The sequence below is a fragment of the Arthrobacter sp. 05L421 genome (assembly GCF_056397785.1).
Genome location: NZ_JBFTOC010000010.1, coordinates 114001 through 160110, shown reverse-complemented (window position 1 = coordinate 160110; position 46110 = coordinate 114001). Strand labels below are relative to the sequence as shown.

The following is a 46110-nucleotide window of genomic DNA, read 5'->3' as shown; positions in this document are numbered from 1 at the left end:
GCCCTCGTGGCCGAGATGCCGCACACCCTCGCCGCGCTCGAATCCGGGCAGCTGAACGAATGGCGCGCCACCCTGCTCGTGCGCGAAACCGCGTGCCTGACCGCCGCGGACCGGTCCGCCGTCGACGAACACCTCGCACCCGACACCGGGACCCTCGCCGGGGCCGGGGACCGGCGGCTGGTCGCCACCGCCCGGGCCGCCGCCTACCGGCTGGACCCGCGCACCGTCACCGACCGCGCCGCACACGCCATGTCCGAGCGGCATGTCAGCCTCCGCCCGGCCCCGGACACCATGTGCTACCTCACCGCCCTGCTCCCGGTCACCGCCGGCGTCGGCATCTACACCGCCCTGAGCCGGCACGCCGACACCCTCCGGGCCGCCGGGGACCCGAGGGGCCGCGGGCAGGCCATGGCCGACACTTTGGTCCAGCGCTGCACGGGCACGCCGGGCGGGATCACCGGAGTCGAGATCCAGGTCGTCATGACCGACCGCACCCTCCTCCAGGCCGACTCCGAGCCGGCCCGGATCCCCGGCTACGGCACCGTCCCCGCCGGCTGGGCCCGCACCCTCATCAACGCCACCAAAGCCAACGACAGCACAGCCGGCATCGATTCACCCGGACAAAACGGCCCACAGGAATCCGGCGAGTCAACCACCGGTCCCCCTGAACCAGGCGGCACACCCGGCGGACCCCGGGGACCCGGCACGCCCAGGAGCGCCGATGCCGATGCCGATGCGAACGCTTTCACCGTCTGGCTTCGACGGCTCTACACCCACCCGCGCACCGGCGAGCTCGTCGCCATGGACTCCCGCGCCCGGATCTTCCCGCACCGGCTCCGCCGCCTCATCCAGACCCGGGACGACACCTGCCGCACCCCCTACTGCGACGCCCCGATCCGGCACCTGGACCACATCATCCCCTGGCACCACGGCGGACCCACCACCCAGACCAACGGCGCCGGCCTCTGCGAAGCCTGCAACCACACCAAAGAAACCCCCGGCTGGCGAGCCCGCCCAGCAAACCCCGCACACCCACAACTCGCGGACTCTAGACCCCGACCAGGTCCCGGGCGCAGCAGAACCAGGCACACCATCGAACTCACCACCCCCACCGGCCACACCTACCACTCCACCGCACCACCCCTCCCGGGAACGCCGTTGTCAGAACCAGCTTCCTGCGGCGATCTGCCCACGGCGGATCCGATTGCCGCAACAACGGCTCTTGACCCACGTGCGCACGGAACGGATGGGCCGGCGTCCCGGTACCGTCGCCAGCTCCGGCACCGGGCGAAGGCCCTCAGGATCCGAAAGCGTCTTTCAGTTGCGGTGGCCTAGGACCGGTAACTCGTGTCGCTGACTCGTGACGTCGGATGGGCGTGCCAGCTGGGCCTAGAAACGAGAAGTGACGACAAAAGTGCCGCCGTCGAGTCTTGCAACTCGACGGCGGCACGTCAGAACTAGTCGAACGACCGAGACTGGGCGGCTGCCCGCACGACCTGTTGCCCGCGGCCCTGAGCTCTTGCCTGGCCTCGGGTCCTCAGATCTGGACCCTCAGGACGACAACCGGGCAGGCAGCGTCCTGGGCTTGAAGGAAGGCCGCGTGGCCTCGTACGCGGTGATATCTGGTTCGTGCTTGAGGGTCAGCCCAATGTCATCCAGGCCTTCCAGGAGGCGCCACCGTGTGTAATCGTCAATCTCGAAGGGCGCCACAATGTTGCCGCACTGCACGGTCTTGGACACGAGATCCACCGTGACTTCGGTTCCGGGGGCGTTCTCAAGTTCCTTCCAGATGAGCTCGATGTCGTCCTGGGCGAGCTCGGCGGCGAGCAGGCCCTGCTTGCCGGAGTTGCCCCGGAAGATGTCGGCAAAACGGGACGACAGGACGGTCTTGAAGCCGTAGTCCTTCAACGCCCAGACGGCGTGCTCGCGGGACGAGCCGGTGCCGAAATCGGGGCCTGCCACCAGGACCGATCCCGCGCTGAACGGTGCCTGGTTCAGGATGAAGGACGGGTCTTTGCGCCACGCGGCGAAAAGCGCGTCTTCAAAGCCGGTGCGGGTGATGCGCTTGAGGTACACGGCAGGGATGATCTGGTCCGTGTCAACGTTGCTCTGGCGCAGCGGGACACCGATGCCGGTGTGGGTGGTGAACTTTTCCATGGCGGATCCTTCGGGACTGTATGGATCGGGGCTGTGTGGATCGGACTGTGTGGATCGGGGTTTGAATCCGGGCGGAGACTACGCGGCAGAAACTACGCGGCGTCGACGCGGACCGCTGCCGACTCCGGAGCGGGGTCCAGATCCGACGGCGAGCTCAGCGTGCCGCGGACCGCCGTTGCCGCCGCGACCACCGGCGAGACGAGGTGGGTGCGGCCGCCCTTGCCTTGGCGCCCCTCGAAGTTACGGTTGGACGTTGAGGCGCAGCGCTCCCCCACTTCCAGCTGATCCGGGTTCATGCCCAAACACATGGAGCAACCGGCAAAGCGCCACTCGGCCCCGAAGTCCTTGAAGACCTTGTCCAGGCCCTCGGCTTCAGCCTCGAGCCGAACGCGGGCGGAGCCGGGCACCACCAGCATGCGCACGGCCGGGTCCTTGGTCCGGCCCCGGATGACGTCGGCCGCGGCCCGGAGGTCCTCCATCCGGGAGTTGGTGCATGAGCCCAGGAACACCGTGTCCACCCGGATGTCCTTCATCGGCGTGCCGGCCTCGAGCCCCATGTACTGCAGGGCGCGTTCGGCGGCGGCCTTGGCGTTTTCATCGCCGAAGTCGTCCGGGGACGGCACCTTGGCAGAGAGCGACACTCCCTGGCCCGGGTTGGTACCCCACGTCACGAACGGCTCCAGGGTGTCGGCGTCGAGGTCCACCTCAACGTCGAACGCCGCGCCGTCGTCGGTGCTCAGCGTGTTCCAGTAATCGACGGCGGCATCCCAGTCGGCGCCCTGGGGCGCATGCGGGCGGCCGTACATGTAGTCATACGTGGTCTGGTCCGGAGCCACCAGCCCGGCGCGCGCGCCGGCTTCGATGGACATGTTGCAGATGGTCATCCGGGCTTCCATGGACAGCGCGCGGATGGCGGAGCCGCGGTACTCCAGCACGTAACCCTGCCCGCCGCCGGTGCCGATCTTGGCAATGACGGCCAGGATGATGTCCTTGGCGCTGACGCCGGGGCGCAGCGTGCCCTCAACGTTGATGGCCATGGTCTTGAACGGCTTCAGGGACAGCGTCTGGGTGGCCATGACGTGCTCCACCTCGGAGGTGCCGATGCCCATGGCCAGCGCTCCGAAGGCGCCGTGCGTTGACGTGTGCGAGTCACCGCAGACCACGGTCATGCCGGGCTGCGTGAGGCCCAGCTGAGGGCCCACCACGTGCACGATTCCCTGCTCAGCGTCGCCGAGGGAGTGCAGCCGGACGCCGAACTCCTGGCAGTTGTTGCGCAGGGTCTGGATCTGGGTGCGGCTGGTGAGATCGGCAATTGGCTTGTCGATGTCCAGCGTGGGAGTGTTGTGGTCTTCGGTGGCGATGGTGAGGTCCGGCCGGCGCAGCTTGCGCCCGGCCAGGCGCAGGCCTTCAAAGGCCTGCGGCGACGTCACCTCGTGCACCAGATGGAGGTCGATGAAAAGGAGGTCCGGCTGGGCGTTGGCTCCTTCGCCGTCCCCCTTGCGCACAACGTGCGCGTCCCAGACTTTCTCGGCCAGTGTCTTTGCCACGGCCTGCTCCCTTCACTGCGGTAAATAATGTGCGTTCTACGGACTATTGCTTCCACTGAACCAGCACAGCCAAGTAATACGCCAGCGCGTTGACTTGCATCTCAGATAATGAGACGTCAATATCATTACATGGACAATTCTAGTGGAGTCGGTGTCATCGATAAAGCGGCCCATGTGCTTGACGCACTTGAGGCTGGCCCCACCACCCTGGCGCAGCTGGTGGCGGCCACGGGACTGGCCCGGCCCACGGTGCACCGGCTGGCTCTGGCCCTGGTGCACCACAGGCTCGTGAGCCGCGACATCCAGGGCCGGTTCGTGCTCGGGAGCCGCCTGGTGGAACTGGCCTCGGCCGCCGGCGAGGACCGCCTCATCGCCTCCGCGGGCCCCGTGCTCATGCAGCTGCGCGACGCCACCGGCGAGAGCGCCCAGATCTTCCGCCGCCAGGGCGACTGGCGCGTCTGCGTGGCCTCCGCCGAACGCCCCATCGGCCTGCGCGACACGATTCCCGTTGGCACCCAGCTGTCCATGAAGGCCGGCTCCGCCGCCCAGGTGCTGCTGGCGTGGGAGGACCACGACCGTCTCCTGGAAGGCCTCCAGTCCGCCCGCTTCACTCCGACGGTTCTGGCCGGAGTACGACGCCGGGGCTGGGGCCAGAGCCTCGGTGAGCGTGAGCCGGGGGTCGCCTCCGTTTCGGCACCGGTCCGCGGGCCGTCCGGCCGCGTGATCGCCGCAGTGTCCATTTCCGGTCCAATCGAGCGCCTGACCCGCCAGCCGGGGCGGCTGCACGCCGAAGTGGTCTGCAACGCCGGGCGTGTCTTGACCGAGGCGCTCCGCAAGACCAACGACTAAGTATGCTGTGCCCATGAACAGCTATGCGGTGTTCCTGCGGGGCATCAACGTGGGCGGCATCAATATCAAGATGGCCGATCTCAAGAGCGCACTGAAGTCACGGCCGTTTTCGGGGGTCGTGACACTGCTCGCCAGCGGCAACGTGGTGCTGGCCAGCGAGCTGGATCCTGCTGGGGTCAAGCAGGAGTTCGAGGCGTGCCTGCGGGAAACCTTCGGCTACGACGCCTGGGTGGTGGTGCTGACGGCGGCCCGCGTGGCAGCCCTGGTGGAGGCCTGCCCCTATCCGGCCGACGACGCGTCCACCCACACATATTTGACGCTCGCCTCTGATGAAGCAGCACTCTCGGAGCTGTTTGAGGCAGGCAGCGCCCTGGACGGGGCCAAACTCACCCGGCTGGGCCCTGAAGCCCTGGCCTGGCTCGCCCCCGCCGGCGGAACCCTGGACAGCCCCTTCAGCAAGCTGTCCTCGAAGGAGAAGTACAAGGCTTCCACCACCACCCGCAATCTCCGCACCATGATCAAGGTCCGCGACGCCGCAGCGAGCGTCTAACTGACTCGCCGCCGTCGGCAACGTCCGTAGCGACACAAACTGTGTCGGGGCCACAATATGTGAAGGCGCACGATCATAGGGTTTTCCAAGGCTCGTTGGTCCATGATGGTCGAGGAAGCGCTGTTGGCCGGATGAAGGGCCGATCGTCATGTCCGTAACACGTAGAACAGCCATTATTTCCGGTGGTCTCGGACTAGCTGCTGCCACTCAGAGTGATCAGGCCGTCCGGGGTCAAGCCGCCGCGGCGCTGAATGCACCCGTCGGCAAAGGCGAACTCTTCATTAATGCCCGAGACTATGGCGTGACCGGCAACGGAACCACGGATGACCGGGCTGCAGTGCTGGCGGCCGCGAACGCGGCGGTGGCGCTCGGCTACCCGCTGGTCATCCCGGCCACCTACACCATGGTCCTCGGCGCCGGACTGGTCCTTCCCGCGGGGCTTCGCCTGCACACCAATGGTGCGAGGTTCCGTGCGAGTGCCCGGACGGGCCGCAGCCCCCAAATCAGGATCGGCTCAAATACGGCCGTCACCGGCGGCATCTACATCACCACACTGGGCGGCGCCAGCGGCTCGGGTTTGTCTATCCAGGACGCAACAAACGTCCGGATCGACGTCGTGGACGTCGAATCGACTGTCCCCGGACAAGGCAGCGGCAACATCCGGGACAACGGGGTGAACATCAACGGCTCCAGCTACATCACCATTGACCGTGCCCGGATCAAGAACTTCGACTACGCCTTGTTCGCCGAGACAGTTCCGAACCTGACCATCAACTGGCTCGAAATCCACACCTACGTCAACGGCGCGCATTTTCGCGACGTATCTCACCTTCGCCTCAACGGCGGCTGGATCCGGGGTGCATCCCCGAACTCGATCTACACGCCCGGACACAACGGCGTCCTCCTGGAAGCGAACCAACCGTCAGAGGACATACACATTGACAACGTCGCCGTGCACGACGCCGGCGAGCACGGCTTCCGCGCCTCCGGCCCGGCACAGATCAGAAACCTTTGGATCAACAACTGCTCCGCCATCAACTGCACAGGCACCGGGTTCAAGGTTCTCGGCAGCCTTCCCGCCGTGGGTGTCTACAACGAGAACTTGTTCATCCTGAACTGCCTTGCGGAGGACTGTGGCCTGGTGAACCGGAACACATGCGGGTTCCTGATCCAAATGGCCAACTACGTCAAGATCGTCAGTCCAATCGTCCGCAACCGGAACAAAGCAAACTCAGGGCACTCCGGCATCCGCATCGGCGGCGTGACACACATGCAGATCACAGATCCGGACATTCGGAAAGCCAACAACTACGGCATCTTCATCGATTCCGAGCTGGGGGATGTCTCCCATGTGAAGATCAACGGCGCGATCATCGACCAGACGACAGGGTGGGCAATCTACCTCGCTAACGGGCAGCCCGGCGGGGCCGCAAACAACTTCAGCAACCTCGAGATCGACGCTACGGTTACCATCACGGACGCCAAAGCCGGCGGGTTCTACTCCGGCAAAGGTGAATACACCGCGGAGGGAACCTGGACGGGATTCAACCGTGTAACCCTCCGCTTCGAGGATTCCGTAGTCAATACGGTCTCGGCGTCGGCCTCGTCCCGGCAGTTCTACGCCGACATCATCGGAAAGACAAACACGACGGTTGTGTTCAAGAACGGTTCAACTTGGACGGATACGGCCACCGGAAACTGCCTGCAGGCGCGATCCGGCGCCTGGGTCACGCTCTAACCCGCAGCTGGGCCTTGGCGCGGCGGCCAGCGGGCCGGCCAGCACCGGCGGCGCGTTGCGCAACGGGATCCACACGCCCGGGCAAAGCAAAACGGCCCCGGGCAGATGCCCGGGACCGTTTCCGTTGTGACCCCAGCGGGATTCGAACCCGCGTTACCGCCGTGAGAGGGCAGCGTACTAGGCCGCTATACGATGGGGCCGCGTACTTCCAGAACAGCACTTCTGCCATTCAAGCCAAATGATTGTTTCATACACTTGGCCAGCGTTTCAAATCGGACCAGCCGATTCAAAACTTCCGAATTTCAGCGGAAACCCGCGGACTTTCAGAGCTGGGATACCAGGACTCGAACCTAGAATGACGGTACCAGAAACCGTAGTGTTGCCAATTACACCATATCCCAAAGGCACTTTCGGTCCGGATCTTTAGGCCTAAACCTTCGCTCCCGGCGCCTCAGCACGAGTAATTACTTTACCCGAGAGTTTTCACTTCCACAAATCGGGCGTGCAGCGCCGGGATCGAGCCGTCCGGGCAGGCCGAGTGCCGCTTCAACGGTGGCAAAACCCAAGCCAGGCCTCGCCAATCCCGCGGAAACAAGTTTATGCTCGGTAAGTTACCAACGAGTAACCACCCCTCCCCCAGTCCACTGCGGGCAGCCTTGCGATCATTTTCCGGTGTTAGCTGCATCACGTCATCTGGGGTGGCCGGCAGCCTAGCGGCTCATCGCCCTGCTGGGGTTCTATACCCTCGTCACAGGCCACATCACCGACGGCTCAGCGAAGCTCAAGGATGGGGCGCCCAGGCTTCCGCCGGAGCTGGCCAGCTGGAGGACGGCGCTCAAGGCCGCCGCCCGGATGACCGCGGGCAGCTCCCGGCACGCCGACGGAACCATGGCGTTGAACGTCGGCATCAGGGGCAATCCCGGCGATCCGGCCAACCCCCGCCTGCTCAACGGCTCCCGGGCACTGGCTTCCGGCGCCTCAGAACTCTCGGCCGGCAGCACCAAGCTTGCGTCCGGCTCCTCCCAGCTGGCTACGGGCGCGGACAAACTCGCGGACGGCAACGCCAAGATCGCGGACGGCACCGGCACGCTCGCAGTGCTGGCCCTCGGCTCCGTCGGCGCCTTCCTGGCGCTGCGGAAGAAGCAGGCCATCCCCCGGTAGCCTCCGGCGCCGGTTCCTGCGGACCGGCTACGCCAGCAGATCCAGCAGGGAGCCGACCTCGCGGCCCACGAAGCCCGGGGCCGGTTCCCCGCCGCGGTTCAGCCAGACACCGAGGAGGCCGGCCGCCGTCGAGCCTTCCGCGTCGAGCAGCCGGTTGTCCCCGACGTACAGGGTTTGGCCGGGGCCGGTACCGATCCGCCGTACACCTTCGAGGTAGATGGCCGGATCCGGTTTTGCGACGCCGACGGTATCGGTGCCCACCAGAACGGCAATCCGTTCCAGCCCGGCCGCGTCCAGCTTCACGCGCTGGTAGTCGTGGACGTTGTTGCTCACAGCCCCGTAGGGAATGCCGGCGGCGTCCAGGGCGTCCAGCAGCGGTCCGACGTCGTCGAACGCGCGAATGTAGCCGTGTTGGCGGCTCGCGTAGGAACTCACCCAGTGGTGGGCCTGTTCGCCGTCCGCCAGTTCGACGCCGAAATACCCCAGCGCCGCCCGGCCGCGGAGCAGCCGCTGCTCATTGAACGTCAGCTCGCCGGCCAGATAGCGGTCGTAGAAGTGGGTGGTCTCATGGGTGAAGATCCGCCCGAACCGCTCCCACCCGGCCTCGTCCAGGCCGGGCAGGAGGTGCTCGCTGACGTCGCGGAGGGCCGTCGTCATGGCGAATTCGAGGTCCACCAAGGTGTCATCGATGTCGAACAGGATCCCTTGGACAGCGCCGGAGCCCAGACCCGCTGCCAGCATGTCAGCCGCGGAAGGCGCGGAGGCGGGCCAGGGACGAGTCCTTGCCCAGGATGACCATGGATTCGAACAGCGGCGGGGAGATCCGCCGGCCCGAGACGGCCGTGCGGACCGGTCCGAAGGCCAGGCGCGGCTTGATGCCGAGGCCTTCCACGAGGGCCTCCTTCAGGGCAGCCTGGATGTTCTCGGCCGTCCAGTCGGCGACGGGCTCCAGCGCGGACAGGGCAGCGTCGAGCACCTCGGTGAGGTTCTCCGGCAGGCCCTTGCGGGCGTCGTCGGCAACGTCGATCGCGTCATCGGCCTTGAACAGGAACGCGAGCATTTCGGGGGCCTCGCCCAGCAGCGAGATGCGCTCCTGGATCAGCGGGGCGGCCTCGGCCAGGATCTCCTCCTCGCGGGCCGTGAGGCTCTCCCCCACGAATCCGGCGGCCTGGAGGTAGGGCACCAGGCGGCCGCGGAAGTCCTCGGCACCGAGCATGCGGATGTGGGTGCCGTTGATCGCTTCGGCCTTCTTGATGTCGAAACGGGCCGGGTTGGCCAGCACATCGTTGACATCGAAGTGCTCGATCAGCTGATCGACGGTGAAGATGTCCTCATCGGCGGAGAGGCTCCAGCCGAGCAGGGACAGGTAGTTGAGCAGGCCTTCGGGGATGAAGCCGCGGTCCCGGAGCAGGAACAGGTTGGACTGGGGGTCACGCTTGGAGAGCTTCTTGTTGCCCTCGCCCATGACGTACGGCAGGTGGGCGAAGACGGGCATGTAGCTGGCGACGCCGATGTCCATGAGCGCGCGGATCAGCACCACCTGGCGGGGCGTGGAGGAAAGCAGGTCCTCGCCGCGGAGCACATGGGTGATCCCCATCAGTGCGTCATCCACCGGGTTAACCAGGGTGTAGAGCGGGGATCCGTCGGCACGGACAATGACGTAGTCCGGGATGCTGCCGGCCTTGAAGGTGATCTCGCCGCGGACCATGTCCGTGAACGTGACGTCCTCGTCGGGCATGCGGACGCGCAGCACGGGCTGGCGGCCCTCGGCCTTGAACGCGGCCAGCTGTTCCTCGGAGAGCTCGCGGTCGAAGTTGTCGTAGCCCAGCTTGGGGTCGCGGCCGGCTGCCCGGTGGCGGGCCTCAACCTCATCCGGCGAGGAGTAGCACTCGTAGGCGTAGCCGGCCTCGATCAGCTTGGCCACGACATCCTTGTACAGGTCCAGCCGCTGCGACTGGCGGTAGGGCTCGTGCGGGCCGCCGACCTCCACGCCTTCTTCCCAGGTGATGCCGAGCCATTTGAGGGCTTCAAGCAGCTGCTGGTAGCTCTCCTCCGAGTCGCGGGCCGCGTCCGTGTCCTCGATCCGGAACACAAAGGTGCCCTTGGTGTGCCGGGCATGGGCCCAGTTGAACAGGGCCGTGCGGATCAGGCCGACGTGCGGGGTGCCCGTGGGCGACGGGCAGAACCGGACACGGACCGGGGTGTCAGCGGTGACTTCACCGGTGGGGGCAGCAAGGGCGGAGCTGGAAACGGCGTCGGACGCGGAAGGAGTAGTCATAGTGGTACCAACATTACCAATCTCTCCCATCGCCACTTGCCCGGAATGCCGCCACGCAAAAGGACAGCCGAACTCGGCGCTACATCTTCCTGGCGGAGCGGGTTAGCGGCGGACCACCGGGTTGGAGAGGCGTCCGATGCCCTCGATCTCGACCTCGTAGCGGTCGCCGGCCTTTACTGCGCCGACTCCGGCCGGGGTACCGGTCATGATGACGTCGCCGGGCAGCAGGGTGAAGGCCTGCGAGACGATGGAGACCAACTCCCGGACGCCGCGGATCATCTGGTTGGTGCTGCCGTCCTGGCGCAGTTCGCCATTGAGCCGGCCCTGGATCTGCAGGTCCTCGGTGTCGAGCTCGGTCTCGATCCACGGCCCCAGCGGTGCCGAGGTGTCGAAGCCCTTGGCACGGGCCCACTGCAGGTCCGTCTTCTGGACGTCGCGGGCGGTGAGGTCGTTGCCGCAGGTGTAGCCGAAGATGACGTCGTCCACCCGGTTCTCGGGCACGTCCTTGCAGATCCGGCCGATCACGACGCACAGCTCGGCTTCGAAGGAGACATCCTCGGAGAACTCCGGCAGGACAATGGGATCGTTGGGCCCGATCACGGAGGTGTTGGGCTTGAGGAACAGCAAGGGCTGGGCCGGGACCTCGTTGCCGAGTTCCCGGGCGTGCTCCGCGAAGTTGCGGCCGACCCCGATGACCTTGCTGCGCGGGATGATCGGCGCCAGCAGGCGGACGTCCTCCAGCTTGTGCTTCATGGGGGTTCGTTCCACGCCGTGGAAGAAGGGGTCGCCTTTGATGACAGTGACTTCCTCACTGCCGGGCTCACCTTCCACGATGCCGTAGAGGGGATCAGAATCAACTACAAACCGGGCGATACGCATGGTTCCCAGCCTACCGGTCCCAGGGGTGTGCCCCTCCCAACTAACTCGCAGCAGGGGCCGTTATGAAGGCCCAAAACGGCCCCTGCTGCCAGTCAGTTGGGTGAACCTGGGTGAGTCCGCAGGTAGTCCAGCTGCGCCGCCACGGAGAGCTCCGCGGCGCGTCGGACGGAGGGATCGACGTCGGCGTACACGGCGTCCGTGACGGCCCGGACATCGGCGTCAGCGCCGGCGCCCTTACCCAGTGCCGCGAGGGCGGCCCGGATCTGCTCGAGCCGCTCCTGCCGGTGTTCCCGGTAGGCGCGGGCGACGGCGTCCAGTGCCGGCAGCACCGGGCCGTGGGCCGGCAGCACCGTGGCTGGCCCGAGGCGCTCGAGCCGGTCCAGCGATTCGAGGTAGTCGCGGAGGGTGCCGTCTGGGTAGTCCAGCACGGTGGTTCCGGAGCCCAGAATCGTGTCCCCGGTCAGCACCGAGCCGTGCGGGCCGTCCTGCGGCAGGTGGAAGCACAGCGAATCAGCCGTGTGGCCCGGTGTAGCAAGAACCCTGATGTCCGTTCCGGCCGCGCGGATGGTTTCGCCATCCCGCAGCGGGGGTGCGCCGTGGCAGTGGGCGGGATCCGCGGCCCGGACAGGTGCGCCAGCGAGCTCCGAAAACCGCGCGGCGGCCGCGGTGTGGTCGGCGTGGCGGTGCGTGATCAGGATGAGTTCGACCGGCCCGTCGCCGGCCAGCGCCTGCAGGTGCGGCTCGTCGAGGGGCCCGGGGTCGACAACCACCCTGCCTGCCGCCCCCGGGCCGGCAATGAGATAGGAGTTGGTTCCGGCCAGGCTCATGGGGCCCGGGTTCGGGGCGAGGCGGAACCGGGTCAGTTCACTGCTGCGGACAATGTCGCGGAAATTCTCGGTGCTCACGGTCCCATCCTTGCACCGAACCCAACCCTTGCGCTGAAATCTGGCCCTGCACTGAACCCCCTTGCGCTGAAATCTGACCCTGCGCGAACTTCCTGCGGCTGCAGACGCCGACGGCGGCCGCCACAGGAAGGTGGGGGCCGCCGTCGTGCCGGTGGTTCCGGCGCTGTGAGCGTTAGGGGTTAGGCGAGGCGGGTCAGCCAGCCGTGGGTGTCCTCCACGGTGCCGGTCTGGATCCCGAGCAGCTGGGCGCGGATGGCCAAGGTGGTCTCCCCCGCCGTCGCGTCTTCGGCGCCGATGAACTCGGTGGCGTCCTTGAGCACGCCGATCGGGGTGATGACCGCGGCGGTCCCGCAGGCGAAGACCTCGGCGATTTCCCCGGAGGCTACGCCATCGCGCCACTCATCCAGGGTGATCTTGCGTTCGGTGACTTCCCGGCCCATGTCCCGGGCCACCTGCATCACGGACATCCGGGTGATGCCTTCCAGGATGGTCCCGGACAGCGCGGGGGTGACCAGCGAGCCGTCCTTCATGACGAAGAAGACGTTCATGCCTCCGAGTTCCTCGACGGCGTTGTCGTTGAACTGGTCGAGGAAGAGGACCTGCTTGCAGCCGTGAGCCTCGGCCTCCTGCTGGGCGATCAGCGACGCCGCGTAGTTGCCGCCGCACTTGGCGGCACCTGTTCCGCCGCGGCCGGCGCGGGCGTATTCACGCGAGATCCAGATGGAGACGGGCTTGAGTTCGCCGCCGAAGTAGTTGCCGGCCGGGGAGGCGATCACGCGGAAGGAGACCTCGCGTGCGGCCCGCACGCCCAGGAACGCCTCGGTGGCGATCATGAAGGGCCGCAGGTACAGGGCTTCGCCGTCGCCGGAGGGCACCCAGTCCTTGTCGGCCGCGACGAGTTCGCGGATGGCGCCGAGGAAGTATTCTTCCGGGAGTTCGGGCAGGGCCAGCCGCCGGGCGGACCTGTTCAGCCGGGCGGCGTTGGCCTCGGCCCGGAACGTCCAGATCGAGCCGTCTGCGTGGCGGTAGGCCTTGAGGCCCTCGAAGATCTCCTGGCCGTAGTGCAGCACTGCTGCCGACGGGTCCAGGGAGATCGGGCCGTAGGGCTCAACCCGAGCGTCGTGCCAGCCACCGTTGCCTGCGGCGTCGACGGTGTAGTCGACAATCGCGGTGTGGTCGGTGAAATAGTCGCCGAACCCCGGGTTTGCCAGGATGGCTGCACGCTCTTCAGCAGACTTCGGGGTCTCCGACAGGTGCTGGGTGAATTCGACGCCATGGGCAGTCTGAGTCATGGTTCCTCCACGATCGGCTGCCTGGTGTGGGAACGTGGTTCACCCTCGGACCACGGCAGCATATTGGTGATTCGAAACAAGCTTACGCCCGTTGGCAGCGGGGTTTTGCGGCGCCCGCCGGGCCCCGTACAGCGCAACCTACAGCACAGCGCAACCTACAGCGTCTGAGCTACTGCGGGCTTACAGCGCCGCCGCGATGGCGTCGCCCACCGCGCTGGTGGTGCGGACGGCGCCGTCGCGGGCCTCGACGTCGGCCGTCACGGCCGCCTCGATCTTCCGCGCGGCGGCGCCAAAGCCGAGGTGGTCGAGCAGGAGCGCCGCGGAGAGGATGGCCGCGGTGGGGTCGGCCTTCTGCTGGCCGGCGATGTCCGGGGCGGACCCGTGGACCGGTTCGAACATGGACGGCGCCGTGCGGTCCATGTTGAGGTTGGCGGACGCGGCGAGGCCGATCCCGCCGGTCACGGCGGCCGCGAGGTCGGTGATGATGTCGCCGAACAGGTTGTCGGTGACGATCACGTCGAAGCGGGCCGGATCGGTGACCATGAAAATCGTGGCGGCGTCAACGTGAAGGTAGTCGTGCGCGACGTCAGGAAACTCCTGGGCCACGGCCTCAACCGTGCGCTTCCAGAGCTGGCCGGCGAAGACCAGGACGTTGTGCTTGTGCACCAGCGTGAGCTTCTTGCGGGGGCGGTCGTTGGCCCGGCGGAACGCGTCGCGGACCACGCGCTCCACGCCGTGGGCCGTGTTCAGGGAGACCTCGGTGGCCACCTCGTGCGGGGTGCCGGCGCGCAGCGTACCGCCGTTGCCGACGTAGGGGCCTTCGGTGCCCTCGCGGACCACGATGAAATCGATCTTGCCGGGGTTGGCGAGCGGGCTGCCGACCCCGGCGTAGAGGCGGGAGGGCCGCAGGTTAACGAAGTGGTCCAGGCTGAAGCGCAGCTTGAGCAGGAGTTCGCGCTCGATAACGCCGGACGGGATCCGGGTATCGCCGGGGGCCGCCCCGACGGCGCCGAACAAGATGGCGTCGCGCGTGCGGAGATCGGCGAGGGTGGCCGCGGGCAGGGTCTCCCCCGACTCGAGCCAGTGCTCCGCGCCCAGCTTGTAGTGGGTCTGCTGGAGCACGATCCCCTCGGCGGCCGCGGCCTTCTCAAGAACCTTCAGGGCCTCGGCCGTGACCTCCGGACCAATGCCGTCGCCCGGGATGACTGCCAGATCAATCGTGGATGCGCTCATGTTTTCAGCGTAGCCAAGAGTCCCACATTCTGGTCAAGTTGTCTCACTATTCGATCGCCCGCAGCAAAAAAGGACGCCCCCGCACCTTCCTTTCGGAGGCACGGGAGCGTCATTCACTTCGCTGGCTCAGGCCTCGGCGGGTTCCTCGTACTTCGGGAACGCCGGGGCTGGCGCGGGCAGCTCCGTGCCGGGCACAATCGGGGTCCCCAGGGCCGTGAACTGGCGCGCCTCGCCCTCCGGCTGGCCGAGTGTGTGCAGGATCGCCGCCGTCGCCGTCGGCATCACCGGCTGGGCCAGGATCGCGACGATCCGCAACACCTCGAGCGTCACGTAGAGGACCGTGTTCATGCGTTCGACGTCGGTCTTGCGCAGCACCCACGGGGCCTGCTCGGCGAAGTAGGCGTTGGTGTCCCCCAGGACAGCCCAGATCGCCTCCAGTGCGCGGCTGAACTCCTGCTTTTCAAACGCGGCCCGGGCGGCGTCCAGCAGATCGTTGGCCTGGCCGAGCAGCGCGGTGTCCTCGGCGGAGAACGCACCGGGCGCGGGCACCCGGCCCTCGCAGTTCTTGGCCACCATGGACAGCGACCGCTGGGCCAGGTTGCCGAAGTTGTTGGCGAGGTCGGAGTTCATCCGGCCAACGATTGCCTCGTGGTTGTAGTTGCCGTCCGCCCCGAAGGGGACCTCGCGCAGGAAGAAGTAGCGCACCTGGTCCAGGCCGTACTGGGCCACGAAGTCCGCGGGCGCCACCACGTTGCCCAGCGACTTGGACATCTTGACGCCGTTGTTCTGCAGGAAGCCGTGGATCATGATCCGCTTCGGCAGCTCGAGTCCTGCGCTCATGAGGAACGCCGGCCAGTAGATGGCGTGGAAGCGGGAGATGTCCTTGCCGATCACATGGACATCGGCGGGCCAGAATTTCTTGAAGGATTCCGAATCGATGTCCGGGTAGCCGACGCCGGTCAGGTAGTTGGTCAGCGCGTCGACCCACACGTACATGACGTGCTTGTCATTGCCGGGCACGGGAACGCCCCAGTCGAACGTGGTCCGGCTGATGGACAGGTCCTCCAGTCCGCGCCTGACGAAGCTGATGACCTCGTTGAAGCGGGACTGCGGGGCGCCAAATTCGGGGTGGGCCTCGTAGAGCGCCAGCAGTCTGTCCTGATAGGCGGAGAGCCGGAAGAAGTAACTCTCCTCGGCCGTCCAGGTGACCTCGGTGTCCGATTCGCGCGAGTAGCGGATGCCGTCGTCCTTGACCACGGTGTCGTCCTCGACGTAAAACGCCTCGTCGCGGACCGAATACCAGCCCTCGTACTTGGACAGGTAGATGTCCCCGTTGGCCTCCATCTTCTTCCAGATGGCCTGCGACGCCGCGTAGTGGTCGGCGTCCGTGGTGCGGATGAAGCGGTCGTACGAGACGCCCAGGGCGGCGTGCGCCCCCTTGTAGATCTCGGCGTTCCGATCCACCAGTTCCTTGGGCGTGACGCCTTCCTTCTCGGCCGCCTGGGCGATCTTCATGCCGTGCTCGTCGGTGCCGGTCAGGAAGAAGACGTCGTATCCGTCCAGGCGCTTAAAGCGGGCCATCGCGTCGGTGGCGATGTACTCGTACGCATGGCCGATGTGCGGCACCCCGTTGGGGTACGTGATGGCCGTGGTGATGTAGAACGGGGTCTTATCAGTTGAAGTCACGGTCTAAATCTAGATCAGTTCTGTGAGGGTATCGCTCTGGCGGACCAGTTCGTGGTCATGTGAAGCGACCAGCACGGCAATGCCGTCCGAGGTGGTGTCCTTGAGAATGCTGATGATGCGGTTGGCCGCGGCACGGTCCAGGCTGGCCGTGGGCTCGTCGACCACCAGGACGCGGGTGCCGAGGATGAGCGCCCGGGCGATCGCCACGCGCTGGCGTTCGCCGCCGGAGAGCTGCGCCGGGCGGTGGCGCATGCGCCGGCCCAGGCCCACGAGGTCCAGGAGGTCCTTGGCCATGTCGCGGCGCTTCTCCACCTCGCCGTCGGGCACGGCCGGCAGCAGGACGTTCTCCAGCGCGCTCATCCCGTCGATCAGCGCGCCGCCCTGGTCAACGTAGCCGATCAGGGCGCGGCGGCGGTCGGCGATCTCGTCGTCGCCCATGGTCTCGAGCGAGTCGCCTTCCCAGAACACCCGGCCCGACGTCGGCAGGGTCAGCCCCGCGCCGACGGTCAGGATGCTGGTCTTGCCCGAACCGGAGCGGCCGGCGACGCAGTGCATTTCGCCCGCGTGCAGCGTCATGTTGAAGTCGTCCACGACGTTGACGGCCTCGGCACCGCCCTTGCCGCCGCCGTAGTGGATGGTGATGTTGCTCAGTTCCAGTGGCGTGGCGTGGTCCGCGGCCTTCACGATGGTGTTGGCGCGGGTCTTATGCGCACCGCGACGGGTGCTGGCTGTCATCCGGTCGTGTGCCTCCCGGTCAAGGTTCAGCTCGTTAGTCATTGGACCACTTTCGTTGCAATCGGAATCCAGCAAAGTACAGCTACGAGACCGGCAATTGCGGCCCACAGCGCGGCATAGGGGGCGAGGAGGAGGCCGATGCCGAGGGCGCCCACAATGCCGAGGGGCAGCGCGACGGCTCCCACCATGGCGTTCTCAAACAGGCGGACCTGGCCCAGCATGTCCGGGTTCCAGCCCATGGCCCGCAGCGTGCCGAGGTACTGGCGCTTGGCCTGCAGCTCGAAGCGCCCGGTGACCATGGTCAGCACCAGCCCGACGGCCACGCCGGACACGCCCAGGACGATGCTCGGGAGCGCGATGCTGGCCGCGGCCAGCCCGCTGAGGGCGCTGGCGCCGGCGGCCCGGGGAATGTCGATCAACAGGGCCACCAGTCCGCCGACAGCGGCGCCGAAGACACCGACTGCAACGGCCAGCGAGATGGTGTTGAACTTGTTGGTGCTCAGCTGCCGGTTGGCGAAGGTCAGCGGGGAATCGACCGCAATGAGCCGTTCGTCGTGTTGCGGCTCCTGGTCCACTACCTCGCGGTGGCGCAGTTGCTGCGCAGCGATGAACGCCGCACCCACGTACAGCACCAGGACCGACGCCGAAACCACCGCGGTGGCGGCGCTCCAGGTGATCAGGCTCAGGGCAACGCCGACGACGGCCAGCAGCGCGGCGCCGACGCCGAATTCGGCCAGCACCCAGGAGCGGATCTTGCGCTGGGTCCAGCCCATGGCGCGCAGGGTTCCGGCCTCACTGCGCCGCTTGCGGATGTAGCTGACGGTGGAGGCGCCGGTCAGAAGGGCGGCGCCGCAGAGGGTCAGGAACAGCAGGGTCAGGTTCGTGGCGGTCAGGGAGCTGGAAACGGCGTCAGCGGCGTCCTGGCGGACCCACGACTGCTGCACGGTGCCCAGCGGCGATTCCTTGCCGGCGCCATCCTTGGAGTAGCCGGGAACGGCGATGTTGGCGTCTTCGCGGGCCGAGCCGGCCACAACGGTGGCCTGCAGGCCCATGTCGCGGATCTCGTTGGCGAGCTTCTCCACCTCGGGCTGCGCCTGCTTCCAGCTGCCCGGAACCTTGGCGCGGACCCGGACGGCGTCGATCACGGAGGCGTTCTTCTCATAGCCGCGGGCGGCCGCGAGGCCGTAGTAGTCGGTGATGGCACCGGCGGACTGGCTGACCAGTCCCGTGGCGCTCAGCGAGGGCTTGAGTTCGGTGTTGACGTCAGTGCCGGACGCGTCCTTGGTCAGGGTGAACGGCGCGGGGTCGTAGCCGCCCAGCGGCAGCCGGTTGACGTCGCCGGCGGCAGCCTTGACGTTCGCGGGGTCGAAGGTGCCGTAGACCATGGCCAGCGGCGTGGCCAGCTTCTTGCCGGTCTCGAGGTTCTGCCTGTAGGAGCGCTCGTCCACGGGGTCGCGCTGGGTCTGGTCGACGGCGGCGCCGTTGGCGGCCTTGTCCGGCAGCCGGTTCACGGTGACCCAGTCACCGGGGGTGGCGCTCTTGTCCACTGCGCCGTTGGCGGCGGCGTCGCCGTCCTTGTACGCCGGGGCGGCGGCAAAGTTGGTGCTCCATGTGGCGGGGTTGTAGAGGCCCTGGCTGAAGGATCCGGTGTCACCCATGAGCTGGGAGAGGTCCTTGGACCCGGGCCAGGCGAGGGCGAACGGGGACTTCGAGACGAACGGCAGGTAGTCCTTGTCCAGCGAGCGGGTGACCGTGCCGACGTCCTTGGTGACGTTGCCGGAACCGTCGATTTCCTCGATCTTGACCGAGTACTTCAGGTCCAGGGCGGTGCCTGAACGCACGATCAGCGGGATGGCCTGCGAATCGGCGGTGAGCTGGCCGTCGCGCTTGGCCTGCTGGTACTGGGTCATCAGCGGTGCCCAGTACTTGAGCTTGACGCCGAGGAAGTCCGGGCCTTCCTTGAGTTGCTCCATGGAGATGCCGTTGGTGAAGAGGCTCTCGAAGTGCCGGCCGATCGCGCCGGCGTTGCGGGCGTCCGCGGGCGGGGCCTTCTCCAGCGGGGCCAGGAAGTCGCCGGCTCCGCCGAGCAGGGCGCGTTCGGAGACGGGGTCGACGGCGACGACGGACTCGGTCACCTGCGGCGCCATGGGCAGCGAAACGGAGAGGTTGAAGAGATTGTGCTCGGAGCCGCCGGCCGGGGTGGGGAACTTGATCCCCGTCTCGCCGTCCGGGCCCTGGATGCGGACGTTCTTGCCGCCTTCAACCTGCTCTTCGACGAGCTTCGCCTTGCCGAGGGAACCTTCTGCCGTGGTCTTGAACAGGGTCTGGTCGGAGTGGCCGTCGGAGCTGACGGCGCTGGCGGTGAGGCGGTATTTCTTCGGGGTGTCGTTCAGCACCGATTCCGCGGCCGGCCACTTGCTCGGGTCCGTGGCGGTCGGGTCGCCGGACGTGCCCGCGAGGCCGGCGTTGAAGCCGAGGTAGTCAGTGGCGTCCAGCCGCGGCGATTCCAGGTTCTGCGTGACGCGCGAGACCAGGCTGATGGGTGCGGCCACCGAGGTGCCGGAGAGTTGGCGGATCGAATCCAGCTGCTCGAAGCTGATGCCGCCCTGGCCGGTGGCGATGTCCGGCTGCATCAGGCCGCCGTTGTCATCGGCCTTGGCCTGGACCAGGACATCATAGAGGCCCCGGGAGTTTTGATCCACGGTCCTGTTCAGCGCCGCCTGGGACTGACCCTGGACGAGCACGGACAGGCACATGGCGACGATCAAAATGGACGCGGTCAACAGAAGCACTCTGCTTCTGATGAACCTCTGGACGGCGTTCATTGGGCTCCTGAAAGCTGGATTGCGTGCGCACGCCGCAGTTCATTTCCTGCGGAAGTGAAGGCGTCCCGTGCCGGGCGTGCAAAAGTAAAGGCCGGTCTGCCGGCCAAGACCCGAAATTCGGTCCTAGCCATTGTACGCAGACCAGCCGGCCGCTCGTGGCCGCCGGCGGCGGTCATGCCGCCGCCGGCGCCCTGCGGGGAGGATTTCAGTCCTCGAGGTCAACCTCACGGACCATGTCAGCGCCGATTCCGGCCTTGATCGCGTCAAGGACCTGCTGGGGAACGGAGCTGTCGATGGTCAGCAGGGCAAGCACTTGGCCGCCCTCTGCCTGGCGTGCCACCTGCATGCCGGCGATGTTGATGTTGTTCATGCCCAGGATGTGGCCGATCGTGCCGATCACGCCGGGGCGGTCCGTATAGGCAACCACCACGAGGTGTTCGCTGATCGGGATCTCCACCTCGTAGCCGTTGACGCCGACCAGTTTCTGGATCTGCTTCGGGCCGGTCAGGGTTCCGGCGACGGAGATCTGGCTCCCGTCGCTGAGGGCGCCGCGCAGCGTCAGGACGTTGCGGTACGACTCGGTGTCCGGGGTGGTGATGAGGCGGACGTTGATGCCGCGCTGCTCGGCGATCACGGGGGCGTTGACGTAGGAGACCTGCTCGGTCACGACGTCGGCGAAGATGCCCTTGAGCGCCGCGAGTTCCAGGACCTTGACATCGAGTGAGGAGATCTCCCCTGCCACCTCGACGTCGAACTGCGTGAGGGAGGCGTGGGTCAGCGCGGTGAAGATCCGGCCCAGCTTTTCAATCAGCGGGATGCCGGGACGGACGTCCGGTGCGATGACGCCACCGGCGACGTTGACGGCGTCGGGGACCAGTTCGCCGGCGAGTGCCAGGCGGACGGACTTGGCGACGGAAACGCCGGCCTTTTCTTGGGCCTCGTCGGTGGAGGCACCGAGGTGCGGGGTCACCACGACGTTGTCGAGCTTGAAGAACGGCAGGTCGGTGCTGGGTTCCTTATGGAACACGTCGATGCCGGCGCCGGCGATGTCACCGGCCTGCAGCGCGGTGTAGAGGGCTTCCTCGTCCACCAGTCCGCCGCGGGCGACGTTGATGACGTACGCCGTGCTCTTCATCTTCTTGAAGGCGTCGGCGCCGAGCATACCGACGGTTTCCGGAGTCTTGGGCATGTGGATGGTGATGAAGTCCGACTGCGCAAGGAGCTCGTCGAGCGTCACCAGCTGGACGCCGAGCTGGGCGGCCCGGGCGGAGGTGATGTAGGGGTCGTACGCGAGGATCTTGGTGTCGAAGCCCTTCAGGCGGGCTGCCACCAGGGCGCCGATCCGGCCCAGGCCGATGATGCCGATCTTCTTCTCGAAGAGCTCAATGCCGGTGTACTTGGAGCGCTTCCACTCTCCGTCCTTGAGGGCGGAGCTGGCCTGCGGGATGTGCCGGGCGAGGCTGAGGATGTGGCCGACGGTCAGTTCCGCGGCGGAGACGATGTTCGAGGTCGGCGCGTTGACCACCATGACGCCGGCCTGCGTGGCCGCCTTGATGTCCACATTGTCCAGGCCGACGCCGGCGCGTGCGATTACCTTGAGGTTCTTGGCGGCGGCGATGGCCTCGGCGTCCAGCTGGGTGGCGGAGCGGACCAGGATCGCGTCGACGTCGGCGATCGCGGAGAGCAGCTGGGAACGGTCGGAGCCGTCAGTCTGGCGGATTTCAAAGTCCGGGCCGAGGGCGTCGACTGTGGCGGGTGAAAGTTCCTCAGCGAGGAGTACTACAGGTTTGGTGCTTGTCACCGGTGACCTCTTTAGCTCTCTTGTGTATCTGGTGGGGATTTTGGTGAATCGGGTGGTGCTGGTGATGCGGTGGTGCTGGACAGCAGGGAAGCCGGACCCCAAGTTATGGTGTCCGGCTCCCCTGCCGGGCAATGCCTAGCGGGCGACTGAACCTTCGGTGTAGTCGTCCTCGTTCTTGATCCAGGAGAACAGCTTGCGCAGTTCGCGGCCGGTGGCCTCGATCGGGTGGTCCTCACCCTTCTTGCGCAGTGCCTTGAACTCCGGCGCGCCGGCGTCCTGGTCATCGATGAAGCGCTTGGCGAAGGTGCCGTCCTGGATGTCGGCCAGGACAGCCTTCATGTTTTCCTTCACCTGCGGGGTGATGACGCGCGGGCCGGAGACGTAGTCGCCGTATTCCGCGGTGTCGGAGACGCTCCAGCGCTGCTTGGCGATGCCGCCCTCGACCATGAGGTCGACGATCAGCTTGAGCTCGTGCAGCACCTCGAAGTACGCCACCTCGGGCTTGTAGCCGGCCTCGGTAAGGGTCTCGAAGCCGTACTGGATCAGCTGCGAGGCGCCGCCGCAGAGGACAGCCTGCTCGCCGAAGAGGTCGGTTTCGGTCTCCTCGGTGAAGGTGGTCTCGATGACGCCCGCACGGGTGCCGCCGATGGCCTTGGCGTAGGACAGGGCCAGTTCCTTGGCCTTGCCGGACGGGTTCTGCTCGACGGCGATCAGGTCCGGCACGCCGCGGCCGGCTTCGAACTCGCGGCGCACGATGTGGCCCGGGCCCTTGGGGGCAACGAGGGCGACGTCGACGTCGGCCGGGGGCTGGATGTAGCCGTAGCGGATGTTGAAGCCGTGGCCGAAGAACAGGGCGTCGCCCGGCTGCAGGTTCGGGGCGATGTCCTCGGCGTAGACGTGGCGCTGGACCTGGTCCGGGGTGAGGACCATGATGAGGTCGGCCTCGGCGACGGCGTCGGCAACGTTCAGGACGCGCAGGCCCTCGGCCTCGGCCTTGGCACGGGACTTCGAGCCTTCCTTCAGGCCGACGCGGACGTCGACGCCGGAATCGCGCAGGCTGAGGGCGTGGGCGTGGCCCTGGGAGCCGTAACCGATGACGGCGACAGTGCGGCCCTGGATGATCGACAGGTCGGCGTCGTCGTCGTAGAACATTTCAGTCACTGGGGTGTCTCCTTTTGAGTGGATTTCTTCGTAGATCTTGTCTGTGGTGCTGCGGTACAACGGGGCGCCTGCGCTGCGCAGTTCTTAAGCGCTGCGTAGGGCCCTGTCACTCATGGAGCGGGATCCCCGCCCAACGGCCAAGGTGCCGGACTGCACGATTTCGCGGATGCCGAAAGGCTCAAGCACTGACAAAAGTGCCGTGAGCTTCTCGGGGTGGCCCGTTGCCTCAATGACCACCGACTCTGTAGAGACGTCGACCACTGAAGCGCGGAACAGGTCTGCAGCCTGGGTGACCTGCAGGCGTGTTGCGGCATCCGCACGTACCTTGACCAGGATGTGGTCGCGCTGTACGGAAGATTCTGAGGTGAGCTCGACGATCTTGATCACGTTGACCAGCTTGTTCAGCTGCTTCGTGATCTGTTCGATCAGCTCGCCGTCGGCGTCGACCACCACGGTCATCCGGGACATGCCCGGGACCTCGGTGGGGCCGACGGCCAGGGAATTGATGTTGAAGGCCCGGCGGGCGAAGAGGCTGGCGACGCGGGTCAGCACACCGGGCTTGTCTTCGACCAGAACGGACAATGTGTGGCGGGTCATGTTCAGTCCTCCTCTTCCCATTCCGGGGTCATGTTGCGGGCAACCTGGATCTGGTCGTTGCTGACCCCGGCGGGGACCATCGGCCACACCATCGAGTTGGGGCTCACGACGAAGTCGATGACCACCGGGCGGTCATTGATCTCCAGTGCCTTCTGGATGGTGGCGTCGATGTCCTCGTCGCGTTCGCACCGGAAGGCGGCGCAGCCGTAGGCGTCCGCCAGCTTGACGAAGTCCGGGATGCGGACCGTGTCGTGTCCGGTGTTGAGGTCGGTATTGGAGTAGCGGCCCTCGTAGAAGAGGGTCTGCCACTGCCGGACCATGCCGAGGGAGGAGTTGTTGATGATGGCGACCTTGATGGGGATCTTGTTGATCGCGCAGGTGGCCAGTTCCTGGTTGGTCATCTGGAAGCAGCCGTCGCCGTCGATCGCCCAGACCACGCGGTCCGGCTCGCCCACCTTGGCGCCCATGGCGGCCGGCACGGCGTAACCCATGGTGCCGGCGCCGCCGGAGTTGAGCCAGGCGTGCGGGCGTTCGTACTTGATGAACTGCGAAGCCCACATCTGGTGCTGCCCGACGCCGGCGACGAAGACTCCCTCGGGGCCGGTCAGGGCGCCGATGCGTTCGATGACGCGCTGCGGGGCGCTGAGCCCGTCCTCCGGCTCGGTCCAGCCCAGCGGGTAGGTTTCCTTGAGGTTGTTGAGGAAGGCCCACCAGGTGGTCAGATCCGGGGTGCCGAACGCCTCGAACTGCAGGCGCAGGGCCTCGGTCAGCTCCGGGATGATCTCCTTGACCGAGCCAACGATCGGGACATCGGCCGTGCGGTTTTTGGAGATTTCCGCCGGATCGATGTCGGCGTGGATGACCTTGGCGTTCGGGGCAAAGGACTTCAGGATGCCGGTCACCCGGTCATCAAACCGGGCGCCGAGGGTGATCAGCAGGTCGGACTGCTGCAAGGCGGTCACGGCGGACACCGTGCCGTGCATGCCCGGCATGCCCACGTGCTGCGGGTGCGAGTCCGGGAACACGCCCCGGGCCATCAGGGTGGTCACCACGGGAGCGCCGGTCAGCTCAGCGAGTTCACGCAGTTCGGCCGAGGCGTGAGCCTTGACCACACCGCCGCCGACGTAGAGCACGGGTTTGCTGGCACCGGAAATGAGCCGCGCGGCCTCGCGGACCTGCTTGTTGTGGCCGCGGACCACCGGCCGGTATCCCGGGAGATCGATCTTGGGCGGCCAGGAGAACGTCATCTGGCCCTGCTGGGCGTCCTTGGCGATGTCCACGAGGACCGGTCCCGGGCGTCCGGTGGAGGCCAGGTGGAAGGCCTCGGCCATCACGTGCGGGATGTCGTTGGGGTCTGTGACCAGGAAGGAGTGCTTCGTGATCGGCATGGTGATCCCGACGATGTCCGCTTCCTGGAAGGCGTCGGTGCCGATCACCCCGCTGGAGACCTGGCCGGTGATGGCCACTATCGGCACGGAGTCCATGTGGGCATCCATGATGGCGGTAACGAGGTTTGTGGCACCGGGGCCTGAGGTGGCGATGCAGACGCCAACCCGTCCGGTGACCATGGCGTAGCCTTGCGCGGCGTGGCCGGCTCCCTGTTCGTGACGGACCAAAACGTGGTTCATTTTGGAGGCCATCAAGGGGTCGTAGGTGGGCAGGATCGCGCCACCGGGCAAACCGAAAATGTCCTGGACGCCGAGTTCTTCGAGCGAGCGGACAATTGCTTGCGAACCGGTCATGACCGTCGGGGGTACGACGTTGTTCGGTCCGAGGACAGGAGAGACGGCAGCAGAGTCGACGCCGGCGTCAGCCGGACGTTCGACGCGTTCCGGAGCCTTGTGGGCTCCAGTGGACTTGGTGGCCATCAGCGAGGGGCTGATCGGCGATCCTTTGCTCATCGGACTCTTCCTTTGTGGATCTTCGGTGATCGTGGAACTACGGTGTGGTGCTGGTGATGCGGCTGGTGGTGCGGGGAAATAAAAAAACCCCTCAGCCGGCGGGCTCTTCGAGGGGTTGCGCGTGACGGTTCGTTACCAGTGAAGGCTATTGAGCCACGCGCTTGGTAAGTACGACGGAAACATCTGCAGTGCTTTCGACTGCAGTGGCTCCGGCGGTAACGATCTCGATCATGCGTTCAGTTTTCCCTCTGAGTGAGACAGGTGTCAACGAGCCCGGCCCCTGTCTCACTATCTGGACAACACTGTCCACTGGTTGAACGCCCTCCCAACTAGCTCGCAGTTAGTGGCCGTTATGACCGCTCATAACGGCCACAAGTGCGAGCTAGTTGGGTTTAGCGCTTGCTAGCCGCAGTAGGCGCCGGTGGAGGCGCTGTGGACGAGCTTGGCGTACTTGGCGAGGACGCCCTTGGTGAACTTGGCCGGGAGCGGCTCCCAGCCCACCTTGCGGGCCTCAAGCTCGGTCTCGTCAACGAGCAGGTCGAACGTGCGGGCCGCGATGTCCACGCGGATCCGGTCACCGTCCTTGACGAACGCGATGGGGCCGCCGTCGACGGCTTCCGGCGCGACGTGGCCGATGCAGAGGCCGGTGGTTCCGCCGGAGAACCGTCCGTCGGTCAGCAGCAGGACGTCCTTGCCCAGGCCCGCGCCCTTGATGGCGCCGGTGATGGCGAGCATCTCCCGCATGCCGGGGCCGCCCTTGGGGCCCTCGTAGCGGATGACCACGACGTCGCCGGCCTTGATCGTGCCGTTGTCGAGCGCGTCCAGGGCGCCCTGCTCGCGTTCGAAGACGCGGGCGGTGCCCTCGAAGACGTCGGCGTCGAAGCCGGCGCTCTTCACGACCGCACCCTCCGGTGCCATCGAGCCGTGCAGGATGGTGATGCCGCCGGTCTTGTGGATCGGGTTGTCCAGGGCGCGGAGGATCTTGCCGTCCAGGTCCGGCGGGTTGATCGCGGCGAGGTTCTCGGCAACCGTCTTGCCGGTGACCGTGAGGCAGTCGCCGTGCAGCAGCCCGGCGTCGAGCAGTGCGCGCATGATGACCGGAACGCCGCCGATCTTGTCGACGTCGGTCATGACGTAGCGGCCGAAGGGCTTCAGGTCGCCGAGGTGCGGGATCCTGTCCCCGATCCGGTTGAAGTCATCGAGCGTCAGCTCAACTTCGGCTTCGCGGGCGATGGCGAGCAGGTGCAGGACGGCGTTGGTGGAGCCGCCGAATGCCATGGTCACGGCGATGGCGTTCTCGAACGCCTTCTTGGTCATGATGTCCCGGGCGGTGATGCCCAAGCGCAGGAGGTTGACCACTGCCTCGCCGGACTTGCGGGCGAATTCGTCGCGGCGGCGGTCCGCGGAGGGCGGGGCGGCGGAGCCGGGCAGGGACATGCCCAGGGCCTCGCCGATGCAGGCCATGGTGTTGGCCGTGTACATGCCGCCGCAGGCGCCTTCGCCCGGGCAGATGGCTTTTTCGATGCGGGTCAGGTCCTCGAGGCTCATCTTGCCGGCGGCGCAGGCGCCGACGGCTTCGAACGCGTCAATGAGGGTGACTTCCTTTTCGGAGCCGTCCTCAAGCTTGACCCAGCCGGGCATGATAGAGCCGGCGTAGAGGAACACCGAGGCCAGGTCCAGACGGGCCGCGGCCATCAGCATGCCGGGCAGCGACTTGTCGCAGCCGGCCAGGAGCACCGAGCCGTCGATCCGTTCGGCCTGCATGACCGTCTCGACCGAGTCGGCAATGACTTCACGGGACACCAGGGAGAAGTGCATGCCCTCGTGGCCCATGGAGATGCCGTCGGAGACGGAGATGGTGCCGAACTGCATGGGGAACCCGCCGCCGGCGTGGACGCCTTCCTTGGCGCCCTGGGCCAGCCGGTTCAACGAAAGGTTGCAGGGGGTGATCTCGTTCCACGAGCTCGCCACGCCGATCTGCGGCTTGGCGAAGTCGTCGTCGCCCATGCCGACCGCCCGGAACATGCCGCGCGCGGGGGCGGCGTGGATTCCATCGGTAACGACTCGGCTGCGGGGCTTGATGTCCGGCTTGGTGTCTGCTGCTGTTTGGGTGTCCTGACTCATGGCTCAAAGTCTAGGGCTCCGCCGCAGACCCCAACGACCCCACAACGGAGCGTTAAGCGGAAAACCGGGAATATTTCGATCAAATAGTGGACTCTCGTCTCACATCATGAAATGGCGCGCTGTTTCTCCTCAGGTCCGGTGACCCGCGTCACGTAGTTCCGGGGCTTCGGCGACATCCTGGGCTTCGGCCTTGAGCATGGCCAGGACCTGTTGGATGGTGGTCCGGGCCGCGACGTCCGGACGGGCCAGCGCAACGATGCTCCGGCTAGCCTTCACCCCCTCGAGCGGCCGCAGGACGAAGCCCCGGCCCTGGTTGCTGACCGCCGTGTACCGCGGCAGCAGGCTCAGCCCATGTCCGGCGCTGACCAGGGCTTCCAGCACGCGCAGATCCGGGAACTGCTGGGCGCGGACGGCTTGCGAGTCGGCCCGCACCTCGATCTGGCGCAGCACGGTGTCGAAAGGAAAGCCCTCGGGAACTCCCATCCACGGGAAGCCGACCACGTCCTCGGCACACAGTGTGGCCTTGCCGGCCAAGGCGTGACCTGCGGGCAGGGCCACATCCAGCGGTTCGTCCAGCAGCGGCACCACCGTTAGGCCCTGGCCGCCGAACACTTCCGGACCGTCCACACTGTGCGCCAGGACGATGTCGTAGTCCGCGGTCAGCCCGGCGAACCCGGCGACGCCCGGGTCCTCGAAATGTGCTTCGAACCGCAACCCTTCCACGGCCTTGACCCGGTGAAGCATGCCCGGAAGGAACATCTCCGCGGCGCTGGGAAAGAAGGCCGCCACCACGCGCGTCTGCCAGCCCCGCCGGTACGTGTCAATCGTTGCTTCTGCCCGCGCCATGGCCGTCGAGACGTCGGCCGCCGCCCCGGCCATGGCCAGTCCTGCCTCGGTAAGCCGCACTCCCCTGCCGGACTTCTCCACCAGCACTACGCCCAGTTCCTCCTGCAGTGTCTTCAGCTGCTGCGACACAGCCGACGGCGTGACCTTCATGGCCTCGGCAGTCGCGCCAACGGTCCCGCGGCCGGCGAGTTCGCGCAGAATCTGCAGTCGCTTGAAATCCATGAGGCGAGGCTACACGCCGGGCCGGGTTTGATTTCGGTTTGGGCCGAATCAACGGGCCGTCTCTGGGTTCCAGGGATGCCCGGTTTTGGCCGTCATGAGGCTGGACAGCCGGCTCCGCCCGGACGTACCGTCAAGCATCGGCAACCATGTCTCATGGGCTGAATACGGACTGAAAGGCTCTGCTATGGACTGGATCGTCTGGCTCGTCGTCATCATCGTTGTGGTTGCTGTGGTCTGGTGGCTGCTGAACCGCAACAAGAGCCGCCCGGGCGCAGATTCCGCCGCAGGAACCAGCAAAGACACCTCTGCCGGCGCTTCGGCCAGTACTTCGGCCAGTCCGACGGCGGCGGCAGGTACGGCTGCAGCCGGTCCGACGGCGCCGGCAGGTGCAGCGGCGGCAGGTTCTGCAGCAGCGGCCATGGCCGCGCCGGACGCACCACGGGCACCTGAGCCAGCCGCGGCTGGGCCGGCCACGCCTGCCCAGGGGTCTGCGACCGCCCCCGAGGCGTCCGAGTCCGCGGCTGCCACAGCCGCCCCGACGATCGCGCCGGCTGCCGAGGCCGCCCCTGCGGCGCCCGAACCCCGGGCCGCCGGGGAGACTCCGGAAGCAGCAGGTGCCCCGGGCAGCGCTGAATGGGAGACGCAGTGGTCCGAGACCGCCCCACCGGCGGAGACGCATACTCCAGCGGCCCATCCTGATGCGGCCCACGGCGCACACGCTGCAACGGCGGAAGCTGGTGCGGCAGCAGAAACGGCAGCCGCGGCTGGCCATCCGGTCCACCACCCCGAATACACCGAGCCCCACGCGCCGACCCTGCCCGGCGCGGAATCGGCAGCTGCCGAAGCCGTCGAAGACACGGACACCGGTACAGGCATAGGCACCGGCCCTGGCACGGCGATGCCCGCCCCGGCCGCCGCCGGGTCGCAGCCTGCGTCGCTCGCTGCCGCAGAAACGGCGCAGACGGCAGCCTCGTCCGCGACATCCGAGTCCTTCGCCAGCCACACGGCCGAGCCCAGCGGTCATCTCGCCACTGACCAGCCCTACGGCGAGGGGTCAGCGGCTCCGGCAGCCGACGGAAGCGGCCCTGCTGGTTTCACCGTCAAGGGCAATGCCTCGTCCATGATCTACCACGACGAGACCAGCCCGGCGTATGAAGAAACCCGTGCGGAGGTGTGGTTTGCCTCCGCGGCGCACGCCGAAGCGGCCGGGTTCCGGCCGCCGCGCCGGACGCGGCTGTAGCTGGCGGCTCAGCCGGCGTCCCGTCTCATCCGGGCCTTTGATGCTCCCCCGTCTCTTTTGCAGGCGCTTCTTTGGCAGGCGCCCTTTTACTAAGGCGGCGGCCCGGGCCGCCGCCCTGGCCGTTGCGCTGGTGTGCTTGGGCGCCTGTACCGGTGGCGGGCCAACAGCACCCGTGGTCCAGTCAGGAGACAGCACCGCCGCCGGCTCCGGCACAGCAGGCCCGGCGGCCACGCCGCAGGAGCCCACCGTTGCCGGCCGCATAGACGGGCTGCAGCTGCCATGGTCCACCGTCTACCTGCCCGACGGCACCGCCATCATTTCCGAGCGCGACACCGCACTGCTCAGGACCATCAAGGGCGGGCAGCTGGGGACGATCGGCAAGGTGCCCGGCGTCGTCCCCGGCGGAGAAGGTGGCCTCCTGGGCCTTGCCCTTTCCCCCAATTTTGCCGACGACCGGTACCTCTACGCCTACTTCACCGCGGCGGCGGACAACAGAGTCGCCCGCATGCGGCTGGAGGAGCGCGGCGGCCGGCTGGAGCTCGGCGCCCTGCAGCCCGTTTTCACGGGGATTCCAAAGGCCGGCACGCACAACGGCGGACGGATCCGCTTTGGACCCGACGGTTTCCTCTATGTGGGAACGGGCGACTCGCAGCGCCGCGACCAGCCGCAAAACAGAACGGCACTGGGCGGAAAGATCCTCCGGATCACCGCCGACGGCCGGCCGGCGCCGGGAAACCCGTTCGGCGAGAACCCGGTCTACAGCATCGGCCACAGGAACGTCCAGGGGTTGGCCTGGGACAGCGCGGGCCGGCTGTGGGCCAGCGAATTCGGCCCTAGCGTCGACGACGAGCTCAACCTGATCGTGCCGGGCGGCAACTACGGCTGGCCGGACGTAACGGGCGCCCCGCACCGCTCCGGCTTCCTGGACGCCAAAGTGGTGTGGCCGTCGACGGCGGAATCGTCCCCCAGCGGACTGGAAATAGTCGGCAGTACCGCCTACTTGGGCGCCCTGCGCGGCCAAAGACTCTGGGTTGTTCCCCTCCGGGGCGAATTCGCCGAGAAACCTGTGAGCTATTTCACGGGAAAGTACGGCCGGGTGCGCAACGTTTCGCTCGCTCCTGACGGCCGGCTATGGCTCCTCAGCAACGGCCAAAACCCTGATTTCGCGCTGATTTTGGACCTTCATGGCTAGCCGCAGTCACCACGCAGGCCTCGATTTCACACGACAGCCAATCTCGTGTAGAGTTTCATGTCGTTGCGGAGAACAACGAGGGAAATAAAAAGCCCGCGGGGAACGAATCAACAACTGCACCTCTAGCTCAACTGGCAGAGCAATTGACTCTTAATCAATGGGTTCCGGGTTCGAGTCCCGGGGGGTGCACCACAGAGAAACCCCGTCCTGCAGGCCTAGCGGCCAGCGGGACGGGGTTTCTTTTTTGTTGGCGAAAAAGCAGCATCCCGGGAATTCTGGACGTGAGGACGTTCCCGCCCGATTATGTGCTCAACCGCATCGGCGGCGGGGCGGTGACCGGATTGCGCGCGATGTTCATCGGCGCCCAGATGAATCGGCGCAGACTGATCATCGAACCTGTGTCAGTAGACTCCTGACCGCGTGGTCAGGAAAATCAGTGCCCTGGGCTTTCCGGTTCGCTTCATGGGCGGCAATTCGCGAGGTCTCGGCATTAGAGTCGGCATTAGAGATGGCGAAGGTAGCGCTCGGGTGTTTCAAGGAACGATCGCATGTTTGTGACCATTTCCAAGTCTGACCATGTCCGAGGCCGTAGACCCCAAGGTCCGGCTTCCAGGATCTGCGCCCCAGGCAGGGCGGCCAGAAGGGTGAGTGCGTAGACATAATGATCTGCGAGTTGCCCGCGGCCAACAGGTCCTTCAAGACGGCGAGAAGGGTGAGGCATCCGTTGAAGGACAATGCGGATTCGGGTTCGTCGAGCACCCACAATCCGCGTCCTCGGAAACGATCCACGGCCAGCTCCAGGAACGATTCGCCGTGTGACATGTCGTGGAACGAGATGTCCGGACCCGATGTGCTCGGATTCTTCTCGAGGTAGGTGAAGAAGCCGTGCATGGTTTCAGCACGCAGGAAGTAGCCGCGTCTTGTGGCGCCTGCATTTCGGACCAACTGCAAGTAATCGGCAAGGACGGACTCCGTAGACCTGGTGCTGTGGCGGGCGCCTGTAGATCCGCCTTCAGGAGATAGGCCGTAGGCCAGCGCGATGGCTTCTACCAGCGTGGATTTGCCGGACCCGTTTTCGCCGACCAGGATCGTGGCGGATGTCAGATCGAGTCCCTGGTCGAGGACCTGGGCGACGGGAGCCAGGGAGGCTGGCCAGATCCGACGGTCCAGAAGGTTGCTCGGATCCTCTGTCAGCCGTCGAATCGGATAGTCGTGCAGGGACATGCGCCTATTGTTGCAGGCCACCATCATTGCACCGGCGCCGCCTACGTCTCCTCAGCCGCCGGCGCAGCCATTACGCCCGAGGTCGCGGCGACCGTCGGGCACAAGTAGCTCGGGGACAGCCGCGAGACAGCGGGAGAAGTGGAACCGTCGACGTCGGTCCTGGCTGCCTGGCGGCCGACCTGCAGGTCGTCGTGTTCTGAGAAGGTCGCCCACCAGCCACGCTATCGGCAGAGCAGTTGCTGCAGAGGGCGAACCTGAACGATGCCCTCGATGTTGCCAGGCCGGTGGATCACAGCGGAGTTTTCCAGGACCTCGAGGGGGCGTCCGCGGCCTGCGCAGAGCTAACCTCCGCCGGGTACCTCACGACCGTGTCCGGGGAAGGCGAAATCCTGGTCGAAGCCCAAAAGCTCAGCACCGTCGATCCTGTTGCGGTCCGTGCATTTACGGGCGAAGTGAGTGCACTGACCACGATCTGCCCACCGGCGGACCAGACTCCGAACTTTCAGGACCCGCGAGTTATCCGCGGCTCCACTCGCCTGCCCTCGGTGGTCGGCATGATCAGACCTCCGGATGCTTCGGGTCCTTGCCCCGTTCTCGCCAATAGTCGTCTTTCTGCTCCCGCAGAAACCTCACGAAGTACACCATCGCGGTCACCAACACGATGGCCTGAAAGGCTAAGAGGACCCACGTGAGCCACTCCCACTGTTCAGTGCGTAACGCCGGAATCAGCCCACGTATCAGGGAAACGGCAGCCCCCACGATAAAGGCGACCATGACAGGTGGAGGGAGCGGGGTTCGCCGTCGCTGCGGAGTACTCATGGCCCACCCTACCGATTCTTCGTTTTCGTCATTCATGGCGTTTGGAGACCCGTCGCGCCTTCCGATGTTCCTGCCACACGTACAGGGGAACGAAGGCCAGCAAGAAAGCGGTACCGATCCCGGCGGCGGCTCCAAGCAATTCATAAGTGATCTTCAGCGGCGGGGACGAGCCATCGTCTAAGCCCCGAAGGATGAGTGCCGCAGCGACAGCAACAACGGTCACGATGAGAACGATCAGAATTGCTTTCCGCAGACGAGCTCTGGCGAGCGGGGCTTCGGTCATTGAAGGCTCCGATCTGTTGGTCGCGAAACTGATGGATACGAAATGGCACGATTAGGGGCTGCCTGTCGGCTATCGCCACCGCACGCCACTCTTACCGCAGTCGCTCATCGATGAGCTTCAGGCCAGGCTCGCCGGTGGCCAGATGCAGCCGCCCTCTGTCGGTCGTCATGGCCACAATCCCCCAGTTCTTCTTCAGCTCGCGAGGCCGCTTCGGGGGCGGCTCGACTTGGCCCTGGCGGGCGACGTCGGAGAACACCGTGATCTTGCCTTCGGGCTCACCCTTGTCGATGTAGTCAGGCTGAAACTTGAACGTGCCGGTGCCGATTTCGGCGAAGCCCGGTAACCACCGGCCACGGAGGGAATCGGGATGCGAGTCCGCGTACCGGAGTGCGCATTCGATGACGCCGCGCTCGGCGTCGCGAGCCACCCGCTCTTTCCGTTCAGGGGCTGCCTTGTAGCCAAGCAGGAACGATCCGAGGCCCATGATGACAACAGCTAATGCCGTGGATCCCCAGAAGCCCAGGTCGTCGCGAGAGACGCTTGAGGCCATGGTCGCGACGAAGAGCAGCCAGAACTGTGAGGTGACAGCAGCCTTTTCCCACCTGCCCCGGGGTGAGGGTTTCAGCATCTCGACAGCCATGTCCGCACCTACTCCTCTACGATCGTGGCAGCCGCACCGCTAGCACTGGCCGTGAGCGGTGAAGCAACGACAGTGGCAATCGCTACAGCCACGATTCTCCGCGAGCTGTCAAATGACCCGGTGTCATCGTCGTCCCCCTTTGATGGCAAAGACCATCGACAGGGTTGCAACCACTACGGCACCAACCACAGCTCCGGCAATTACTGTCTGCGTTGAAATCCCGACGATGACTTGCCAGATTGCCATGAAGATCACAAATGCGACCACCGCGACGAGAGCACGGACTACCCACGGTTTGGTCGTCTTATTCGGCACAGGTGATCAGTCCCCCAACCACTCCGCCGACCCCGCCTACCGCAACAAACATCGTGGCTCCAGACTTGGAACTGAGTGATGTCGATCACTTTAGACACGGGTTTTGTCCAATGACTAGAGAAGTATGCTTGTCATTTTCGTGACAAAAGTCAGGCTGGCGGGCCGTGTCATATTCCGCATGGCGCTGGCCGCTCCCGGAAGGCGGCTCCTTGAGCGTCCAGATGGAGTTTTTTGGTCCCTATTCGTTATTCCCAAATGCGTGAGTTGAAAGTAGTCTCCACTCTGGGGGAAACAATCAGGCGGGGGAACTGTCTCAGCCGGCGCGTCAAGCCCGACATCACCGGTTCGAGGCAGCGCCGAGCGTTGCGGAAAAATGAGGTCTGCAGTGTTCAAGAAACGCCCGCTCACGCTCGCCATGGCCGTCCTGGCCCTCGCAGGCAGCGCCGTCGCCGCATCCGTGCCCGCTGAAGCGGCCGGATACACCACCGGCGGGGCCATCGGCGCCCTTTACAACGCCCAAGGGCGCACCATCGGAGCCCCGACGTCCAACGAGTACAGCGGCCACGCGGACCGCGTCCAGAACTTCCGGTACGGGCTCATCTACTGGTCCCCGGCAACCGGCGCCCATTCGGTCCGTGGCGGGATCCTCGGCGAATACAGGCGCCTGGGTACCGACGCCGGCAAGCTCGGTCTGCCGATCACCGAGGAAAAGCGGACGGTCGGAGGCGGCGTCTACCAGCAGTTCAAGGGCGGGATCATCTACTGGACGCCGACCGCCGGCGCCCACTCCACGCTGGGGGCGATCCGCTCGCTGTATGCCCAGGCCGGTGCTGAGCGGGGCGCACTGGGGTTCCCCACCTCGGGTGAGATCAGCGTCAAGAACGCGGGGGCCAGTTTCGTCTACCAGACCTTCGAGCGCGGCATGATCTCCTGGAACGGCGTGCGGGTCCCTGTCTTCAATGAGGACCCGACCCATGCCCACGCCGTGTTCGGTGACTACTACAAGGAGTATCTTGCAGCCGGCGGGGTCAAGGTGGTCGGCTACCTCTCCAGCAACCAGGGCATCGGCCATGACGAGACCGGGGCCATCTCGGTTGCCGGCCAGTGGTTCCAGAACGGCGCCATCGTCTCCAAGACCGGGGCTGGAGTCCACTACCTGCCCAACGCCTGGCTGGATGGAGTCAGCGTCCCGGACCTGGAGGCCCTGGGTTATCCCACGAGCGGCGTCCACGCAGTGGCCGGCGGGACGGCGGTGTCCTTCGAACACGGGTCGGTGACGCGCGGCCTGGACGGAAAGTTCACGGTCACGCTTTCGACTCCTGCTCCGGCGCCAACGGCACAGAGCGGAGTGCTGAAAAGCTCCCGGGTCCCGAGCCCGACAAGCATCAACCGCCGATAGGAAGAAAACCTGCCGGCCCGGGACGTGCCCGGGCCGGCGGACCACCAGTTCGTCGCTGCTGCATCGGCTGAGGTGATGACGGCAGCGGCGTGGGGCATCATGAAAATGGCGGCACATCCACACGGGGGTACGTTATGAAGCCTGAGGACGTCGCCAAGTGGACCGATGCGTATCTGGCCGGGCTGGAGGCAATGGACTCAATCTCCTTGGCAGGCGACGCGCGCGCCGGACAATGGAACAGGCACGTCCATCGGATGCAACGTGCCCAGCTAGAGCTGAGGAAGACTGCTGAAGGGCGCGCGGCAATCACGGCGATGATCGCCCATCCCACCCCGACCGTGGCCCAATGGTCCGCCGCTCATTATCTGTTCTGGGCTGAAATCGAAGCGCGGGCCTATCTGGAGACTCTCGCAAGATCGGACGGCGTCGGGTCCTTAGAGGCGGAAATGGTTCTGCGTGAATTTGGCGCTGGCCGCCTAAAGATGGACTGGGAGCCCAAGCGCCGATGAACCTGCCTGGTAGAACGGCAAGAGAGCTAGCAGGGGATTAGATGGACGGACAGGGCGCAACGGGGTGGAAATGCGGAATCTGCGGACAGCTACATGACGGACTTCGTTGTTGGGTAGTTCTGCGCGTCCGATGCCGGAACTCCACAGGTTAACGAATAGCTGGCTGTTGTTTACTAGGTACTAACGCTGCGGGCTGGTCGGGCACGCGATGCCGTCGCCGTCCGGGTCCAGCTGTTCGGTGTAGCCCGGCTCGCCTCTCTTGAAGGCCCCCTGGCCGCTGGCCCAAGCGTCGTTGCAGTTGGTGAAGTGGAACGTCTTCTCTGCGGCGTCGGCCGGCTTGGCCTGTGCGGTTCTTGATGGTTGCGGCGTGGGCTTAGTGGCGACCGTCCAGGTGGCGGGCGCAGTCTCGGCGCCAGCGAACGCGGCGTGCGCCGTCAGGGCCCCGGCGATACCGGCAACCAGGGCCAGGAGGATCAGCCCCGAAATCCAGAGGACAGGCCGGGACTTGCGGCCGGTCTCGGCGGGGGCGGTGGGATCGATCTGGCTCACTGGGGGCCTTCCTTTGCTTGGGCTGACACTGCTCTCAGGTGCAGAGAGCTCCGTTGGCCGATGCCGAAGGCAGACGATCCCTAGTCTAATTCGCCAGGGAGCGGCTGCTGCACGGGCGCTTCCTTGTCCCCACCGTCGTTGAGGACAAAGGGACAGCGTTGTCGATGTGTCGGGCGCGTCAGAACTCATGCTTCGTATATGTGCGGCAGGACCGCCCCCGCTCGCCCGCTTAGACTCCGGGCCGGCACTCCCCCTGGCCGAGGAGGGCCAGGCCGTTGAGATCCCCGGCCTGGTAGGTGTTCAGGCCCGCAGAGTCGGTCGGGTTCATCAGCTGGGTCGGGTCCTGGACGTGGTCCAGCCCCACGAGGTGGCCGAGTTCGTGTTCGATGGTGCCTCTGCCCTGGGCCGGGCCTTCCTGTTTGATCAGGGACTTTAGGGCGGGAGCATTCAGTTCCAGCTGGCCGCTGACGTAGGTGTAGTCACTTCCCCCGACGCTGACCGACTCGCTGCCAGCCTGGCCAAGGATGGTGCCCTGGCCCTCGAGGTCGGTGAAGCTGGACTCCTCGGCCGTACTTTCCCAGGCGATGAGCACCGGCGCCCACCGGTCCCCGTACCGGCCCGGCTGGTACGACTCGCGCTGCGCAGACGGAGCCTCCGTGGTGGCGCCGTCGTCGATGAACACCAGCCCGGTCGCGCGGGAGACTGCGGCGATGGCCTCCTTGATGAGCTCCGGTCCGGCAGCGGGTGAGTTGGCGGCGCGGGTGACGTAGTGGATGGGCCGGCACGGGTCATACCCGACCGGGTTCCCGTCGTCGCTGGTGTCGCTGAAGGCGTTGGCGGCGGACGTGGCGGGCACCGCTGCGGGGCGTCCGAGCTGGGCAGCGGCCTCTTCCCGGCCCGGGGTCGGGTAGTCGGTGAAAGGCTCGGACCCGTCAGCGTCAGCCGGTGCCCTAGAGCCGGCGGGGTCCTGGCCGGTGTGGTAAATCAGAGGGCCTGGTTCGTTGGTACTGGGCTCGCTGATGCAGCGGTGTGGGGTTGTGCCAGTCCTCGGGCGGGAGCGGGTTGCCGGCCATTTATTCAAGCTTCCACAGCGGAATTCGCTTCGGTTCCCCCAGCTCCCCCGGCTCACTCATCAGCGCCTGTACCCCCATCGTCGTCGGCTCCGGTGTCAGCGTAAGGGAATCCGAGGCGGCGCACCACATCCATGGCCGCTTTACCCCGGCCACGGTGCCGGTTACTTGCAGGCGGCGAGGATACCGGCGATGGCGTCGTGCTCTGGCTGGGTGACCCAGAGCTTGTACTTGGCCTTCACGGCGGTCTGGCGGGCGACGTACTCACACCGGAATGCCTTGTTCGCCGGCAGCCACGCGTCGGCCGAGGAGTCCGATTTCTGCTGGTTGGCGGACCCATCGGCTGACATGAGGTTCAAGGGGTCGTTCGCGAGCTGGAGGCGCTGCTCGGCGCTGATCTGCTGGGCGCCGGTCTGCCAAGCCAGGGACAACGGAATGATGTGGTCGATCTGGACGGCGGCGGAGTTCTGGCCGCGGGTGAAGTTGATGGGCTTGCCGGTGTACTTGTCGGCGAGCTTCCCGGAGGCGATGACGCAGTCTTTGGTACCCGGTTTGGTCGTTACCTCGGTGAGGTCGCGGCGGAGCATGTCGTTGCGCGTGTCGCAGCCGTTGTGGTCCACGTCAGACCAGGCGGGGCCGAACTGCCCTCGGCTGTAGCCGGTCTTCGGGGCCTTGCCCTTCACTGGGATGGACGCCAGCTGGGCTACGGCCGCGGCGGTTTGGCCCGGGTTGCTGGAACCGGCAGCGGGGGCTTGGGACGCTCCCGCGCTGTGGATGGCGTCGGCGACCTTGGCACCAACATGGGCTGCGGCGTTACAGCCGGCGAGGGAACCTGCCAGGACCAGGCAGGTGAGAACGGTTAGGGACTTGGTGACTGCGGAGCGGGTGATGATCATGTTCCTTCATTTGTGCGGCGGGCTTGAACAGGCTACCCGCGGCAACTACCCGAGCACGGCAGCCAGGTTGATGGTGCCGGTCACGTAGGAATGGAAGGGCCCCGCACTGTTGAACGTTGCGGGGCCGGCCCGGGCGCCTTGTACATCGGGGCCCCAGTTGACCCGGCACGACCCGACCGGTGCATGGAAAGGGGCCGTGGCCGGGATAAAGATCACGAGCCAGTGAGGCTGGAGAGCTCGTCAGACGATTTGGTCGAGCCGCCGCAGAGTTTCTCGGGCAGCCCCGAGCCCTTGAACGATGCCGAGGCCTTTCATCCGATCCCGACTGGCACGCCGCCTCCATGCACCGTGTAACGCCACTGCTCCCCCGCCAGGGCGACGAGCTAAGTTCAGGCGTACCGGCCCATAATCGCCGGCCCGGGCATGCTCCCACTTGAATTCTTGGTCCTAAGCATGCTTAGGATAGTGTCATGGCCGGATCGAACGGCTGCCAACACCACAGGAGGAATCACCATGGGACTAGGCGACAAGATTGAGAACGCTGCTGAGAAGGCTGGCGGCAAGGCCAAGGAAGCTGCCGGCAACGCCACGGGCGACGACCGACTGAAGGCCGAAGGCCAGACTGACCAGGCCAAAGGCGACCTGAAGCAGGCCGGCGAGAAGGTCAAGGACGCCTTCAAGAAGGACTGACCCCAACGCAGGCGAAGGGCGCATCTCCGACAACGAGGTGCGCCCTTCGTTGTGCCTGGACCCTCAAGTGCCGCCGCAACAGCTGCCGTCAGCTGACCTGGCTACCGTACGTTCGAGGATTGGACATCTAGGCCACACGCAGGCGGCCAACCGTTCGTTCCCTGCCAACCCAACAAGGACATGGTTCTAGTGTCAGCGTTACGCGGCCCGGGTTCCGGGGGCCTGATGGTCGTGTCGACGCCATTATCCAAAAGGCGGGGCCAACGACTCGTTCGGTTAGCATCGTCTCGTGGCTGAGTGAGCCGGTAGTCGCCTCAGGTGTCCCGCCCCGGGCGCACTGTAAGCGCTCCTGTCCTGTCCGCACACATACGCTGAAAACCTGTGGCCGAATGAAAGATGTCTCCGTGAAGAAGCTCCTCCCCCTCGCCGTGCTGGGCGCTGTCGTCTTGTCCGTTGGCGGATGTTCAACCGCCACCCCTGGCCCAGGCACAGCCGTTCCGACTCCGAGCGTGGCCTCATCCGCCGCAGCCGCGACTCCGACCACGGGCTGGGAGCTGGACACCAAAGGCGGTGCCGAACGGATCAAGGCAGCAGGCTTGCCGGTCCTCAACACGGAAGGGGCAGCCGAGCACTTCCACGCCCATCTGGACGTCTTCGTGGACGGCAAGCCCATTACTGTCCCGGCGGACATCGGCTTCAGCTTCTCCGCCACCGGGCAGCCGAACGGCATCTCGGCGTTGCACACCCACGACGAGTCCGGCATCGTCCACATTGAGGCGCCGGTCGCCGGCGACACGTATACCCTTGGCCAGCTTCTGACCGAATGGGGCGTCCTGGGCGGCACCGGCAAGCCCGGGACCGCCCACTCAAGCACATCGGACTGGTCGGTCGCCGTGAACGGTGCGAAGCAGGAAGGGCCCGCCCAGGCTGTCGTCCTGAAAGCCCATGACGAGGTGGTCCTGTTTCATGGGACGGCACCGGAGCCGCTGCCCACGGCGTTCAAGTTCCCGGCCGGCCTCTAAGCCAGTCCCCGTACCTAAGGCCCAGCTCAACGCCTAGTGGAGGGACTGCCGATGCCGACCCCGAGCGCTGCTCTCGATCCCTATCGCAACTGGACCGAGCCCCGCGACGGAGTGGGGTCGAACCCATTCCGGCTCGCCAGCAAGGTGGAGTCAGAAGCCTCCCTCAACGAAATTTCAGAAGCCTGGCCCGCTCACGCACTGCCCGAGCTGGAGGCACTCTGGCTATCAAGTCGTGAGGCGTGGCTTTTTCGGGACATCGACTACGGCCAATGGGGCCTGCACATCCTCGACCCCGCCGCGGCGGCGGCGCTCACCAACGCCGAGCGAGGAAGGCGACCGGGCGACTTTGAGGCAACCGACGCCGTGATCGGCGAGTTCCTCGGCGACAGCGACCTCCTAGTGCTGGAGGCCAACGGCGGCGTCCTGGTCGCGCTGCCCTTGGATCCGCGCGCCGACTGGCCACGGGTGGCGTCGACGCTATCCGAGTTCCTGTCCCGGTACCTCGAAGCTATTGGCGAAAAATACTGGGAGAGCTCTTAACCACGACCGGAGCAGGTGACTCCATGCAAGCAGACCGGTGGCGGGAAGCAAGCAGGCGCACAAGTGCGTGTCGACTCTTGGGCCCCTCACTGGTCGGCATGGGCAGAGCCTAGAACCGCTCTTCGATGAGGTTCAAGCTAGGCTCGCCGGTGGCGAAGTGGAGCCTGCCTCTAGGGAAATGGTTTGACAATTTCAGGGCCGACCCATGACAGGTCAGTCAAGGTCGGGATCTCCGAATCGGAGAAACGGGAATTGCTTAGAGTTCGCCTATCCGAGCAAGCCATTAGGTAGTAGCCTCTCAATTGCGCCGACTTTGGCGACAATATTGGGGGAAACACATGAACGAGCCGAACGATCTTCACACCGCCACGACGCAGGAACTCCCGACGGAGTCGGAGGCGGCTGCCTTCCACTTGCAGCAGGGATTGAAGTACCGCCGCAATTCCATCATCATCGGCCTCATCGGCCTGTTCCTGTTCGGTATCGCCATGGGGGTCATGGCATTCATCATGGCTCGCCGGGCCGAAGCGGCCGGGGTCAAGGCCACCGCCGGAAAAGTCCTGGGTTTGCTGGACATCATCGGCGGCATTATTGTGATCACGATATTCGCCAGCAACAGATAACAGGCGGTCCGGGCGTCGGTGTCACGCATCGGACGGGAAGGGGAACCACATGAGCTTTAAAGGCTGGAACCCGCTGGCGCTCCTGCCAGTCGCGTTCATAGCGGTCTTTATCGTCCTGGCCGTGCGCCGGGCCCGGAAACGCAGGGACTGAAGACCGCCCAAGCTGTTCTTACCGCGAAGCTACAAGGCCTCTGAGGGATTGGACAGCGACTCGACGGCACCCACTGCCGCCACATGTGCCTCCCGGCAGTTCTTTATTGGCAGTGAAAGGCAGCATCACCGGGCCTGGGTTCCCTGCCGGCGGGCGGCGTAGCCCTACGATGGTGAGGATGAACTCAATGCGGAAGGCCTGTTACGCATCCGCCGTGGCCCTTCTGCTCGCCGCATCCCCGCTGATCCTGGCGTTGCCCGCAGCGGCCGGTCCCTGCGGGCCAGCCGGCCTCCTCCCGGCGAAATTCTGCCCGACCCCACCGACTCCAGGCCCGCCGTCGGCCTCCCCGTCACCCAGCCCGACCGTCCCCGGCATCTCCGCCCCGCCACCGTCAGGGGCTGCGCCTTCCCCAGCGCCTCCCCGAAAGCCGAAGGCAACGCCGTCCCAGGCACAACCCACTAAGCCAGCGCAGCTCCCGGCACCGCCGACGTCGGCCCCTGTTTCAACAGCGGACCCGGACAAGACGCCTTCACCGGCCACGGAGGTTGCAGCGATCACGACGGCGGCCTCCGCGCCTCCAGCGGCGGACGCCGGCCAGGACCACTCAACGGAGCAGCCGCTGGGCGCGGCGGCCGGGCAAGGTGATGCGGAACCGGACGGGCAGCTCAGCGTCGCCGGATCCCTGCTTGCGCTAAGTGGCCTCCTCATCGGGCTCTCCGGAGCGATTGGCCTCCGCCGGCCGGTTCAACCGTGAAACGGCCGCCGAACCATCACATGTCAATGTGGGGTTCAGCGGCCGTCGAGTCACATCGTGGCCTCAGACCTTCTCGCGGGGCCGGTCAACTACCGTCTCCGGCTCTTCGACTGTGAACTCCTTGCTGCGGCGCGGGAAGCCCCAGAACCGGCCTTCCTTTGCCTCCACCCGGGGCTCCGGGCGTTCCTCAGGTTCCCGCGCGGCATCCTTTCTGGCATCCCGGCGGAAATCCTTGTTGTACTGGTAGCACATCACTGACCTCCTTCATGGTGACTGCCCTTTAATGGTCCCCCCGAAGCAGTGCCGCGTCGATACTTCGCGGCCGCTCATTTCCGCCTGAACGGCCGGCCAGCCCTTGGGTTTCACTGGGGTACTCTCTGTCTTAGAACCGGAGAGTGCATTGAACCAGCGCACGCACCATGCCCCGCAAAGGATGTAGAGCCCATGACCGTCCCGCCCAAAGCGTCAGCCCCCGGCCCTGGCTGGTATCCCGACCCTGCTGGCTCCGGCCGGCTTCAGTGGTGGAACGGTTCTGCGTGGACCGGACAGTTCAGCGCACCCCAGTTCCAGGCGGCGCCGGCCCAACACCGGGTGGCACCGCGCACGCGCATCAGTGCCGGGACGCCGGTCTACAACCTGTATATCTGGACGATTGTGGCCCTGCCGCTGGTGCCCCTCATCCTGCTCATGTTCTGGAACCCGGTGTTCCGGCTGCGCACCGTGGGCACTCGCCAAGTCCAGATCATTGACCCGGCGTCGATCTTCACGGCGCCTTACTTCCTCCTGCTGGCGACCGGCCTCGTGGCCTACGGCGTGTCCGCGCTTCTGGCGTATCTGGACTGGGACCGGCTGCGCAAGGACGGCGTGATCCGGCCATTCCATTGGGCGTGGGTGTTCCTCAGCCGGGAGCTCTACGTGATTGGCCGCTCGGTGATTGTCCACGAGGTGGCCCCGCGGCGCGGACTCGCGCCGGTATGGGCCACGATCGGCGTCATCCTGCTCACCGTGGTGCTCACCGGTCTCAAGATGTCCGCCATCGCGGCCACCCTGGCCAACCAGGCCGCGACGATTTAGGGAGCGGCAAGGGGCAGGCGGGCCTGAGGGAAGTACAGCCCCTTGGGGCGCCGGCTAGTTAAGCGGGGCGGTCCCGGCGGCGACGCCGGAGTCGGTAGCTACGCCCGGGGCCGCAGCGACGCCTGGCTCGGCGCCCGTGACGATGGCCGTGGCCTCTGGAGACGCGGACTTGGTTGCCAGCACCCGGACCACAGCCTGGAGCTCCTGCCGCAGCAGGTCCGGGTCAATGGGCGTTGCGGCGAGCACGGAGCGTTCCATATCGGCAGCCGCCGCGACGGCCTGCCGCCCCTGGTCAGTCAGGGACACCACGTGGCTGCGCCGGTCGGAAGTGCTGCGCTGCCGCGAAATGTGGCCGTGCGCCTCCAGCCGGCTCAGAGTCTTGCCCATGGTCTGGGCCTGGACCCGAACGAGTTGGGCCAGTTGGGCTTGTGTCATAGGCCCATTCGCCGAAAGCACTTCCATGGCGATCACCCCGGCATGGGTCAGGCCAATGGCCCCCAATTTTTCGTTCCAGGAGTGTTCTACAAGACGTGCTGCCGTGGACAATAGGCGGCCCGTGGGCCAGCGATCCATATCAGGCATACCCAAGAGTATAGCGAGCAGCGGATTCGTCCGGCGCCCACCTGCTCACTACGCTGGATAGTCACCCCACTTCACCACGTACCCCACCCAAGGAGACACCCGTGCCTGAGCGACTCACTGCCGGTGCCACAGCACCGGATTTCACCCTCAAGAACGCCCAAGGACAGGACGTTAGCTTGCGCGATTTCCGAGGCCGCAAGACCGTGATCTATTTCTACCCGGCGGCCTCCACACCCGGATGCACCAAGCAGGCCTGCGATTTCCGGGATTCCCTTGGCTCGCTTCAGGCCGCAGGTTATGAGGTGGTGGGCATCTCCCCGGACCCTGTCGGGAAGCTTGCGGCGTTCGCGGCCGCCGAAGGGCTGACCTTCCCGCTGCTCTCCGACGAGGACCACACCGTCGCCGAGGCATATGCGGCCTGGGGCGAAAAGAAAAACTACGGCAAGACCTACCAAGGCCTCATCCGCTCCACCATCGTTGTCGACGCCGAGGGCAAGGTCGCAGTCGCGCAGTACAACGTCCGGGCCACCGGGCATGTCGCCAAACTTCGCCGGGACCTGAAACTCGACGCCTGATAGGTACAATGGACCCTGGCGACCGCCGCCGGGGACTTACCCCGGGACGACGACGGCGCCGCGCGCGAGTGGTGGAATTGGCAGACACGCAGGATTTAGGTTCCTGTGCCTTCGGGCGTGGGGGTTCAAGTCCCCCCTTGCGCACAGAGAGAACCCCGGTCTTCGGACCGGGGTTCTCGTCGTTTCCAGCAGTTTTCAGCGTTTCTTAGCGGGCGTGAACCAGCAGTTTCCAGCGGTTTTAGATGGGTCAAAAAGAATTTCACATCTGCACCCATCCGTTTCCTCCGAGCAGCCGAATACCCATTGAGACACCAACCAAGGGTCGGTGCCCAACAGTCGGGAAAGGCCGCAGCGGCAATATTCGCCGCAGGCAACCATCGGCACAACAAAGGAGAAACCGAAATGCAGAACATCAAGCGCACCACGTTCGCCGTTGCAGGTATCGCAGCTGCCGCCATGCTCAGCCTCACTGCCTGCGGCGGATCCAGCACCACCGCCTCCTCGGCCCCCGCCTCCGCGGCGCCGTCGGAATCCAGCATGGCGCCGTCCCCGTCCATGAGCGCCTCCGCCGCGGCCATGGATCCGGCTGCTAACCTGGTCGGCTCCGGCTGCGCGGCCTACGCCGCCAAGGTTCCGAGCGGTGCCGGCTCCGTCTCGGGCATGGCACTTGACCCGGTAGCCACCGCGGCTTCCAACAACCCGATTCTGACCACCCTGACCGCCGCTGTTTCCGGCAAGCTCAACCCCAAGGTCAACCTGGTGGACACGCTCAACGGCAGCGAATTCACCGTCTTCGCCCCGACCGATGACGCCTTCAAGAAGATCGACCCGGCCACGATCGCGGCCCTGAAGACGGACGACGCCACGCTGAGCAAGATCCTGACTTACCACGTGGTCCCCGGCAAGATCACCCCGGACCAGATTGTCGGCACCCACAAGACGGTTCAGGGCGGTTCGGTCACGGTGACCGGCACCAAGGATGCCCTCAAGGTCGACGGCGCCAACGTTGTCTGCGGCGGCGTCCAGACCGCCAACGCCACTGTCTACATGGTCGACTCAGTCCTGATGCCCAAGTAGGCAGTCAAAGCCCTCCTGCCCCGGCTCCAGCCTGACTCCCTGGACCATTAGGAGAAGCGAAGGCCCGCACCACCAGGTGCGGGCCTTTGCTTTTTTGTGCTGCGGGAACCGTGGCTGTTGGCCGGCGACGGTGTGCCACAAAAGCTGTCGGCCCCGGCGGTCAACTAGACTGGGGCTGTTCCGCAGCCGGCGGACCTTCCAGTTCCCAGAGGTGATTCTCGAGTGCCCAGCAGTACAGTGCCCAGCAGGACAGTGCGGCGGATTGCCGCCAGCATCGGGGCCGCTCTTCTTGTGCTGCCGCTGGCGTCCTGCACGGGCAGCCTCGGCCCGGCACCCGGCTCTTCAACCGCCTCACCCACCTCCAGCGCGGCACCCACCGCGGTCTTCACCTTCGGCACC

General features: G+C 66.0%; 41 protein-coding genes, 4 tRNA genes and 1 pseudogene (1 of these 46 only partly in view). 19 read left to right on the top strand and 27 right to left on the bottom strand.

Features of this window, described 5'->3' with window-relative positions; translation table 11 throughout:
- Positions 1-1335 (top strand): HNH endonuclease (locus tag AC1DKQ_RS13540; RefSeq protein WP_476919253.1); only part of this gene is annotated, 1335 nt, incomplete at its 5' end.
- Between the two features lie 216 nt (positions 1336-1551).
- On the opposite strand, the gene leuD is transcribed toward AC1DKQ_RS13540, so the two are convergent.
- Together leuD and leuC are read right to left on the bottom strand one after the other, a co-directional pair.
- Positions 1552-2157: a 3-isopropylmalate dehydratase small subunit gene (gene leuD / locus AC1DKQ_RS13535; RefSeq protein ID WP_476919252.1), complete on the bottom strand. Its 606-nt coding sequence runs from the start codon at positions 2155-2157 to the stop codon at positions 1552-1554.
- Positions 2158-2249: 92 nt separating this feature from the next.
- Positions 2250-3704, bottom strand: coding sequence for a 3-isopropylmalate dehydratase large subunit (gene leuC, locus AC1DKQ_RS13530; RefSeq protein WP_476884753.1), 1455 nt, complete (start codon positions 3702-3704; stop codon positions 2250-2252).
- Between the two features lie 129 nt (positions 3705-3833).
- Here leuC and AC1DKQ_RS13525 point away from each other — a divergent pair, with 129 nt between their 5' ends.
- From AC1DKQ_RS13525 to AC1DKQ_RS13515, 3 genes are all read left to right on the top strand, one after another.
- On the top strand, positions 3834-4553 hold the full coding sequence (locus tag AC1DKQ_RS13525; protein WP_026266447.1) for an IclR family transcriptional regulator: 720 nt from the start codon (positions 3834-3836) through the stop codon (positions 4551-4553).
- Positions 4554-4566: 13 nt separating this feature from the next.
- Complete coding sequence (locus AC1DKQ_RS13520) at positions 4567-5103, top strand: DUF1697 domain-containing protein (protein ID WP_476919251.1); 537 nt, start codon at positions 4567-4569, stop codon at positions 5101-5103.
- 301 nt (positions 5104-5404) lie between these two features.
- A complete protein-coding gene (locus tag AC1DKQ_RS13515; RefSeq protein ID WP_476919250.1) occupies positions 5405-6841 on the top strand; it encodes a hypothetical protein in 1437 nt (478 codons plus the stop codon).
- A 127-nt stretch (positions 6842-6968) separates the two neighbouring features.
- Here AC1DKQ_RS13515 and AC1DKQ_RS13510 read toward each other — a convergent pair.
- Together AC1DKQ_RS13510 and AC1DKQ_RS13505 are read right to left on the bottom strand one after the other, a co-directional pair.
- Positions 6969-7041, bottom strand: a tRNA-Glu gene (locus AC1DKQ_RS13510).
- A 129-nt stretch (positions 7042-7170) separates the two neighbouring features.
- Positions 7171-7242, bottom strand: a tRNA-Gln gene (locus AC1DKQ_RS13505).
- Positions 7243-7693: 451 nt separating this feature from the next.
- Between AC1DKQ_RS13505 and AC1DKQ_RS13500 the strand changes: the two genes are divergently transcribed.
- Positions 7694-8002, top strand: a complete 309-nt coding sequence (locus tag AC1DKQ_RS13500) for a hypothetical protein (protein ID WP_476919249.1) — start codon at positions 7694-7696, stop codon at positions 8000-8002.
- A gap of 27 nt (positions 8003-8029) precedes the next feature.
- Here AC1DKQ_RS13500 and AC1DKQ_RS13495 read toward each other — a convergent pair whose 3' ends face one another.
- The 15 genes from AC1DKQ_RS13495 to AC1DKQ_RS13425 form a co-directional block, all read right to left on the bottom strand.
- The gene (locus AC1DKQ_RS13495) at positions 8030-8743 is read right to left on the bottom strand and encodes an HAD family hydrolase (protein WP_476919248.1); all 714 of its coding nucleotides are present in this window, start codon (positions 8741-8743) and stop codon (positions 8030-8032) included.
- 1 nt (position 8744) lies between these two features.
- Positions 8745-10280 carry a glutamate--tRNA ligase gene (gene gltX, locus AC1DKQ_RS13490; protein WP_476884748.1) on the bottom strand — a complete coding sequence of 512 codons (1536 nt, stop codon included), beginning with the start codon at positions 10278-10280 and terminating at the stop codon, positions 8745-8747.
- A 102-nt stretch (positions 10281-10382) separates the two neighbouring features.
- A complete protein-coding gene (locus tag AC1DKQ_RS13485) occupies positions 10383-11159 on the bottom strand; it encodes a fumarylacetoacetate hydrolase family protein (RefSeq protein WP_377985101.1) in 777 nt (258 codons plus the stop codon).
- Between the two features lie 92 nt (positions 11160-11251).
- On the bottom strand, positions 11252-12064 hold the full coding sequence (locus AC1DKQ_RS13480) for an MBL fold metallo-hydrolase (protein WP_476919247.1): 813 nt from the start codon (positions 12062-12064) through the stop codon (positions 11252-11254).
- Positions 12065-12243: 179 nt separating this feature from the next.
- Positions 12244-13356 (bottom strand): branched-chain amino acid aminotransferase, encoded by a 1113-nt coding sequence (locus tag AC1DKQ_RS13475; protein WP_277523343.1) that lies wholly within the window; start codon positions 13354-13356, stop codon positions 12244-12246.
- Between the two features lie 180 nt (positions 13357-13536).
- A complete protein-coding gene (locus tag AC1DKQ_RS13470; RefSeq protein WP_476919246.1) occupies positions 13537-14589 on the bottom strand; it encodes a 3-isopropylmalate dehydrogenase in 1053 nt (350 codons plus the stop codon).
- A 126-nt stretch (positions 14590-14715) separates the two neighbouring features.
- Entirely contained in the window at positions 14716-16275 is a 1560-nt protein-coding gene (metG, locus tag AC1DKQ_RS13465) for a methionine--tRNA ligase (RefSeq protein WP_476919245.1), read from the bottom strand.
- 9 nt (positions 16276-16284) lie between these two features.
- On the bottom strand, positions 16285-17052 hold the full coding sequence (locus AC1DKQ_RS13460; protein ID WP_377985106.1) for an ABC transporter ATP-binding protein: 768 nt from the start codon (positions 17050-17052) through the stop codon (positions 16285-16287).
- On the bottom strand, positions 17049-19835 hold the full coding sequence (locus AC1DKQ_RS13455) for an ABC transporter permease (protein WP_476919244.1): 2787 nt from the start codon (positions 19833-19835) through the stop codon (positions 17049-17051). The genes AC1DKQ_RS13460 and AC1DKQ_RS13455 overlap by 4 nt, the downstream gene beginning before the upstream one ends.
- A 205-nt stretch (positions 19836-20040) precedes the next feature.
- Positions 20041-21636 (bottom strand): phosphoglycerate dehydrogenase, encoded by a 1596-nt coding sequence (gene serA / locus AC1DKQ_RS13450; protein WP_476919243.1) that lies wholly within the window; start codon positions 21634-21636, stop codon positions 20041-20043.
- Between the two features lie 135 nt (positions 21637-21771).
- The gene (gene ilvC / locus AC1DKQ_RS13445; RefSeq protein WP_026538933.1) at positions 21772-22797 is read right to left on the bottom strand and encodes a ketol-acid reductoisomerase; all 1026 of its coding nucleotides are present in this window, start codon (positions 22795-22797) and stop codon (positions 21772-21774) included.
- Positions 22798-22881: 84 nt separating this feature from the next.
- On the bottom strand, positions 22882-23394 hold the full coding sequence (gene ilvN / locus AC1DKQ_RS13440; protein WP_069952167.1) for an acetolactate synthase small subunit: 513 nt from the start codon (positions 23392-23394) through the stop codon (positions 22882-22884).
- Between the two features lie 2 nt (positions 23395-23396).
- Positions 23397-25295, bottom strand: coding sequence for an acetolactate synthase large subunit (locus tag AC1DKQ_RS13435; RefSeq protein ID WP_476919242.1), 1899 nt, complete (start codon positions 25293-25295; stop codon positions 23397-23399).
- A 402-nt stretch (positions 25296-25697) separates the two neighbouring features.
- Entirely contained in the window at positions 25698-27419 is a 1722-nt protein-coding gene (ilvD, locus tag AC1DKQ_RS13430; protein WP_476919241.1) for a dihydroxy-acid dehydratase, read from the bottom strand.
- Between the two features lie 129 nt (positions 27420-27548).
- On the bottom strand, positions 27549-28487 hold the full coding sequence (locus AC1DKQ_RS13425; RefSeq protein ID WP_476919240.1) for a LysR family transcriptional regulator: 939 nt from the start codon (positions 28485-28487) through the stop codon (positions 27549-27551).
- 184 nt (positions 28488-28671) lie between these two features.
- Between AC1DKQ_RS13425 and AC1DKQ_RS13420 the strand changes: the two genes are divergently transcribed.
- From AC1DKQ_RS13420 to AC1DKQ_RS13410, 3 genes are all read left to right on the top strand, one after another.
- The gene (locus tag AC1DKQ_RS13420; RefSeq protein WP_476919239.1) at positions 28672-29727 is read left to right on the top strand and encodes a sunset domain-containing protein; all 1056 of its coding nucleotides are present in this window, start codon (positions 28672-28674) and stop codon (positions 29725-29727) included.
- 40 nt (positions 29728-29767) lie between these two features.
- A complete protein-coding gene (locus AC1DKQ_RS13415; protein WP_476919257.1) occupies positions 29768-30919 on the top strand; it encodes a PQQ-dependent sugar dehydrogenase in 1152 nt (383 codons plus the stop codon).
- 116 nt (positions 30920-31035) lie between these two features.
- Positions 31036-31111, top strand: a tRNA-Lys gene (locus AC1DKQ_RS13410).
- A gap of 310 nt (positions 31112-31421) precedes the next feature.
- Here the strand turns inward: AC1DKQ_RS13410 and AC1DKQ_RS13405 are convergent.
- The 3 genes and pseudogenes from AC1DKQ_RS13405 to AC1DKQ_RS13395 all read right to left on the bottom strand — a co-directional run bounded on the left by AC1DKQ_RS13405 (position 31422) and on the right by AC1DKQ_RS13395 (position 33885).
- Positions 31422-32143, bottom strand: a pseudogene (locus tag AC1DKQ_RS13405) (AAA family ATPase).
- An 847-nt stretch (positions 32144-32990) separates the two neighbouring features.
- Positions 32991-33245: a hypothetical protein gene (locus tag AC1DKQ_RS13400; protein WP_476919238.1), complete on the bottom strand. Its 255-nt coding sequence runs from the start codon at positions 33243-33245 to the stop codon at positions 32991-32993.
- Positions 33246-33336: 91 nt separating this feature from the next.
- Positions 33337-33885 carry a hypothetical protein gene (locus tag AC1DKQ_RS13395; protein ID WP_476919237.1) on the bottom strand — a complete coding sequence of 183 codons (549 nt, stop codon included), beginning with the start codon at positions 33883-33885 and terminating at the stop codon, positions 33337-33339.
- A 700-nt stretch (positions 33886-34585) separates the two neighbouring features.
- Between AC1DKQ_RS13395 and AC1DKQ_RS13390 the strand changes: the two genes are divergently transcribed.
- A complete protein-coding gene (locus AC1DKQ_RS13390; RefSeq protein ID WP_476919236.1) occupies positions 34586-35599 on the top strand; it encodes an LGFP repeat-containing protein in 1014 nt (337 codons plus the stop codon).
- A gap of 134 nt (positions 35600-35733) precedes the next feature.
- Entirely contained in the window at positions 35734-36108 is a 375-nt protein-coding gene (locus tag AC1DKQ_RS13385; RefSeq protein WP_476919235.1) for a hypothetical protein, read from the top strand.
- A gap of 180 nt (positions 36109-36288) precedes the next feature.
- Here the strand turns inward: AC1DKQ_RS13385 and AC1DKQ_RS13380 are convergent, their stop codons facing one another.
- The 3 genes from AC1DKQ_RS13380 to AC1DKQ_RS13370 all read right to left on the bottom strand — a co-directional run bounded on the left by AC1DKQ_RS13380 (position 36289) and on the right by AC1DKQ_RS13370 (position 38623).
- Entirely contained in the window at positions 36289-36657 is a 369-nt protein-coding gene (locus tag AC1DKQ_RS13380; RefSeq protein WP_476919234.1) for an excalibur calcium-binding domain-containing protein, read from the bottom strand.
- 229 nt (positions 36658-36886) lie between these two features.
- Positions 36887-37513, bottom strand: a complete 627-nt coding sequence (locus AC1DKQ_RS13375; protein WP_476919233.1) for a matrixin family metalloprotease — start codon at positions 37511-37513, stop codon at positions 36887-36889.
- Between the two features lie 378 nt (positions 37514-37891).
- Complete coding sequence (locus AC1DKQ_RS13370; RefSeq protein WP_476884730.1) at positions 37892-38623, bottom strand: HNH endonuclease family protein; 732 nt, start codon at positions 38621-38623, stop codon at positions 37892-37894.
- Between the two features lie 513 nt (positions 38624-39136).
- On the opposite strand from AC1DKQ_RS13370, the gene AC1DKQ_RS13365 reads away from it, so the two are divergent.
- From AC1DKQ_RS13365 to AC1DKQ_RS13350, 4 genes are all read left to right on the top strand, one after another.
- On the top strand, positions 39137-39313 hold the full coding sequence (locus AC1DKQ_RS13365) for a CsbD family protein (RefSeq protein WP_476884729.1): 177 nt from the start codon (positions 39137-39139) through the stop codon (positions 39311-39313).
- Between the two features lie 404 nt (positions 39314-39717).
- Complete coding sequence (locus tag AC1DKQ_RS13360) at positions 39718-40335, top strand: hypothetical protein (protein ID WP_476884728.1); 618 nt, start codon at positions 39718-39720, stop codon at positions 40333-40335.
- 51 nt (positions 40336-40386) lie between these two features.
- Positions 40387-40875: a hypothetical protein gene (locus AC1DKQ_RS13355; RefSeq protein ID WP_476884727.1), complete on the top strand. Its 489-nt coding sequence runs from the start codon at positions 40387-40389 to the stop codon at positions 40873-40875.
- 338 nt (positions 40876-41213) lie between these two features.
- Positions 41214-41498, top strand: a complete 285-nt coding sequence (locus AC1DKQ_RS13350) for a hypothetical protein (RefSeq protein ID WP_476884726.1) — start codon at positions 41214-41216, stop codon at positions 41496-41498.
- A gap of 968 nt (positions 41499-42466) precedes the next feature.
- On the opposite strand, the gene AC1DKQ_RS13345 is transcribed toward AC1DKQ_RS13350, so the two are convergent.
- Positions 42467-42655, bottom strand: coding sequence for a hypothetical protein (locus AC1DKQ_RS13345; RefSeq protein ID WP_476884725.1), 189 nt, complete (start codon positions 42653-42655; stop codon positions 42467-42469).
- Between the two features lie 192 nt (positions 42656-42847).
- Between AC1DKQ_RS13345 and AC1DKQ_RS13340 the strand changes: the two genes are divergently transcribed.
- Entirely contained in the window at positions 42848-43477 is a 630-nt protein-coding gene (locus tag AC1DKQ_RS13340) for a DUF2510 domain-containing protein (RefSeq protein WP_476919232.1), read from the top strand.
- A gap of 54 nt (positions 43478-43531) precedes the next feature.
- Here AC1DKQ_RS13340 and AC1DKQ_RS13335 read toward each other — a convergent pair whose 3' ends face one another.
- A complete protein-coding gene (locus tag AC1DKQ_RS13335; RefSeq protein ID WP_476884823.1) occupies positions 43532-44050 on the bottom strand; it encodes a MarR family winged helix-turn-helix transcriptional regulator in 519 nt (172 codons plus the stop codon).
- A gap of 110 nt (positions 44051-44160) precedes the next feature.
- Between AC1DKQ_RS13335 and bcp the strand changes: the two genes are divergently transcribed.
- The 4 genes from bcp to AC1DKQ_RS13315 form a co-directional block, all read left to right on the top strand.
- Positions 44161-44634: a thioredoxin-dependent thiol peroxidase gene (bcp, locus tag AC1DKQ_RS13330; protein WP_476919231.1), complete on the top strand. Its 474-nt coding sequence runs from the start codon at positions 44161-44163 to the stop codon at positions 44632-44634.
- A 62-nt stretch (positions 44635-44696) separates the two neighbouring features.
- Positions 44697-44778: transfer RNA gene (locus tag AC1DKQ_RS13325), tRNA-Leu, on the top strand.
- Between the two features lie 258 nt (positions 44779-45036).
- On the top strand, positions 45037-45711 hold the full coding sequence (locus tag AC1DKQ_RS13320; protein WP_476919230.1) for a fasciclin domain-containing protein: 675 nt from the start codon (positions 45037-45039) through the stop codon (positions 45709-45711).
- Positions 45712-45963: 252 nt separating this feature from the next.
- Positions 45964-46110 carry the 5' portion of an ABC transporter substrate-binding protein gene (locus tag AC1DKQ_RS13315; protein WP_476919256.1) on the top strand. Its footprint extends 1509 nt past the window's final position, so 147 of the gene's 1656 nt are visible here — the first part of the coding sequence; the start codon lies at positions 45964-45966; its stop codon lies off the right edge, out of view.

Bases quoted from the DNA above. Each gene is read 5' to 3' on its own strand.
- AC1DKQ_RS13520 (WP_476919251.1), top strand. From the start codon at position 4,567: ATGAACAGCTATGCGGTGTTCCTGCGGGGCATCAACGTGGGCGGCATC.
- AC1DKQ_RS13320 (WP_476919230.1), top strand. From the start codon at position 45,037: ATGCAGAACATCAAGCGCACCACGTTCGCCGTTGCAGGTATCGCAGCT.
- AC1DKQ_RS13365 (WP_476884729.1), top strand. From the start codon at position 39,137: ATGGGACTAGGCGACAAGATTGAGAACGCTGCTGAGAAGGCTGGCGGC.
- AC1DKQ_RS13525 (WP_026266447.1), top strand. From the start codon at position 3,834: ATGGACAATTCTAGTGGAGTCGGTGTCATCGATAAAGCGGCCCATGTG.
- AC1DKQ_RS13425 (WP_476919240.1), bottom strand. From the start codon at position 28,487: ATGGATTTCAAGCGACTGCAGATTCTGCGCGAACTCGCCGGCCGCGGG.
- gltX (WP_476884748.1), bottom strand. From the start codon at position 10,280: ATGACTACTCCTTCCGCGTCCGACGCCGTTTCCAGCTCCGCCCTTGCT.
- AC1DKQ_RS13335 (WP_476884823.1), bottom strand. From the start codon at position 44,050: ATGGATCGCTGGCCCACGGGCCGCCTATTGTCCACGGCAGCACGTCTT.
- AC1DKQ_RS13345 (WP_476884725.1), bottom strand. From the start codon at position 42,655: ATGTGCTACCAGTACAACAAGGATTTCCGCCGGGATGCCAGAAAGGAT.
- AC1DKQ_RS13350 (WP_476884726.1), top strand. From the start codon at position 41,214: ATGAACGAGCCGAACGATCTTCACACCGCCACGACGCAGGAACTCCCG.
- ilvD (WP_476919241.1), bottom strand. From the start codon at position 27,419: ATGAGTCAGGACACCCAAACAGCAGCAGACACCAAGCCGGACATCAAG.
- AC1DKQ_RS13420 (WP_476919239.1), top strand. From the start codon at position 28,672: ATGGACTGGATCGTCTGGCTCGTCGTCATCATCGTTGTGGTTGCTGTG.
- AC1DKQ_RS13460 (WP_377985106.1), bottom strand. From the start codon at position 17,052: ATGACTAACGAGCTGAACCTTGACCGGGAGGCACACGACCGGATGACA.
- AC1DKQ_RS13355 (WP_476884727.1), top strand. From the start codon at position 40,387: ATGCCGACCCCGAGCGCTGCTCTCGATCCCTATCGCAACTGGACCGAG.
- AC1DKQ_RS13400 (WP_476919238.1), bottom strand. From the start codon at position 33,245: ATGACCGAAGCCCCGCTCGCCAGAGCTCGTCTGCGGAAAGCAATTCTG.
- AC1DKQ_RS13415 (WP_476919257.1), top strand. From the start codon at position 29,768: ATGCTCCCCCGTCTCTTTTGCAGGCGCTTCTTTGGCAGGCGCCCTTTT.
- ilvN (WP_069952167.1), bottom strand. From the start codon at position 23,394: ATGACCCGCCACACATTGTCCGTTCTGGTCGAAGACAAGCCCGGTGTG.
- AC1DKQ_RS13455 (WP_476919244.1), bottom strand. From the start codon at position 19,835: ATGAACGCCGTCCAGAGGTTCATCAGAAGCAGAGTGCTTCTGTTGACC.
- AC1DKQ_RS13495 (WP_476919248.1), bottom strand. From the start codon at position 8,743: ATGCTGGCAGCGGGTCTGGGCTCCGGCGCTGTCCAAGGGATCCTGTTC.
- AC1DKQ_RS13470 (WP_476919246.1), bottom strand. From the start codon at position 14,589: ATGAGCGCATCCACGATTGATCTGGCAGTCATCCCGGGCGACGGCATT.
- AC1DKQ_RS13435 (WP_476919242.1), bottom strand. From the start codon at position 25,295: ATGAGCAAAGGATCGCCGATCAGCCCCTCGCTGATGGCCACCAAGTCC.
- AC1DKQ_RS13485 (WP_377985101.1), bottom strand. From the start codon at position 11,159: ATGCGTATCGCCCGGTTTGTAGTTGATTCTGATCCCCTCTACGGCATC.
- leuD (WP_476919252.1), bottom strand. From the start codon at position 2,157: ATGGAAAAGTTCACCACCCACACCGGCATCGGTGTCCCGCTGCGCCAG.
- AC1DKQ_RS13500 (WP_476919249.1), top strand. From the start codon at position 7,694: ATGACCGCGGGCAGCTCCCGGCACGCCGACGGAACCATGGCGTTGAAC.
- AC1DKQ_RS13370 (WP_476884730.1), bottom strand. From the start codon at position 38,623: ATGATCATCACCCGCTCCGCAGTCACCAAGTCCCTAACCGTTCTCACC.
- AC1DKQ_RS13340 (WP_476919232.1), top strand. From the start codon at position 42,848: ATGACCGTCCCGCCCAAAGCGTCAGCCCCCGGCCCTGGCTGGTATCCC.
- AC1DKQ_RS13395 (WP_476919237.1), bottom strand. From the start codon at position 33,885: ATGGCTGTCGAGATGCTGAAACCCTCACCCCGGGGCAGGTGGGAAAAG.
- AC1DKQ_RS13475 (WP_277523343.1), bottom strand. From the start codon at position 13,356: ATGACTCAGACTGCCCATGGCGTCGAATTCACCCAGCACCTGTCGGAG.
- AC1DKQ_RS13385 (WP_476919235.1), top strand. From the start codon at position 35,734: ATGAAGCCTGAGGACGTCGCCAAGTGGACCGATGCGTATCTGGCCGGG.